The sequence below is a fragment of the Caldisalinibacter kiritimatiensis genome, from assembly GCF_000387765.1.
GTDB classification, from domain to species: Bacteria; Bacillota; Clostridia; order Tissierellales; family Caldisalinibacteraceae; genus Caldisalinibacter; species Caldisalinibacter kiritimatiensis.
The window spans coordinates 1-57,671 of the sequence record NZ_ARZA01000070.1; the positions used below are offsets into that span (position 1 = coordinate 1).

At 31.7% G+C, this 57,671-nt stretch carries 46 protein-coding genes and 1 other annotated feature (1 of these 47 running past the window's edge); of the genes, 10 read left to right on the top strand and 36 right to left on the bottom strand.

Going from position 1 to position 57,671, the window contains the following annotated elements; all coding sequences use genetic code 11:
* Positions 1–61: 61 nt before the first annotated feature.
* From rlmD to L21TH_RS15060, 8 genes are all read right to left on the bottom strand, one after another.
* Positions 62–1,432: a 23S rRNA (uracil(1939)-C(5))-methyltransferase RlmD gene (gene rlmD / locus L21TH_RS03495; RefSeq protein WP_006309155.1), complete on the bottom strand. Its 1,371-nt coding sequence runs from the start codon at positions 1,430–1,432 to the stop codon at positions 62–64.
* 236 nt (positions 1,433–1,668) lie between these two features.
* Positions 1,669–2,625, bottom strand: coding sequence for an L-threonine 3-dehydrogenase (locus L21TH_RS03500; protein WP_006309156.1), 957 nt, complete (start codon positions 2,623–2,625; stop codon positions 1,669–1,671).
* Positions 2,626–2,833: 208 nt separating this feature from the next.
* Positions 2,834–4,699, bottom strand: a complete 1,866-nt coding sequence (locus L21TH_RS03505; protein WP_006309157.1) for a YgiQ family radical SAM protein — start codon at positions 4,697–4,699, stop codon at positions 2,834–2,836.
* A 167-nt stretch (positions 4,700–4,866) separates the two neighbouring features.
* Positions 4,867–7,278, bottom strand: coding sequence for a leucine--tRNA ligase (gene leuS, locus L21TH_RS03510; protein WP_006309159.1), 2,412 nt, complete (start codon positions 7,276–7,278; stop codon positions 4,867–4,869).
* 99 nt (positions 7,279–7,377) lie between these two features.
* Positions 7,378–7,592: a binding site (T-box leader), on the bottom strand.
* 119 nt (positions 7,593–7,711) lie between these two features.
* Positions 7,712–8,134: a PPC domain-containing DNA-binding protein gene (locus L21TH_RS03515; RefSeq protein ID WP_006309163.1), complete on the bottom strand. Its 423-nt coding sequence runs from the start codon at positions 8,132–8,134 to the stop codon at positions 7,712–7,714.
* Between the two features lie 17 nt (positions 8,135–8,151).
* Positions 8,152–9,510: an MATE family efflux transporter gene (locus tag L21TH_RS03520; RefSeq protein WP_006309165.1), complete on the bottom strand. Its 1,359-nt coding sequence runs from the start codon at positions 9,508–9,510 to the stop codon at positions 8,152–8,154.
* A gap of 18 nt (positions 9,511–9,528) precedes the next feature.
* Positions 9,529–9,816, bottom strand: coding sequence for a GNAT family N-acetyltransferase (locus L21TH_RS15055; protein ID WP_278244288.1), 288 nt, complete (start codon positions 9,814–9,816; stop codon positions 9,529–9,531).
* A gap of 20 nt (positions 9,817–9,836) precedes the next feature.
* Complete coding sequence (locus L21TH_RS15060) at positions 9,837–10,091, bottom strand: GNAT family protein (protein WP_006309181.1); 255 nt, start codon at positions 10,089–10,091, stop codon at positions 9,837–9,839.
* A gap of 242 nt (positions 10,092–10,333) precedes the next feature.
* Here L21TH_RS15060 and L21TH_RS03530 point away from each other — a divergent pair, with 242 nt between their 5' ends.
* The 3 genes from L21TH_RS03530 to L21TH_RS03540 all read left to right on the top strand — a co-directional run bounded on the left by L21TH_RS03530 (position 10,334) and on the right by L21TH_RS03540 (position 14,980).
* Positions 10,334–12,103 carry a GGDEF domain-containing protein gene (locus tag L21TH_RS03530; RefSeq protein ID WP_242826498.1) on the top strand — a complete coding sequence of 590 codons (1,770 nt, stop codon included), beginning with the start codon at positions 10,334–10,336 and terminating at the stop codon, positions 12,101–12,103.
* Between the two features lie 148 nt (positions 12,104–12,251).
* Positions 12,252–13,682, top strand: a complete 1,431-nt coding sequence (locus L21TH_RS03535; RefSeq protein WP_006309183.1) for a TldD/PmbA family protein — start codon at positions 12,252–12,254, stop codon at positions 13,680–13,682.
* Positions 13,682–14,980: a metallopeptidase TldD-related protein gene (locus tag L21TH_RS03540; protein WP_006309184.1), complete on the top strand. Its 1,299-nt coding sequence runs from the start codon at positions 13,682–13,684 to the stop codon at positions 14,978–14,980. The genes L21TH_RS03535 and L21TH_RS03540 overlap by 1 nt, the downstream gene beginning before the upstream one ends.
* A gap of 77 nt (positions 14,981–15,057) precedes the next feature.
* Here the strand turns inward: L21TH_RS03540 and L21TH_RS03545 are convergent, their stop codons facing one another.
* The 4 genes from L21TH_RS03545 to L21TH_RS03560 form a co-directional block, all read right to left on the bottom strand.
* Complete coding sequence (locus L21TH_RS03545) at positions 15,058–15,327, bottom strand: putative Se/S carrier protein (protein ID WP_006309185.1); 270 nt, start codon at positions 15,325–15,327, stop codon at positions 15,058–15,060.
* Between the two features lie 8 nt (positions 15,328–15,335).
* The gene (locus L21TH_RS03550) at positions 15,336–15,551 is read right to left on the bottom strand and encodes a sulfurtransferase TusA family protein (protein WP_242826499.1); all 216 of its coding nucleotides are present in this window, start codon (positions 15,549–15,551) and stop codon (positions 15,336–15,338) included.
* A complete protein-coding gene (gene yedE, locus L21TH_RS03555) occupies positions 15,541–16,644 on the bottom strand; it encodes a YedE family putative selenium transporter (RefSeq protein ID WP_006309187.1) in 1,104 nt (367 codons plus the stop codon). The genes L21TH_RS03550 and yedE overlap by 11 nt, the downstream gene beginning before the upstream one ends.
* A gap of 211 nt (positions 16,645–16,855) precedes the next feature.
* Positions 16,856–18,760 (bottom strand): type I glutamate--ammonia ligase, encoded by a 1,905-nt coding sequence (locus L21TH_RS03560; RefSeq protein ID WP_006309188.1) that lies wholly within the window; start codon positions 18,758–18,760, stop codon positions 16,856–16,858.
* A gap of 135 nt (positions 18,761–18,895) precedes the next feature.
* On the opposite strand from L21TH_RS03560, the gene L21TH_RS03565 reads away from it, so the two are divergent.
* On the top strand, positions 18,896–19,156 hold the full coding sequence (locus tag L21TH_RS03565; protein ID WP_006309189.1) for a hypothetical protein: 261 nt from the start codon (positions 18,896–18,898) through the stop codon (positions 19,154–19,156).
* A 33-nt stretch (positions 19,157–19,189) separates the two neighbouring features.
* Here the strand turns inward: L21TH_RS03565 and L21TH_RS03570 are convergent, their stop codons facing one another.
* Genes L21TH_RS03570 through L21TH_RS03580 form a run of 3 tightly spaced genes read right to left on the bottom strand, consistent with a single transcriptional unit; the run spans position 19,190 to position 22,126 of the window.
* Positions 19,190–20,062: a glycine betaine ABC transporter substrate-binding protein gene (locus L21TH_RS03570; RefSeq protein WP_006309190.1), complete on the bottom strand. Its 873-nt coding sequence runs from the start codon at positions 20,060–20,062 to the stop codon at positions 19,190–19,192.
* Between the two features lie 53 nt (positions 20,063–20,115).
* Positions 20,116–20,940 carry an ABC transporter permease gene (locus L21TH_RS03575; protein ID WP_006309191.1) on the bottom strand — a complete coding sequence of 275 codons (825 nt, stop codon included), beginning with the start codon at positions 20,938–20,940 and terminating at the stop codon, positions 20,116–20,118.
* A gap of 1 nt (position 20,941) precedes the next feature.
* A complete protein-coding gene (locus L21TH_RS03580; protein WP_006309192.1) occupies positions 20,942–22,126 on the bottom strand; it encodes a quaternary amine ABC transporter ATP-binding protein in 1,185 nt (394 codons plus the stop codon).
* Positions 22,127–22,570: 444 nt separating this feature from the next.
* Here L21TH_RS03580 and sdaAB point away from each other — a divergent pair, with 444 nt between their 5' ends.
* Entirely contained in the window at positions 22,571–23,251 is a 681-nt protein-coding gene (sdaAB, locus tag L21TH_RS03585; protein ID WP_006309194.1) for an L-serine ammonia-lyase, iron-sulfur-dependent subunit beta, read from the top strand.
* 1 nt (position 23,252) lies between these two features.
* A complete protein-coding gene (sdaAA, locus tag L21TH_RS03590; RefSeq protein ID WP_006309196.1) occupies positions 23,253–24,125 on the top strand; it encodes an L-serine ammonia-lyase, iron-sulfur-dependent, subunit alpha in 873 nt (290 codons plus the stop codon).
* A 95-nt stretch (positions 24,126–24,220) separates the two neighbouring features.
* Here sdaAA and mnmL read toward each other — a convergent pair whose 3' ends face one another.
* From mnmL to L21TH_RS03650, 12 genes are all read right to left on the bottom strand, one after another.
* Positions 24,221–25,156, bottom strand: coding sequence for a tRNA modification radical SAM protein MnmL/YtqA (mnmL, locus tag L21TH_RS03595; RefSeq protein ID WP_006309197.1), 936 nt, complete (start codon positions 25,154–25,156; stop codon positions 24,221–24,223).
* A gap of 15 nt (positions 25,157–25,171) precedes the next feature.
* The gene (locus L21TH_RS03600) at positions 25,172–25,882 is read right to left on the bottom strand and encodes an SDR family oxidoreductase (protein ID WP_006309198.1); all 711 of its coding nucleotides are present in this window, start codon (positions 25,880–25,882) and stop codon (positions 25,172–25,174) included.
* A gap of 13 nt (positions 25,883–25,895) precedes the next feature.
* The gene (locus L21TH_RS03605) at positions 25,896–26,906 is read right to left on the bottom strand and encodes an SPL family radical SAM protein (RefSeq protein WP_034429217.1); all 1,011 of its coding nucleotides are present in this window, start codon (positions 26,904–26,906) and stop codon (positions 25,896–25,898) included.
* Positions 26,872–27,705 (bottom strand): 5'-methylthioadenosine/S-adenosylhomocysteine nucleosidase family protein, encoded by an 834-nt coding sequence (locus L21TH_RS03610; protein ID WP_006309200.1) that lies wholly within the window; start codon positions 27,703–27,705, stop codon positions 26,872–26,874. Before L21TH_RS03610 ends, L21TH_RS03605 begins: the two co-directional genes overlap by 35 nt.
* Positions 27,706–28,054: 349 nt before the next feature.
* Complete coding sequence (locus L21TH_RS03615) at positions 28,055–28,270, bottom strand: hypothetical protein (RefSeq protein WP_034429219.1); 216 nt, start codon at positions 28,268–28,270, stop codon at positions 28,055–28,057.
* A gap of 584 nt (positions 28,271–28,854) precedes the next feature.
* Positions 28,855–31,242: a glycoside hydrolase family 94 protein gene (locus L21TH_RS03620; protein ID WP_006309201.1), complete on the bottom strand. Its 2,388-nt coding sequence runs from the start codon at positions 31,240–31,242 to the stop codon at positions 28,855–28,857.
* Between the two features lie 29 nt (positions 31,243–31,271).
* On the bottom strand, positions 31,272–31,799 hold the full coding sequence (locus tag L21TH_RS03625; protein ID WP_006309202.1) for a tetratricopeptide repeat protein: 528 nt from the start codon (positions 31,797–31,799) through the stop codon (positions 31,272–31,274).
* A gap of 18 nt (positions 31,800–31,817) precedes the next feature.
* Complete coding sequence (locus tag L21TH_RS03630) at positions 31,818–32,702, bottom strand: carbohydrate ABC transporter permease (RefSeq protein ID WP_006309203.1); 885 nt, start codon at positions 32,700–32,702, stop codon at positions 31,818–31,820.
* Positions 32,703–33,599, bottom strand: a complete 897-nt coding sequence (locus tag L21TH_RS03635; protein ID WP_006309204.1) for a carbohydrate ABC transporter permease — start codon at positions 33,597–33,599, stop codon at positions 32,703–32,705.
* 103 nt (positions 33,600–33,702) lie between these two features.
* Positions 33,703–35,040, bottom strand: a complete 1,338-nt coding sequence (locus L21TH_RS03640) for an extracellular solute-binding protein (protein ID WP_006309205.1) — start codon at positions 35,038–35,040, stop codon at positions 33,703–33,705.
* A gap of 155 nt (positions 35,041–35,195) precedes the next feature.
* Positions 35,196–37,580, bottom strand: coding sequence for a beta-galactosidase (locus L21TH_RS03645; RefSeq protein ID WP_006309206.1), 2,385 nt, complete (start codon positions 37,578–37,580; stop codon positions 35,196–35,198).
* A complete protein-coding gene (locus tag L21TH_RS03650) occupies positions 37,573–38,577 on the bottom strand; it encodes a LacI family DNA-binding transcriptional regulator (RefSeq protein ID WP_006309207.1) in 1,005 nt (334 codons plus the stop codon). The genes L21TH_RS03645 and L21TH_RS03650 overlap by 8 nt, the downstream gene beginning before the upstream one ends.
* 263 nt (positions 38,578–38,840) lie before the next feature.
* Between L21TH_RS03650 and bglX the strand changes: the two genes are divergently transcribed.
* Positions 38,841–40,961 (top strand): beta-glucosidase BglX, encoded by a 2,121-nt coding sequence (gene bglX / locus L21TH_RS03655; RefSeq protein ID WP_006309209.1) that lies wholly within the window; start codon positions 38,841–38,843, stop codon positions 40,959–40,961.
* Positions 40,962–41,074: 113 nt separating this feature from the next.
* Here bglX and L21TH_RS03660 read toward each other — a convergent pair whose 3' ends face one another.
* From L21TH_RS03660 to L21TH_RS03670, 3 genes are all read right to left on the bottom strand, one after another.
* Positions 41,075–42,775, bottom strand: a complete 1,701-nt coding sequence (locus L21TH_RS03660; protein ID WP_006309224.1) for a methyl-accepting chemotaxis protein — start codon at positions 42,773–42,775, stop codon at positions 41,075–41,077.
* A 521-nt stretch (positions 42,776–43,296) separates the two neighbouring features.
* Positions 43,297–43,668 carry a hypothetical protein gene (locus L21TH_RS03665; protein WP_034429220.1) on the bottom strand — a complete coding sequence of 124 codons (372 nt, stop codon included), beginning with the start codon at positions 43,666–43,668 and terminating at the stop codon, positions 43,297–43,299.
* Positions 43,669–43,696: 28 nt separating this feature from the next.
* Positions 43,697–46,000 (bottom strand): ATP-dependent Clp protease ATP-binding subunit, encoded by a 2,304-nt coding sequence (locus L21TH_RS03670; protein ID WP_006309227.1) that lies wholly within the window; start codon positions 45,998–46,000, stop codon positions 43,697–43,699.
* A 351-nt stretch (positions 46,001–46,351) separates the two neighbouring features.
* Between L21TH_RS03670 and L21TH_RS03675 the strand changes: the two genes are divergently transcribed.
* On the top strand, positions 46,352–47,374 hold the full coding sequence (locus L21TH_RS03675; RefSeq protein WP_006309228.1) for a branched-chain amino acid aminotransferase: 1,023 nt from the start codon (positions 46,352–46,354) through the stop codon (positions 47,372–47,374).
* A gap of 24 nt (positions 47,375–47,398) precedes the next feature.
* Here the strand turns inward: L21TH_RS03675 and deoD are convergent, their stop codons facing one another.
* Positions 47,399–48,103: a purine-nucleoside phosphorylase gene (gene deoD, locus L21TH_RS03680; RefSeq protein WP_006309229.1), complete on the bottom strand. Its 705-nt coding sequence runs from the start codon at positions 48,101–48,103 to the stop codon at positions 47,399–47,401.
* Positions 48,104–48,279: 176 nt separating this feature from the next.
* A complete protein-coding gene (locus L21TH_RS03685; RefSeq protein ID WP_006309230.1) occupies positions 48,280–48,996 on the bottom strand; it encodes a GntR family transcriptional regulator in 717 nt (238 codons plus the stop codon).
* A 174-nt stretch (positions 48,997–49,170) separates the two neighbouring features.
* On the opposite strand from L21TH_RS03685, the gene L21TH_RS03690 reads away from it, so the two are divergent.
* Both L21TH_RS03690 and L21TH_RS03695 read left to right on the top strand, forming a co-directional pair.
* Positions 49,171–50,496 carry a 6-phospho-alpha-glucosidase gene (locus L21TH_RS03690; RefSeq protein ID WP_006309231.1) on the top strand — a complete coding sequence of 442 codons (1,326 nt, stop codon included), beginning with the start codon at positions 49,171–49,173 and terminating at the stop codon, positions 50,494–50,496.
* Between the two features lie 89 nt (positions 50,497–50,585).
* Positions 50,586–52,145 carry an alpha-glucoside-specific PTS transporter subunit IIBC gene (locus L21TH_RS03695; protein ID WP_006309232.1) on the top strand — a complete coding sequence of 520 codons (1,560 nt, stop codon included), beginning with the start codon at positions 50,586–50,588 and terminating at the stop codon, positions 52,143–52,145.
* Between the two features lie 13 nt (positions 52,146–52,158).
* Here the strand turns inward: L21TH_RS03695 and treR are convergent, their stop codons facing one another.
* The 4 genes from treR to L21TH_RS03715 all read right to left on the bottom strand — a co-directional run.
* The gene (gene treR, locus L21TH_RS03700; protein WP_006309233.1) at positions 52,159–52,887 is read right to left on the bottom strand and encodes a trehalose operon repressor; all 729 of its coding nucleotides are present in this window, start codon (positions 52,885–52,887) and stop codon (positions 52,159–52,161) included.
* Positions 52,888–52,922: 35 nt separating this feature from the next.
* Positions 52,923–54,587, bottom strand: a complete 1,665-nt coding sequence (gene treC, locus L21TH_RS03705; protein WP_006309234.1) for an alpha,alpha-phosphotrehalase — start codon at positions 54,585–54,587, stop codon at positions 52,923–52,925.
* Between the two features lie 92 nt (positions 54,588–54,679).
* Positions 54,680–56,095: a PTS system trehalose-specific EIIBC component gene (gene treP, locus L21TH_RS03710; protein ID WP_006309235.1), complete on the bottom strand. Its 1,416-nt coding sequence runs from the start codon at positions 56,093–56,095 to the stop codon at positions 54,680–54,682.
* A 398-nt stretch (positions 56,096–56,493) separates the two neighbouring features.
* Positions 56,494–57,671: the 3' portion of an aminopeptidase gene (locus L21TH_RS03715; protein ID WP_006309236.1), read on the bottom strand. The gene runs 52 nt beyond the window's last position; 1,178 of the gene's 1,230 nt are visible here — the last part of the coding sequence; the start codon falls outside the window, past its right edge — the gene reads right to left on this strand; its stop codon occupies positions 56,494–56,496.

Genomic DNA, 57,671 nt, shown 5'->3' on the forward strand with positions numbered 1-57,671 from the left:
TCGTAAAACTCAAATAACCCCCACCTTGAACTAAAGGTGAGGGCTATGAAGAAACATTTCACTAGCTGTGTTTTCTTTTAATCAACACAACCGTCTCCACATGTGGCGTATGAGGGAACATGTCTACACATTTTACTTTAGTAACCTCATATCCCCTTTCAACAAACACAGGTAAATCTCTAGCCAATGATGTTGGTTTGCAGGATACATATACAAATGTAGGAGGATCAAAGTCTATTATCTTGTTTATTGCCTTTGGATGTATACCATCCCTTGGTGGGTCAAGTATTATTAAATCTGGTTTATCCTTTAATTCTTTAACCTTCTCCATTACATCCCCAGCAATAAAATCACAATTATCTAATCCATTTAGTTTTGCATTTTCTTTGGCTGCTTCTACAGCTTCTTCAACAATTTCAATCCCTATTACTTTTTTAGCTACTGGAGCCATTATTTGAGCAATAGTTCCAGTTCCACAATATAAGTCAAATATAACCTTATCCTTTGTAGTTCCTGCAAAGTCACGTACTACAGAATATAGTTTTTCTGCTCCTAGTGAATTAGTTTGGAAGAAAGAAAATGCTGATATCTTAAACTTAAGTCCCAATATTTCCTCGGTAATATAGTCCTGTCCGTATAAAATCCTAGTTTCATCACTTAATACTGCATCTGCTAATGAGTCATTTATTGTATGTAAAAATCCCTTTAGTTCTCCTTGTAGTTCTGTAGTTTTTAACTTCTCTATCAATTCAGTTAAGTCTAATTCCATTTGTGAGCTAGTTACAAGGTTTACAAGTAATTCTCCTGTCTTTATAGCCTTTCTTACTACTAAATGCCTTAATACTCCTTTATGGGTTTTCTTATGATAGAAAGGTATTTCTTTATCTCTAAAATATTTCAACACAGTATTTAAAACTAAAGTAAAGTCTTCATCTACAATTTGACAGCCCTCTACTGTAACAATTTCATAAAACCTACCTCTTTTATGCAACCCTAAAGCTAAATCTCCACCTTTTTCAACGTCACCAAATGTAAACTCCATTTTATTACGATATGCGTATTCATTTGGACTTGGTTCAATACCTAAAAATTCGTAACCCTTAATCCCTGCATCATCTAATAATCTTTTAACTTGATTAGCCTTGAATTCTAATTGCTCATTATAAGGTATAGTTTGATATGAACATCCACCACATGCTCCAAAGTGCTCACATTTTGCTTCCTTTTCTATCGCTGCACGTTCTAGTACTTCTAGAACCTTTCCTTCTATTTTATTTCTTCTCTTTTTGGTTATTCTAGCTTTAACTTTTTGACCTTTTATTGTGTTCTTTATAATAACTTTTTTATTATCAACTACTGCTATCCCTTTATTAGGAAACATTACATCCTCTATAACTGCTTCTATGATATCATTCTTTTTAATAGTAAACACCTCCTAAAGATTATACTGTCTCAATTGTTATTTTTTATATACCGATTTATTATTTCCTGACTTTATTTCTTTATAATGACTCTCTAAATTTTATCGTATTTCTATAAACAGGTAAAGATAGTTTTAGAATAAAATCGGCTAAACTTATATTCACCTTAATTATAAGCTATAAAGTAAATATACTTTCTTAAAATAAAACAGCAGCGTTTTTATCGCTGCTGTCGTAATATTATCTCTTATTTATCCTTACCTAATTTAACTTTTAACTTCTCTAACATATCCTTTGTCATTGCATCTAAATCATATTTTGGATTCCAGCCCCATTCTTCACGTGCTGCACTATCATCTAGTGAATTTGGCCAAGAATCAGCAATGTTTTGAAGTACTGGATTTACATTGTAATCCATTGTAAAGTCTGGCATATGTTTTTTGATTGCAGCATAAATATCCTCTGGTTGGAAGCTCATAGCTGTTACATTGAATGCATTTCTATGCTTTAATTTTGCTGGGTCAGCTTCCATAAGGTTTACTATAGCATCTAATGCATCTGGCATATACATCATGTCCATATATGTACCATCTTTAATAGGGCAAGTGTATTTTCCTTCTTCGATAGCTTTGTAGTATATTTCTACTGCATAGTCAGTAGTACCTCCGCCAGGTAAAGTTTCATAAGAAATTAATCCTGGGAAACGTACCCCTCTAGTATCTACTCCATATTTTTGATAATAATAGTCACAAAGTAATTCTCCTGCAACCTTTGTTACTCCATACATAGTAGTTGGTCTTTGAAGTGTATCCTGTGGAGTATTGTCTTTAGGAGTTGATGGTCCAAAAGCAGCTATTGAACTTGGTGTGAATACTCCACATTTACTTTCTCTAGCTACTTCAAGTACATTGAATAATCCACCCATGTTTACATCCCAAGCTAAGTTAGGATTTGATTCACCTACTGCTGATAATATTGCAGCAAGATGTATAATCCAGTCTACTTTATGTTTATTTACTGCATCTGCTATTTGTTGTGGTTTAGTAACATCTACAATTTCAAATGGTCCAGACTCTAATACCTTTTCAGAACCTTCTCTTCTTAAACCACTTGCAACAACATTATCATTACCATATCGTTCCCTTAACTTCATTGTAAGCTCTGAACCAATTTGGCCCATAGCTCCAGTTATTAATACTTTCATATGTACACCTCCACATAATTATTATATTATAAGTAGTGAAACGTTTTCATTTCTTAGGTAATATAATCTAAAACTATTTATACTATTATATAACCTATTTTAATTTCTATTTAATATTATTATACAATAACTTACTAATATCCTACTTCATTTTTTTCTTAATTTTATTTAACAGATAACACCTATATTTATTATTAGTTTAATTTTATTACCTTCTTTTTTTACGCCTTTTTTTCTTATTTTTTCTTTTATTATCTTTACCTTGGTTAACTTTTTTATCCTTCTTAGGACGAATAAGACACTTTTTCCCAAACCCAATAAGATCTCGTCTATTTGCTTTCATTAATGCCTCATAAACTAAATTATAATTCTGAGGTTTCCTGTATTGTATCAAAGCTCTCTGCATTGCCTTTTCGTGAGGTGACTTAGCAACATATACATTTTTCATTGTTCTAGGGTCAAGCTCTGTATAATACATACATGTAGATAAAGTACCAGGGGTTGGATAAAAATCCTGTACTTGTTCAGGCATATATCCTATATCCCTTAAATATTCAGCCAATTCTATAGCATCCTTAAGTGTAGAACCCGGATGACTAGACATAAAATATGGAACTAAAAACTGCTTCTTCTTTAACTCTTTATTTATCTCATGATAACGTTTAACAAATTTGTCATATACCTTTTTATTAGGCTTACCCATTTTCTCTAAAACCCTAGATGATACATGTTCTGGGGCCACCTTTAACTGTCCACTTATATGATGCTTACACAATTCATAGAAAAACTTTGGGTCCTTATCAAGCATTAAGTAATCATAGCGTATTCCTGAGCGAATAAATACTTTTTTAACATCTGGTAAGTTCCTTAGTTTTCTAAGAAGCTTAAGATAATCTGAATGGTCTACAATAAGCTGCTTACAGGGCTCTGGAAACAAACATTGTCTATGCCTACAAACACCGTGCTTTTCCTGTTTTTCACATGCTCTATGTCTAAAATTTGCAGTAGGCCCTCCTACATCATGTATATACCCTTTAAAATCAGGTTCTGTGATTAGCTTATTAGCCTCTGATAATATTGATTCATGACTTCTAGACTGCACCACCCTTCCCTGATGAAAGGCTAAAGCACAAAAATTACAGCTACCAAAACATCCACGATTGCTTACTAAGCTAAAACGTACTTCCCTTATTGCAGGAACGCCCCCATCCTTCTCATATATAGGATGATAGGTTCTCATATAAGGAAGTGAATAAATGCTATCTAAATCAGATTGTGATAAAGGTTCTACAGGAGGATTTTGTACTACATAATGACCATTATAAGGTTCAATAAGAGTTTTTCCATATACAGAATCCATATTTTGATATTGAACCATAAAGCTTTCTGCATATTTTCTTTTTGAAGATAAAATTTCGTCATATGAAGGTAAAACAATATGCTCATCATAAATATTAGATATATCATTTGTTTTATATACAGTACCTTTTACGTATACAATCTCATGAATCTTTAAACCACTATCTAAAGCCTCGGCTATATCTAAAATCTGCTTTTCACCCATACCATATACAATCATATCGGCCTTTGCATCTAGTAGTATAGACCGACGTACTCTGTCATCCCAATAATCATAATGTGCTAACCTTCTAAGACTTCCTTCTATTCCTCCAATAATAATAGGAACATCTTTATAAGCTTCTCTAGCCCTATGTGAATATACAATAGAAGCCCTATCAGGTCTAAGTCCCATTTTACCACCTGGTGAATAATTATCCTGTTTCCTTCTTTTTTTCGCAACTGTATAATGATTTACCATTGAATCTATATTTCCACCCGTAATTAAAAAGGCTAACCTTGGTCTTCCCAGTTTCTTAAAATCCTCTGCACTTCTCCAATCAGGCTGTGGTATAATTCCTACTTTATATCCATATCTTTCAAGTAGACGTCCTATAATCGCAACTCCAAAAGAAGGATGATCTACATATGCATCTCCACTAATCAATATGAAATCTAATTGCTCCCAACCTCTTTTCTTCATATCTTCCTTGTTGATAGGTAAAAAATCCGACATTTCATCACCCTTTATTATCTATATAATCTTATCCTAACTTATTATCAGAATAAGTATATCATATTATGTATAAATACAGAAAGCATCCTGGAACGCTGAACCCGGTTCAGCGTTCCAGCTAAAAAAAGGAACGACGAACCGGGTTCGTCGTTCCAAACTAATCTACTTTACTTAACTACTATATTAAAAATCTTACCTGGTACATGTATTTCTTTAATTATGTTTTTACCTTCTACATATTTACTGATAGATTCATCTTCTAAAGCTTTTGCTTTTATTTCTTCTTTAGAAGCTTCAGCTGGTACTGTAACTTTACCTCTAACCTTTCCGTTAATTTGTATAGGTACTTCAATCACAGCATCTACTGTCTTTTCTTCATCCCATTGTGGCCATGTTTGTTCATTTAACATTCCACCTAAATCTAATATTTGCCATAACTCTTCAGTGATATGTGGTGACACAGGATTTAATAGAATTAAGAAAGCCTTCATTTCTGCTTTGTTCACTTTACCTAAATCATAGAATTCATTAGTAAGTGACATTAAAGCTGATATAGCTGTATTGAACTTCATTTGTTCATAGTCTTCACTTACTTTCTTAATAGTCTTATGCATACTGCTTTCTAATTCTTTAGAGTATTTATCTCCATCTACTATGATACTTTGTAATCTCCATACACGGTCTAAGAATCTCTTACATCCTTTAACACCGTTTTGTGACCATGGTACACTCTTTTCAAAATCTCCTATAAACATCTCATACATTCTTAATGTATCTGCTCCAAACTCTTCAATAATATCGTCTGGATTTACTACATTGCCTCTTGATTTAGACATTTTCTCATTATTTTCTCCTAAAATCATACCATGGGAAGTTCTCTTTTGATATGGCTCAGGAGTATTTACTATGCCTAAATCGTATAAGAACTTATGCCAGAATCTTGAATAAAGCAAGTGTAATGTAGTATGCTCCATTCCTCCATTATACCAATCTACTGGCATCCAATATTCTAAAGCCTCTTTGCTAGCTAATTCATTGTCATTGTGTGGGTCAGTATATCTTAAGAAATACCATGATGAACCTGCCCACTGTGGCATAGTATCAGTTTCTCTTCTACCTTTACCACCACATTTAGGACAAGTTGTTTCTACCCATTCAGTTATGTTGGCAAGTGGTGATTCTCCTGTTTCTGTTGGCTCATAGCTTTCAACATCTGGCAATTCTACTGGTAATTCTTCCTCTGGTACTGGTACCCAACCACATTTTTCACAGTAAATTAAAGGTATAGGTTCTCCCCAGTATCTTTGACGTGAGAATACCCAATCTCTTAGTTTATAGTTTACTTTTCTCTTTCCTATTCCCTTTTCTTCTAACCAGTCACTAATCTTTTCTTTAGCTTCTTTTACTCTCATTCCATTTATGAAGTCTGAGTTAACTATTACACCGTCTCCTGTATCAGTGTATGCCTCCTCTTCTACATTTCCTCCTGATACAACTTCAATAATAGGTAAGCCAAACTTTTTAGCAAACTCCCAGTCCCTAGTATCATGTCCAGGTACAGCCATAATTGCACCTGTTCCGTAAGTCATTAATACATAGTCTGATATCCATACAGGGATTTCCTTACCATTAGCAGGGTTAATAGCTTTGATTCCCTTTATTTCTACTCCTGTTTTCTCTTTTACTAACTCAGTTCTTTCAAAGTCAGATTTCTTATTAGCCATTTCTCTATATTCTTCTATTTCATCAATATTAGTTATCTTATCCTTTAATTTGTTGATTAATGGATGTTCTGGAGCTATTACCATATAAGTTACTCCAAATAACGTATCAGGACGAGTAGTGAATACCTTTAGTGCTTCGTCTTCGCCATTAATCTTGAAGTCAATTTCCATACCCTCTGAACGACCAATCCAATTCTTTTGCTGAATTTTAACTCTGTCTATATAATCTACTAAATCTAAATCCTTTATTAACTTCTCTGCATATTCTGTAATCTTTAACATCCATTGATTCTTTTTCTTTTTAACAACTTCTCCACCACAACGTTCACATTTACCATTAACAACTTCTTCGTTGGCAAGTCCTACTTTACAATCTGTACACCAGTTTATAGGGAATTCCTTTTTATATGCTAATCCCTTTTCAAATAATTTTAAGAATATCCATTGTGTCCACTTATAATATGATGGGTCAGTTGTATTTACTTCCCTTGACCAGTCAAATGAGATACCTAAAGATTTCAATTGAGACTTAAATCTCGCAATATTTCTCTCAGTAACTACTGCAGGATGTATTTTATTTTTAATAGCATAGTTTTCTGTAGGAAGACCAAATGCGTCCCAACCAATTGGATATAAAACATTATATCCTTCAAATCTTCTTTTACGTGCAACTATATCTAATGCTGTATAAGGTCTTGGATGTCCAACGTGTAGTCCCTTTCCTGAAGGATACGGGAATTCTATTAATGGATAGAATTTAGGTTTTGATTTGTCATCGCTAGCATAAAATGTACCATTTTCGTCCCATGTCTGTTGCCATTTCTGTTCTATTTCCTTGTAATTGTACTCTTTCATTAGTTTACCTCCTTTTATTTGGTTCTTAGGCTACAGTTCTTAGCTCTTAGCCTACAAATTACAATTAACTCTTTTATAAAAATAAAAAAACCTCCGTCATTTAGAGACGAAAGGTTTCGCGGTACCACTCTAATTGGCAATAGAATACACTTATTACCCACTCGACAAGATAACGGATTGTACCGGTTAAGGCTACTAATATTTCACCTTAACAGCTCTGGGACGAGTTCGGTTAATAATTGTACTACCTCGCACCAACCGGTAGCTCTCTGAAAGCAATCATTTAACCTACTACTTCCCTTCTTCGCGTTTATATTCTATTATTGTATAAGCTTTGGGATATTATAACAAATTATTCAAGCTAAATCAAATATTTTTATCTTTTTCAATTATTAATTATACATATACTTATATAATACTACAACCCAGTATTTTAATCTAGTTTAAAAACATTTAATCCTGATTCTTCATCATATATTCTATCAGCTTCACCTGCTAACACATCAACAAACATCTCACATGTTCCACTGATAACTGCTGAATTTAAGTGTCCTCCAATAGCTGTATTATCTTCCCCTGCTATAGTGATGTGTAAATGTATATAAACTTCACCGTCCATTGTAGAAATATTACCATTAAGTCCTGTTATCTCATAGTCACCTTCATACTCCTTAGAATAATACTTTTTCTCATCAGACTTAAATAATCCAAGGATAATCTTATCAGCAGCCCCTATAGCTGTAACTGAAGCTAATCTAATATTTTCTTCTTTACAAAACTTTTTCAAACTCTCAACTACTTCTTCACCCTTATCAATTCTCACAACATACTTATTATCAAACTTTTTATAATTCATAATACCCCTCCTATTTTTTATAAATGCCTAACTACATTTCTAACCCATTTCTTTGAAATTATCCTGGGTATACCTATAGAACTTTTAACAACCTCTTCAATAGAAACCAACGCTACCACCAAATAAATAGGTAGCCTCCAGTACAGTGCACCTATAAATGCCAATGGTACTCCTACTCCCCATACACTACCCATTTCAAGAAATAGTGAATATTTTGTATCTCCACCTCCCCTTAAAATACCTACTACTAATACAGTATTGAACATTTTAAAGCTCATAAAAATTGAAATTACTATTAAAGTTCTATATGCATTTTGATACATATGTGGTGATGTATTAAATAATCGCAATATAAAAGGTGATAATAAAAAGAGACTTAATCCTAGTATAACACCTACCGCTGGAGCCAGTATGGAATACTTTTTAGCATACTGTATAGCCTTTTCTTCATTTTCTGCACCTATCTCGTTGCCTATCATTACAGCACATGCATTACCAAGCCCCATAGATACAACCATAAACATGTTTTGTATTGTATTTGCAATCTGTACAGCCGCAAAGGCTTCAGTACCTATTCTTCCATATGCAATAAAATACATAGTAATTCCTAAAGACCAAAAAGCCTCATTTAAAATCACCGGCATAGTAGTTTTAAAGAACCTAATAACAAATTGCTTCGATATATCTATCATTTCATTTATCTTACCTGCTAATACACCTTTATTAATATAAATAGTTCCTGTAAGTAATAATACCTCTAATGTTCTAGATATCAAAGTAGCAATAGCAGCACCCCTAATACCCAACATTGGAAAGCCAAAGTTTCCAAAGATTAATCCATAATTAAGTAATGTATTAGTAGCTAATGATAATGCACTAACTATCATTGGTGTTTTAGCTTGTCCTATACTTCTTGAAGAAAATCCATAGGAAAAACTTATTGCTGTAACTATATAACTAAAACCAACAATCGTTAAATATTTTTGTCCAAGCCCTATTACCTTTATATCTTCAGTAAATATACCCATTATAAATCTAGGAGTAAATAAGGCTCCACTCATAAAAATAATACTTAATGCTCCACCTGTTATTAATGATATACCTAGTACTCTACGTATATTTAATATGTCCTTTTTACCCCAAAACTGAGATACAAATATAGAAGCACCACTATTTATCCCAAATAACAAAAGTACGAACAAAAAGAAAAATTGATTAGCCATACCTACTGCTGCTAGATGACTATCACCTAATCTTTGAATCATTACAGTATCCACCATATTAAGTGATGATGATATTAGATTCTGTAATGCTACTGGTAGTGCAATTGATAGCATAGTTTTATAAAATTTTTTATCTCTTAATATCTGATTCATAATTTTCTCTCCTATTTTTTATTCAATGTCTTCATTTAAAAGTACCATGTGAATATGGTCTTCCCATTTTCCATTTATTTTTAAATATTTTTTGGCAACTCCCTCTTCATAAAATCCTAACTTTTTTACTATTCTTAAAGAGGCCTCGTTTTTAGGCATTATATTAGCTTCTATTCGATGTAATTTAAGTTCATTAAAGGCAATATCAATTCCCATTTTAAGTGCTTCTGTCATATAACCTTTGTTTACTTCGTCTTTATCTAATTTATATCCTAAAAAACATGATAAAAAAGGACCCCTTACTATATTGCTAAATGCTAAAGTACCTAAAACTCTTTCAAAGTTTTATCTGACTTATCAAATATCCATAATCTTAATAGCTCACCGTTTTTCATTTTTGTCATATCATTTTTAAGCTGTCTTTTGTGATACTCTATCTTATAAAACTCTTGCTTCCTTACTGGCTCCCATTCCCTTAAAAACTCCTTATTTCTTATATAATACTCAAGAACTTTTTCAGCATATAATTCATCTAATGTCTTTAGAATTAATCTATCTGTTTTATATACTTTTTTTACCAATACCGTATCCTCCTCTAAAATAAACCTGTTTAATATTTTCAATATTTATTTACATTTTCCTTTTAATTCAATAGAATATTCTTATATTTTAAGTAAGTATATCTCAATAAAGTTTTCAAAACTAACTGCTGTACGCAATTTAATAGAAAGTTAACGTTAATTTAACAAAAGCTAAATTCCTATATAATTATATAATAATACCATAATAAATGTAACATTAATGTATTTTTTTAGTAACCGAGGTGAATAAATTGAATTTAGCCGATGAGTTCGAAAGTATACTTAAGAACAGAAATGTTACTTCCTTGTTTCAACCAATAGTTAGGCTTAGAGATGGAGAAGTTTTAGGCTATGAAGCCTTAAGTAGAGGTCCAAAAGATTCACCATTATATTCACCGATAAAACTCCTTAATATCGCACATGAACAAAATAGATTATGGGAACTAGAACAATTGTTCAGAATTAGTGCTATTGAAAAAGCCAGTATACTAAAATTAGACAAGCTATTATTTTTAAATGTAGACCCAGATGTAATTAATGACGATTCTTTTAAAAAGGGTTTTACAATGAACTTTTTAGAAAAACATAATCTTCCTCCTGACTCAATAATTTTTGAAATTACTGAAAGAACTGCTATTAAAGATTATAAAAAGTTTAATGAAATATTAAATTACTATACAAATCAGGGATATAAAATAGCTATAGACGATGTAGGTGCTGGTTACTCAGGATTAAAAACTATAAGCAAAACTAAACCCAATTATCTTAAAATAGATATGGAATTAATAAGAGATATAGATAAAGATTCATTTAAGCAAGCAATAATTAAGGCCTTCGTCGATACAGCAATGTCAACAAATATTAAGCTTATTGCAGAAGGTATAGAAACTAAAGAAGAACTTAAAACACTTATAAACTTAGGCGTATATGGTGGACAGGGTTATCTTCTTAAAAAGCCTTCAGAAAATATAACCGACATTCCTAAAGAAATTAAAAATTTAATAATTAATTACAACAAAATTACCAGTAACGTCTTTAAGTATAGTGCAAATTATCATTATATAGGTACTATTATGGAAGAAGCTAAAGCTTTTTCTCCAGATACTCCTTGTAAAGTAATAAAAGAATATTTTGATAATAGTGACGTAGAAGGTGCTTGTTTAATAGAGAATAATAAACCAGTTGGGTTGATAATGAAAAATCACCTTAATTCTGTATTAGCAAAACAATATGGATTTGCTGTATATTCTAAACGACCAGTATCTCTTATCATGGATGACGCTCCCTTAGTTGTAGATTACTATACACCAATCAATATTGTTTCAGAAGCAGCAATGGACAGAAGTAACGATAAGGTTTATGACAATATAATCGTAACTAAAGGGGCTAAATATAGTGGGATAGTATCCATAAGAAAATTACTTTTATATACAACTACAGCAGAAAAAAATTATGCTCGAGAGCTTAACCCCCTTACTTCTTTACCTGGTAACTCTATAATTAACCGTGTGCTAAATGATACTATTTCTTTAAATAAACCTACTTGTATTCTTTATTTAGACTTGGATAATTTCAAGGCCTATAATGATGTATATGGTTTTGACAATGGAGATAAAATTATACAGCTAACAGCAGAAATTATAAAAACTCAAGCAAAATCGATGTTTCCATATAATAGCTTTGTAGGGCACGTGGGCGGTGATGATTTCGTTTGTTTAATAGATGCACCATTAAAAGAATGTGAATTATTCTGTAAAAATGTAATTTCTGAGTTTGATGAAAAAATATTAAACTTTTTCAATAAAAAAGATAGATTAAATGGATATATAAAATCTGAAGACAGAAACGGTAATGTATACGTATATAATCTAACTTCTGTCTCAATAGCAGTATTATATGGTTTAGTAAATAAATTTGCAGCTCCTAGTGAATTGGCTCAATATATGAGTTCGATAAAAAAAGAAGCGAAAAAAGAAAAATATAGCAACTATGTAATTAAAGAAATATACTAATATATCCCTCCTCTTGTCTTCTTTTTTCTTTTTGTATTAAATATTTTTAATTTTCTAAATATTTATTGCTTTTTATTGTTAATATTGATAGAGTTATAGTTAAGAATTGTTATAACTCTATTAGTTTGAAGGGGGAGGGAATTAAGTAATGCAAGTGCCTATGTCAAATTATCTTCAAGACCAAAAAAGTACGCTAAAAAAATTAATAGAAATTTTATCTGACAGATATGAATACGTTTCAGTTTTAGGAACAGACACTTACGGTACACAGTACTCTGTCCAAAAAACTGGCATAGACATATCGGATTCAATGTGGACAGAAAGAGGATTTGTAATAAGAGTACATAATGGAATTAATTACTCTGAATTTTCTTTCAACGAAATATCTGAAGACAACTTAGATTCCTTGATAACAAATATTACAACTAAGCTTGAAAACGATATCAACAGCTTAAAAAATTCTTCTATTGAGATAAGCGATTACCCTGTTATTCAAGAAGAACCAATTAAAAAAAGCTTTTTTGGCTCAGTAAAAATAATGCCTAAAGATGTAAGCGCCAAAGAAAAAATCGAAAGATTAGTTGCTATTAAAGAAAAAGCATTAGATTTATCTGAATACTTAGTAGACTTTAGAGTTGCCTATGAAGAAGTGCATATTTCAAAATTATTTATTTCAAATAAAAAAGAATTGGAACAATCCTATATATGGTCTCAAGGATATTTAGTTCCTATTGTACGTAAAGAAAATATAACTAAATTTGCCCACAAAGGATATTCAGGACTCAAAGGTGTTGAGTTAATAGATGAATTAGAGTCTAACGTTGAAGATGTAGTTTCCTATGGAGTTAAGTTATTAGATGCAAAAAAGGTCACTCCTGGGGAATATGATATTATTTGCGCTCCAGATATTACAGGTTTAATTGCCCATGAAGCCTTTGGACACGGTGTTGAAATGGATATGTTTGTTAAGAATAGAGCCAAAGCAGTAGAATATATAGATAAACCTGTCGCATCTAATCTAGTAACAATGCATGACGGTGCTTTAGCCGCTAAAGAAGTTTCTTCTTATTTCTTCGATGATGAGGGTACTTTGGGAACTGATACTATAATAATTGATAATGGAATCCTAAAGACTGGTATTTCTGATTTATTATCAGCTCTCAAATTAGGTACTAAACCTACTGGTAACGGTAAAAGAGAATCCTTTGAGCGTAAAGCATATGCAAGAATGACTAACACATTCATAGCAGCTGGAAATGATACTTTAGAAGATATGATAGCTTCAATTAAAAACGGCTACTTATTAGAAGGACTTATGAGTGGTATGGAAGACCCTAAAAATTGGGGAATCCAATGTATGATTTTGCAGGGTAAGGAGATAAAGGACGGTAAACTTACTGGAAATATCGTCTCCCCTGTTATTCTAACTGGATATGTACCTGAGCTTTTAAAATCCATATCAATGGTTTCAGAAAAAGTAGAGCTATCGGGTACTGGCTACTGTGGTAAAGGATATAAAGAATTTGTTAAAACATCTAATGGTGGTCCATATATCAAAGCAAGGGGGAGGTTAGGATAATGCTAGATAAGATTAAAAATATACTTTCTCAAATAAAAGAAATAGATGATTGGTCTATAATTGAAAAGAAAGTAGAATCAAGTGAGCTTTTCTTTATAAAAAAAGAACTAGACATGAATCGAGGTAAAAAGGTTCATCATTTTAAAGTAACTGTTTATAAAGACTTTAATCAAGACGGAAAAAAATATAAAGGGTCATCTACAATAAATATTCATCCAACAATGAATGAATCAGAAATAAAAACTGCTTTAGAAAAGGCAGCTTTCGCAGCTAAATTTGTTAAAAATGAATTTTACTCATTAGTTGAGCCTTCAGAAGAAAAACCTATTAATGTAGAAAGTAAATTTGAAAATGGTCAATTTTCTGATTGGCTGCCTAAATTAACTGATGCGATATATAAAGAAGATGTTCATGATAATGGAGCGATAAATTCCGCAGAACTATTCTTAAATAAGATATATACCCGTAATGTAAATTCAAAGGGATTAGATGTAAATTACACAAAATATAAAGGTGAATTAGAGTTTATCACAAACTGGAAAGAACAGTCTGAAGAAATTGAACTTTATAAGGACATAAAATTTGCAGATTTTGCTCCTGAAATGATTTCAGAAAAAGTAAAAGAGATGCTATTATTTAGTAAACAAAAGGCAATAGCCAAGCCAACTCCTTCTTTAAATAAAATACCAGTAATACTAACAGGTGAACCTATTCAAGAGTTCTTAAATTACTACTATATTCAATCAAATGGTAGATATGTTTATGAAGGTATATCTACTTTAAAGCTAAATGAAAATGTTCAAGGTGATTCCGTTGAAGGAGATTTAATTAGCTTAAGATTAGACCCTAACCTTAAAAACTCCACAGAATCAGCTCCTTACGACAAATTTGGTACACTTTTGAAACCAGTTTCCATAATCAAAAAAGGTATATTAAATAAATATTGGGCCGATAATAGATATGCTCAATATATTGGTATAAATCCTACAGGAGAAATTAATAATATTGTTTTTGAAGGCGGTAGTAAATCTGTTAAAGATTTTAAACAAAAACCCTATTTAGAACTAATTGCCTTCTCAGACTTTCAAATGAATCCTTTAACAGGAGATTTTGGTGGCGAAATTAGATTAGGCTTCTATTTCAACGGTAAAGAAACTATACCTGTTACTGGTGGCTCTATTTCAGGCAATATAAACGAAGTAAAACAAAAGATGTATTTATCTAAGGAAATTCAAGAAAATAATAATTTTGTAGGACCAAAATCTATACAATTATTTAATGTAACAATAGCAAGCTAAAAAACGACTAAAGTTGCCCTTCAGATACTAATTATTGAAAAAAGAGAGCTATGCTTAATTAAGCATAGCTCTCTTTTTTATTTCTTTAAAAACTTAGAAAACCAATTACTACCTTTTTTGTTCTCTATTGTATAAGGGTTATCTATCTCTATATCCATTTCTATACATATCTTAAGTATCTCTTCCTTTTTATCACACGGAAACTCTGCAGCTGTACCGCAACTAGAGCTCACCTGTCTTGGCACAGGCATTAATCTTACATCATACCCCTTTGTCTTTAAAGCCTTTTCAAAATTTAATGCATGATGTGTTGAGTGAAATGTCATTACACAATAATTATCTTTCATATTATCACCTATTTATTTATTGTTATGATATATTCTTCATCCTTCTCTTCTACCTCTACATTAAATCCTCTTCCCTCTACAAATCTCTTAATATTTTCAACTGCAACCATTGCATCTACTAATACTTGTATTTTTTCTCCATCATAATTATCTAAAGCATTCTTAGTCATTACTACAGGTTCAGGACAAGACCTTCCCCTTGCATCCACAGTATTATGCAACAATTTTATCTCCTCCTTTAACTTTTTTGTTGCTTTGTTTTTGTTTATATGATACTACACTAGCTGCAATTGCTAACACAACTATTAATCCAATAATTACTGCTATTTTCCCATTAGTTCCCACACCTTTAGGACTTGCTGCTAAGCCAAAATTGTGAGCAAAAGCAGCACCTACAATAAATCCTATAACAGTAATTGCAGAATCTGCATCTCCTTCACTAGCTAAGATAGTTTGTCTTAATGGACATCCTCCTAATAATACTGCTGTTAAACCTGTTAAAGTCATACCTAAAAAGTTCCAAATAAAATCATTATGTGCAACAGGTTGGTCAACAAATCCGATTTTGAAACCAGCAGGATTGAAAATTAAGTTACCTATTAAAGAAAATGCAAATATACCTATTAATCCCCATAAGAAATGATAGTCTTTAATTAAAAAAGCATCTCTGATACCACCAGCTGTACATAATCTAGTTCTTTGAATCACAGCACCTATAATTAATGCAGCTACTAATGAAATCCATACTGGAGAATGTAAAGCTCCTGGACCTTTTTCACTAAAGATTATAAAAGTTGGTTTAGCTATTAAGAAAATTAATAATATAATCGCAATTGCTGGCATAAAATAACCAGCTGCAGGTGTTTGTTTTATACTTCTTCCTAAAGTAAAACCTTTTTTAATAAACTGAATTCCTATCAAAATACCTACTATATATCCTATTAATCCTACTAATGCATTTAAATCTCCATTAGAAAGTCTTAATATCATTCTTAAAGGACAACCTAAAAACACTAATGCTCCAATCATTAAAAAGAATCCTAAAACAAAACGTATTACTGGAGAAGAACCTCCTCTAGCTTTAAATTCGTGTTTGAATTTAGCCATTATAAATGCACCTAATATGAAACCTATAATTTCAGGACGTAAATATTGTACTACACTAGCTCTATGTAACCCTAATGCCCCTGTAATATCCCTATAGAAACATGCTACACAGATTCCCATATTAGCAGGATTACCTAGTTTGACTAATAGGGCTGATAATATACCTATTAAACCACCTGAGATAATAATTTTTAACCTATTGTTCCTCATACTTTCCCCTCCATCCTTGTTATTTTTTTGACTTTTCTTACATTTTGATTATATTAAAAATTTAACAAGGTTAAAAATAATATTTTCTAATAGTTACCATTGTTTCCATAGAAAAGTTCTATGCAGAGTAATAATACTACTTTTCGGATATTAGATAATCGATATAATCGAAAGAGGGTAACGGATTATCCGTTACCCTCTTTCATTAGACCTACACCATAAATAAGTTTCTCTTATATTGACTATATAGTTTTCTAATTTCTTTCATCTTTTCATTCATCTCTTTTTGTAATTCTGAAGCTAAATCATAGTCTTTAGTAGCTAATGCAGTTCTAATTCTAGTAAATAATGATTTTCTATCTAAGCTATCCTTCATAAGATATACCTTTAGGTTATATATTTTTTCCCACATAACTACATCTAAATCAGTGGCAAATTCAACATCATGAATTCTTTTAAACTGTCTCAATATTTCAATGTTATGTTGTAATATTCTATTCTTAAGCTCTGTAATCCATCTATCTAATGTACTAAGCTCAAAGGATTTAATTATTTTCTCAGTAAATACTTCTCCATATAATAAAATTTGTTTTTTATCTTCACATTTTTGAAGATTCTTTATATTTTCCCATACTGTAGCTGGAGGCTCACCAAATATTTTATTTCTCTCTTCTTCTGTATAATATTCAAAAACATCTTCCTCGCTTCTGTATCCTCTTTCCTTCTCAAGGTAGAAGCTGTCTTCACCTGGAGCTTTAGATATTTCTTTTTCTAATTCTTTAGTGTTCTTACCACTTTCTGCTACAGCTTTAATTCCATCTAACATAGCTTGATATAAAGTAGACAATACTAAGTACGTATTTGACATTGGATTTGGTGATCTAACTTCAAATCTTGTAGCTAAAGGATTATCTAAATCTCTAATAACCCCTACCAAAATTGAGCGGTTTCTTGAAGGAGTTTCGGCATCTATTCCTAAAGAAGTAACAACACAAACAGGAGCCTCAAACCCTGGCTTTAATCTGTTAAAAGCATCATTTGATGAAGTTATAAATGGATTAATAACTTCGTAATTTTTAAGAATTCCCATTAATGCTCCATATCCAAATTCACTTAAATAATCTTCTTTCATATTTTCAGGTGAAAAAATATTTACTATCTCACCATTTTTTAATTTAACTGCAACACCAACGTGAGTATGTTCTCCACTACCTGCAACGTCTTCAAGAGGCTTAGCTGCAAAAGTAACTTCAAGCCCATGACTTCTAAATACATCTTCAACTAATTCCCTCACTACTATTTCATTATCTGCAGCTTGAAGTGCTGTACTATATTTCCAGTCAATTTCTAATTGCTCCATAACGTAACTTAATTTGCCACCAGTACCTATTTTACTAGTAACTCCTCCGACTTCTTTATGACCCATTTCAGGTTCAAATCCATACTTATCTAATAATTGTATACTCTTTTCAAGGGCAGTTCTAACAGTTCCCTGTGTTCTCTTCCAATACTGCTCCTTTAACATCTGTGAAGTCGAAAGTTTTTCAATATCTGCTCTATCGTTAGGTGTTCTAACCCACATCTCAAGCTCAGTTGCAGATGTTAATATAACATCCTCTATATCTTTATAACTCTTTATTCCTAGTTGCTTTGCAAGTTTAGGATGTTCTTTAAATATTTCAATAAGCTTTTGTTTAAAATTTTCTACAGCTCTATTCAATATTGACCTAGAATCAACTTTTTTATCATTATGAATCAAAAATGAAGGAATCTTTAATGTACCTACTGGCAATCCATTTTCTTCATAAAAGTTATCATAGTTATAATCTACAAACCAATTTGCATCTAAATCAGGCACTAAATCTACTCTTGCATTACTTAAAGTTGCAATTCCCTGCAATACAACACTAGAGCCATCCGTTTGTATACCATTTTTCAGCATATCTTCCATGTCTTCAATGAATAATTTGACTGGTATTTTTTCGTCTGTAGCATTCCCACCTATGTCTACCCCCATAAGTGACACAAACTGAATTTCAGGATGTTCTTTTAAGATTTCTATCAAGCTGTCCTTATCATGTTTAGCCGGTGGAACAACATATACTAGATTGTTCATCTTTGTATATCCTCCTCGTTTTTATACTTAATTATCTAATTATAACATAAATTTAATAGGATACGAAACACAATGTATAAATTTCATTATTTGGAATATAATACATTTTGATATCAAAATGTAAGGAGGTATATTATGTCAAAAACTATTATGGGTATTCAAGTAGATGACAGATTTGAAGAAGTTCAAGAAATGCAAAGAGTTCTTACAAATTTCGGAGATATTATTAAAACTAGATTAGGATTACATCAGCAACAGGAAAATGATATGTTTAATACAAAGAAAGGTCTAATACTGTTAGAATTAGTTGAAGATAGCGGTAATAGAAGCTCTGAATTGGAAAAAAATTTAGAAGGAATAAAAAATATACAAGTTAGATCTATGAGATTTCAATAAAAAACAGCAGCTTAAAGCTGCTGTTTTAAGATATTATTCTTGTGGTAACCAACTGTTAACTAATTCCTCGTTTTCTTCCATCCATTTTTTAGCTACAACATCTGGCTCCTCATCACTATCTGCTATCATACCCATCAAACTACCTAATTGCTGGTCATTTAATTTAAAGTTTCTAAAAAGCTCTGCAACCTCTGGCATATCTTCCTCTAATCCTTTTCTTGCCATTGTATGGATGTTTTCTACTTCTCCATAAACCTTTTTAGGGTCATCTAGGAATTTTAAATCATATCTAGCAAATTTCCAATGTGGTTTCCATCCTGTAACAATAATGTTCTCATTATTGTCTATTGCATCTTTTAAAGAAGCAGTCATTACAGGACCACTACCAGCAAGTAAGTCATAGTCTAGTCCATACTCTTCAATAGCTTTGTTTGTAGCGTTCATAATACCTGCTCCTGAATCTATACCAATAATTTCACCATTAAACTTATCTTTAACTGAATTTAATTCTTCAATACTATTAATTTCAACATATTCAGGTACAACTAATCCTATACGTGCTCCTTCAAAATTATATCCTAAATCCACTAAATCGTCCTTATATTTTTCTAAATAGCTTTCATGGGTAACTGGCAACCACGCATCTAAGAATGCATCATAATCTCCATTTGCTATAGAAGTAAAAATAACACCTGGGTCTGCCATTGTCATTTCAACTTCATATCCCATTTTTTCCTCTAATACAGCCTTCATTAAATTAGTCATGGCTACACCTTCAGCCCAGTTAACATATGCTAGTTTGACAGTATCCTTTTCTTCAGTTTGGTTGCTACATCCTGAGAATAATACTGTACCTAATAAAACTACTAATAACATTAAAGTAATGATTTTTGTAAATCTCCTCATTAAATAATCCTCCTTGAAATTTTTATATTATAACTCAGACTAATGAAAATATATTATTCAGCAGTTTTTCCTAAAGCCTGAGTTATTCTATCTAATATCATTGCAAGTATTACTACAGACACACCACTTTCAAAACCTAATCCAATCTCTAACTGCGTAATTCCAGTTAATACTTTTTCACCAAGTCCTTTAGCACCAATCATTGCTGCAATAACTACCATAGATAGTGACAACATTATTGTCTGATTTACACCCGCTAATATTGTTGGTAACGCCATCGGTAACTGTACTTTAAAAAGCATTTGTCTTGATGTCGAACCAAATGATTTTGCAGCTTCAATAACATCAGTTGGAACCTGACGTATCCCTAAATTCGTAAGTCTTACAACTGGTGGAGTAGCAAATATAACAGTTGCTACTGCTCCAGGTACTTTCCCCATTTTAAAGAATAATACTGCTGGAATTAAATACACAAAAGCCGGCATAGTCTGCATAAAATCTAAAATAGGTCTTAATATTCTGTCTACCACATTATTCCTTGAAGCCCAAATTCCCAAAGGAACTCCTATAAGAAGTGCAACTAATGCAGATACTATAACCAAAGCCAAAGTCTGCATAGTTTCTTCCCATAGCTCCATTCCAACTATAAGGCCTAATCCTATAAAGGTAAATATAGCAATCCTTCTATCTGAAAGCTTCCAAGCTAAAAGAGATAATATGATAATAATTACAATACTAGGTGGGAATAAAAAAATATTCTCAAATCCAGAAATAATAAAAGTTAATATATTACTTATAGCATCGAAAAATGGCTCTAAATTATTCTGTAACCATTCAACGATTAATTCAAATGTACTTCCAATAGGTAAATCTATCAAATTAATCCTCCTCTCCTACAATACCAGAAATTAGTGAAGCTCTAACAATTATTCCTAATAATTTATTATTATCATCTATAACAGCAATAGGATATTGGGAATCTGTTGCCAAATGCATTAAATCAATTATTGGAGTATCTGGAGATGTGGTAGGAACATCTGTGACTAGAATTTCTTCAAGGCTAGTTTTCTTTTGCTTAATCATTTCTGCAACGTCATCTACATTTACTATTCCTTTTAGCTTTCTATTTTTATCGGTAACATATACACTTGATATTTTCTGTTCATTCATTCTTTTAAGCGCTACTCTCGGACCATCTTTAGTAGTTACTAATGCATCCGGTTTTATCATTACTGAAGAAGCCGATACTACCTTTGACCTATTTACATCCTTAACAAAATCCCTAACATATTCATTAGCTGGATTAGTAAGAATACCTTCTGGAGTTCCTATTTGAACTACTTGTCCATCCTTCATAACCGCAATTCTATCTCCTAGTTTCAACGCTTCATCTAAATCATGTGTAATGAAAATTATTGTTTTGTGCATTCTTGACTGTAATTCTAACAATTCTTCTTGCATTTCAGTTCTGATTAATGGGTCTAATGCACTAAAAGCTTCATCCATGAGTAAAATATCTGGGTCTGTTGCTAAAGCTCTTGCTAAACCTACCCTCTGCTGCATACCTCCACTTAGTTCATGAGGCATTTGTTTTTCATATCCTTTTAGTCCAACTAACTCTAAAGCTTCATATGCTTTTTTTCTTCTAGCTTTCTCATCAACCCCTTGCACTTCTAAACCATACTCAACATTATCTAATACGCTACGATGTGGAAAAAGTCCAAACTTTTGAAATACCATAGCTATTTTCTTACGGCGCATTTCTAATAGTTTATCTTTTTCTGCCTTTATAATACTATCACCATCAATGAGTACTTCCCCTGATGTCGGTTCTATGAGGCGATTTAAGCACCTAATCAATGTGGATTTCCCACTACCTGATAATCCCATTACTACAAAGAATTCACCTTTTTTAACTTTAAAGCTTACATCATTGACCCCTATTGTATTCCCAGTTTTTACAAGTATTTCTTCCTTTGATAGACCCTTCTCTAACAAAGAAAATACTTTTTTAGGATGGGGGCCAAAAACCTTGTACAAATTTTTAACCTCAACCTGGTACATTGTATACCTCCTTTATAATAAAAAAAGAAATCATTTTAAAATGATTTCTTTTTAAAATTGTATATTTCATAAGTTAAAATATTACATACCAAATAGTAAAATGCGCACAATTAAGCACATTATTAGTTTATCAGTTATGATTTATTATTTCAAATATCCTATATTGTGATATACCAATCTATGGATGTCTATAATATCCTTAAACAACTATAGAGCTTGAATACTCTTTATTACTGGCTTTAAGTCCGATATAGTCCAGAATTCGGATGATTTATACGTTTTTGTAAAATCGTGGTCTGGTTTCCTCATTCTATAGAATTTAATCAGTAAAAACTTCATACAATATTAACTGTATTTATGTTGTGCTTATAAAATTAAAATGTTAAAATTTAATAGCTATAATAAAAACTTACTAAAACTTAAATAGGCAAGGAGAAGATTAATATGAAAAATTATAGTGTTTTTGATATATTAGGTCCTATTATGATAGGTCCATCTAGCTCTCATACAGCTGGAGCAGCTAGATTAGGAAAAGTAGCAAGATATATTGTAGGAACTAGCTTTAAGTCTGTAACCTTTTATCTTCATGGTTCCTTTGCAAAAACTTATAAAGGCCATGGTACTGATAGAGCCTTAGTAGCAGGCGTACTAGGTATGGAGCCCCATGACGAAAGGCTAAGGAATTCTTTAAATATTGCCAAAAAAAGGGGTATAAATATAGAATTTATTGAAACCGACTTAGGATATGCACATCCTAACACAGTGAAAATAGTTTTTACTAAAGAAGATGACAATAAAATTGAAATTACTGGTTCTTCAATTGGTGGAGGTAATATACTTATAACAAATATCGATGGTTATAATGTTAAGTTTACAGGTGAATATCCAACCCTTTTCATAAGACAATATGATAAAAAAGGAGTTATAAGCAGAGTTTCAACTGTACTAGCTCAAAATGATATAAACATCGCAACTATGAAAGTAAATCGTAAAGACCGCGGGGTAGAAGCTTCAATGATTATAGAAACCGACGATGAACTGTCAAATGAATTAGTAAAAGAACTAACTAAAATAGAAAATATAATATCAGTCAGAGCTATAAACCCAATTAAAGAGGAGGTTTAGTATGTACAACAGTGGAAAAGAACTACTGACACTTACTAAAGAAAGAAATTGTAAAATATCAGAAATTGTAATAGAAAAAGAATGTAAATTAACAGGATTAAGTATAAATGATGTGAGAAATAAAATGAAGAATAACCTTGAAGTTATGAGAGAATCAGCAAAATTAGGTCTAGAACAAGATATTAAATCTGTAGGTGGCATCATAGGCGGAGATGCTAAACGAGTTAATGACTATAGAATGTCACAAAAAACTTTATGTGGTGATACTATAAATAAGGCTATGGCACGTGCATTATCTTGTTCAGAAGTAAATGCATCAATGGGAAGAATATGTGCTGCACCAACTGCCGGCTCTGCTGGAATAATACCAGCTACTATAATTACAGCTAGCGAAGTATTAAACTCTACTGATGAAGAAATAATAAACGCTTTATTTACCGCTTCTGGTATAGGAGAAATAATAGCTAAAAATGCTACTCTTTCTGGAGCAGAAGGAGGTTGTCAAGCTGAATGTGGTTCAGCTTCTGCTATGGCAGCAGCTGCTATCGTTGAAATGGCAGGTGGCTCACCAGAAATGTCATTACATGCAGCAGCAACTGCTATAAAGAATGTAATGGGACTTATTTGTGACCCAATAGCAGGACTTGTAGAAGCACCATGTACAAAAAGAAATGCATCAGGTACTATTAATGCACTGTTATCAGCAGATTTAGCTTTAGCTGGAGTAAAAAGCATAATCCCATTCGATGAAGTAATTGAAGCTATGTATAAGGTGGGCAAATCCCTTCCCCATGAGCTCAGAGAAACTGCTTTAGGTGGAGTTGCAGCAACTGAAACTGGAATTAAGATAAAGGAAAAAATATTTGGAAAGTAAATCTATAACTTGAGGGACGTAGGCATCCCTCAAGAACCAAATGTATTTTTTATAGTCGATGAACGCCCAAGTTCATCGACTATAATACTCCATTCTCAATTGTCAATTGTATTCTTTACCTTCTTTCCTTGATAACTATCTCTTCTCTTTAACTCTTTATCTATACCTGATAATACAGCTAACTTGTGTAAGCTCCACCTAGGTCCAACCAATAAATCCTTTGCTCCATCTCCTGTTAAACGATGAATAACCATTTCTGGAGGTAATAATTCTAAAGCGTCTACAACTAATGAAATATATTCTTCTTTAGATAAAAGTGGAAAAGGATGCTTATAATAGTACTCACATAAATCTGTATTTTTTAATATATGAAGCAGATGAAGCTTAACTCCTTGAATATCCTTTTTGGCCACATATTTTACTGTTTCTAATATATCTTCTCTAGTTTCATTAGGTAGTCCTAAAATAAGATGTGTAACTATATTTATATTTCTTTTTCTCAATTTATCCACTGCTTCTTCAAAACAAGATAAGTCATACCCTCTTCTTATTAACTTTGCTGTTTTTTCATGAATTGATTGTAATCCAAGCTCTACCCATAAATAAGTCTTTTTACTAAGCTCTTCTAATAAGTCTAATACATCATCAGGTAAACAATCAGGTCTTGTTGCTATAGCTAATCCTACTACCCCTTTATAAGAAATGGCTTCTATATATTTTCTTCTCAAGTCTTCAACAGTAGAATAAGTGTTAGTGAAGTTTTGAAAATACGCTATATATTTACCAGTTTTCCATTTAGGTGATAAAAATTCTATCTGTTGTTTAATCTGCTTAGTAATACTTAATCTTCTAGGAGCTGCAAACTCCCCTGAACCTTCTTCGCTACAAAAAAGACATCCTCTTCTTCCAATAGTTCCATCTCTATTTGGACAAGTAAATCCACCATCAAGGGATAATTTAATTACCTTTTGTCCAAATTGCTTTCTCAACTCATAGTTTAATGAATGATACCTTTTATCTCCCCATCTCATATAGCATCTCCTACCTTATTTGTTATTTTTCCTCTTCTTACGAGTAATCATATGTCTTTGGGGTTGTAATGTTATTTCTGTAACAACAGTTCCATATCTTTGGACTAAAATTGTCTCTACTGCATTTGCTACACACTCAGGTGTTATATAGCTTTCTTCAATATCTCCTTCTCTAAAATCAAGATGTTCATAAAAAGGAGTCTTAGTCATATCAGGATAAATAGTTACAACTTTAACTCCTTTTTTTCTAGTCTCATCAAATAAGCTTCTACTGAAATGTGCCAATCCAGCTTTAGTAGCAGCATAAGCACATCCATAGGTGCTGGATTTTTTGGCAGTTATAGAAGATATATTTATAACATATCCCGAGGTCTTTTTTAAGTCCCTTAATAACAATTGGGTTAACACCAAAGGTGCCTCTAAATTAGTAGCCACCATTGTATGGATTTTTTTAGGATTAAGCTCTTCATGGGGACCAAAATATCCTACTCCCGCATTATTTACAAGTATATATATTTCTTCCTTTTTTCTTATCTTTTTTATTTTCTCTGCAAGTTTATAAGTTTCAGTTATATCGCATACAACCTCTATGAAATTATCATTTTCTATTCGAGCTTTAGAAAAATTTCTTGCAATACCATAGACTCTATATCCAAGGTCTAGAAGTTTTTTGGTTATTTCAAGACCTATCCCCGAAGAAGCTCCTGTAACTATAGCTGTCTTCATTATTATCTTCCTTTCAAATGTATATTTTTTCCTTTGTCACATACTTATTTACCTTATTATAAACAAAGTTTATCATCTGTTCAGTATGTTCTTTAGTATAGCTACATACCCCATTTTTACATTCAAAGGGATAAGCTAATAGCATAGAATTTGTTCTCTCTTTTTTAATCCTCTTTAAATAATCCTTCGATACTCTGAAAACTCCAATGCTAATATCATGTATTTGTTCAACAGGAACAACATCAAAAGTCTTATCTATACATTTACTATAATGCTTTCTCCATTCCTTTATATACAATAGTGGGTCAAAACACAATCGCACTTTCCATCCTTTATCCATTGCACTACGAACACTTTTAAGTCTATTATCTAAAGAAGGAGTTCCCTTCTCATATTGAACTATAACCTTGTCGGGTGAAATTGTCCATGCTAAAATAACGTTATTTAATGGTTTTATATGGCTTATTGCATTAAAATTAGCACTCTTCGTTCTAAGCTCAAGCTTTAAGTCTGAATGTTTGCTTGCAAATTCCATCCATTTTGATGTATAAGAGGTCAACCCTTCAAAGGCTAATAAATCAGTCTCATAGGAAATACTAAGATATACAGGATGCTTTTCAAGTAATTTTTCTATTTCATTAAAAATGTCTTCAATATTTACAAAAACTACAACGTTAGCCGATGAATACATCCCCTGCAAATAACAATATTCACAGTTATATATGCAATTCATTATAGAAGAAGTGTAATAAAAATGCTGGTTACCGAAGTCTTCACAAACTTCTGCTCCTTTATATACTAAATTATCTTCCTTAACAGCTAATATTAATTTAGGGCTATTTTTTTGTAGTACAAAGCTTTGATGTCCCCTAGAAAATACATCTTTATAGTGGTCTATTTCTATCTTAATAGCATCTTTAAATTTAGACAAAATTTCCTTTGTATTTAGATAATCCTTAGCCTTTTTTTCAATATAAATGTGAGAAAAACTAGAATTCCATAAGTTGTTCTTTAAGCTTTGCAAAATAACTCTTCCCTTCTCTTTTAGACTCACATTTTAGTGATATTAATGGTTTAACTACTTCTAATAAGTTACCTTCCCTGATTTTATACATCTTAGCTAATTGTATTAATTGATGATTCATTGTAGTCGATAACTTTAGATTTTCACTTATTTGTTGAAGTACATTCTTTTCTTCATCTGTAAGGATACTTCTTTTAGGTGTTATAGCTTTATGTCTACTTAATATCCACCTAATAATGATATCTGTATTTTTGTTAACAATGTGTTCTACTTCTTCAGGTTTTATATTATCAGGCTCTAAAAAATCAGATACTATTTTTATACAATTTATTTGATGTGGTGGCAAAAAAGTTGATGCTGCCTCGTACGCTGCTGCTCCCTCCATATCTACTAAATCACCTTTAACATCTTCTAACATATCCTTTGTAACTACTTTAGAAAAACTCTCTAATACTCCTTCTTTAAATGGATGTCTAAATAACATATCAGGATAAAAAATTTTCTTGGAATCATGATTTATAATTTTATGACATAAAAATACTTCACCTGATTTTATCTCTTTATCGGTGGAACCACATACTCCAACGTTTATAAACAAATCAGTAGAGTTTGCATTATATTTTGTAAGCAGATATGTTGTGGCAATTGAAGATGCCATCACCCCTACCCCACTTATAATGAGTGCTACTTCATTATTTTTAAATACTTGAAATCTTTTTATGTCATTATCTCTTTTTAATGCTAATTTTGAAATAAAAGGTTTAGCTTCATAGTACATTGCTACCGTTATATATATCATAAATTTCACCTTCTTAATTGGATGTGTTAAATCGTAAACTACTCACTATTGAGAATACTTCAAATATTGTTATTTGTCTAGGGTCAAAAAGCAGCAAAGCTGCTTTTTAGAGAACAGTTTACTAGAAACAGTGGACAGGAAAGACAATGTGCTGGAAGACGTAAAAAATAAGAACAATGTCGACTTCGTCGATTTGTTAGTTAGTAGTTCGTTGTTAGTAGTTTTAAAATCATATTTTATCCACAATTTTAATCTGTTGATAATTATAGAGTAAAATGGTGAATTTGAGGTAACTCTCTTCCGCCACCTCCTCATCAAATCGTACGTGAGATTCTTTCTCATACGGCTTTTAACTAGTAGCAAGACGTTTTAATCCCATACCATTTATCATTTTGGCTATCTTATAATATTCCTTCTTCCATGCTTTTTCAAGTATATCCATTCGATATACCTTGTCGTATAAGGCATGAAATCTTCTTGTCTTACTTGCCTTGACTGATAAGTATAGTTTTATTTGAAATTCTCGAACTTTATCTATGGTGTTGTTAGTCCTTTGGACATTCACTCGCTCTTACCTCCTTATAAAACACTAGCTAAGTAGGGCACCTTTCCTAGAATAGGTTTTGTTATCCTATTCATTATAGGTACTATGTCCCCCTCCGACTCCCTCTCTGCTAGATTGTAATTTCACCTATTGGCTTATATACATCTACTTTTACAGCTATCGCTGTGCAGAGTAAGGCCTCCCCAGTTCCGTAATTTACTTTCGATACATACCAATCTCCGTACACTGGAGGATTCTTCTGTGTTGTAATCCAAGTTCTCCACACATTCCATGGACTTCGTCCTATAGAAAGGGCCTTGCCACCCTCTTCTCTCCCCTAACGGGGTTTTTCTAACATTGCTGCAGGATTCACTTTATGTTACGGTCTGCATCTTTGCTAGCACCACAAAGGTACATTTTCGAAACACTTCAACACCATCATCTCTGATGGCACTGGTCTTATAGCTACTAGGCTCCTTGGCAACTACCTAGACTGGACTTTCACCAGTAAGCAAATTACAGCTTTACTGGGCACGCTCCTACTTAATATAAATAAAGTGGCCGCATTGCGGCCACTTTATTTATATTAGTTTTTCGATGGAAAGTTAACCCATTAATACTTTTACTCTATGTTCTTTTCCATCTTTGAAATCTGGAAGCACATTGTTTTCTATTAATTTTCCATCTACATATATTTCCTTTATTCCTCTATTTACATGAGCACTATTATTAACATTTATTAAATAAGTTGCACCTCTAAACTGTCTTCTATAAGTAAATCCATCCCATTCTTTTGGAATACTTGGGTCAATTAACAATCCCTCATAGGTCGGTCTTACTCCTAAAATCCAATGAGTTGCTACACGATGTAACCATTGTGAAGAACCTGTATACCAAGTCCACCCTCCTCTTCCATAGTATGGAGATAATGGTCCATCTGTATTACCAGGAGTTACATACGGTTCACACATATATCCATCTGGATTGTCTGACCTATTAGGTGGACAAATTCTTTTATAAGCTTCATATGCAAGTTCAGACTCCCCAATTAGTGTATATGCCCACACAGACCATGTAGCGGCATGTGTATAAACACCACCATTTTCTCTTAATCCAGGAGCATATCTGGTGATATATCCAATATCATTTCTTACCTTTGTATATGCAGGATATAGTAATAGTGTACCGTAGTCTTTTAATAGATACTTAGTTACAGCTTCCATGGCTTTTTTAGCTCGATCTTTATCTGCAATACCACTTATTACTGCCCAAATCTGAGGATTCAGAAAAATCTTACCCTCTTCATTCTCTTTGGAACCTACTTTTAAACCATGATCTGTTGTAGCTTGTAAATACCATTCACCATCCCAACCATATTTGTTAAGGTTTTCTTTTAATGATTCATATACAATTTTACACTTATCTGCAAACTGATAGTCGCCTCGTTCTCTTGCTATTGAAATAAATTCCTTAAGAATTTCATATAAGAACTCTCCTACCCAGAAACTTTCTCCCTTCCAATCATTACCTATAGCACTTAATCCATCATTCCAATCATGGTCTCCCATTAATGGTATGCCCCTTGGACTAAATCTATGAAAAGCTCTTTCGATAGCACGTTTGCAATGCTCGTATACTGTTGCTCTTCCACCATCTAAAAATGATACTCTTTCATCTAGTATAGTAAAGTCCTTTGTTTCTTTAAGATATGCTTCTAGAATAAATGGCAACCATAATAAATCATCTGAACACTTTGTTCTAGGGCCTCCACCTCTAATTGTAAACCACCAATGAAGCACATCTCCTTCATTAAACTGCTGCTCTGCATGCATTAGTATTTGTTTTTTTGTATATTCAGGTTTACTTATCAAGAATATCTGTGAATCCTGTAGCTGATCACGATATCCATATCCAGCACTTGTCTGATAATATGCAGATTTACCCCATAGACGACATGATATAGACTGATATTTAAGCCAAACATTAGTCATAATGTTCATTGCTTCATCTGGAGTTTTAATTTCTTCTGTATCTATAAATTGACTCCAAAATTTATGTACATCTTCAAAAGCTTTTTGTGCAGCCTCAACATTAGTATATTTGTTAGCTAATTCTTTAGGATCTTCATAGCTTTTCATTGCTGCCCCTATTGTAAACACTACTGTTTTGCTTTCACCTTTTTTTAATTCTAATTCTACCTGTAAAGAACCAGAAGCATCAACAAAACGTCCTACTCTTTGTGCTAATTTATCTTCTTTCATAGCTCTAGGACAAGACTCATGTCCATATATTCCTATAAAAGATTCCTTATCGCCATCATATGATTTAGGTCTTTCACTAACTGCATGAAAAGCTGTATATTCCCAACTAATATTATTATTTCTTCCTTTTTCATCTGGAAATCCCCACAAGTATTTATCAACTAATAGTCCATTAATGTCATCCTCATACTTTGAGTCAATAAAAATTTTGTGGAACTCTCTATGTTCATCTGGAGCAAATCCAAGTCCCCATTCGAAAAAAGTAGTAACATCTAATATTCTTTTTCTTTCACTTTCATTTGCAAGAGTTATCTCAATAATCTCTACTGGAGCATCAGGTACTACAAATACTTTCATTTTACTCTTTATACCATTAATTTTTTGATTAAAAATTGAATATCCTATACCATGTCTTACTTCATAATATTCATAATCTGCCATTACTGGCTTCCATGCAGCAGACCAAAATTCTTTAGTTTCAACATCCCTTATGTATACGTATTTACCCCAAGGGTCTTTAATTATATCCTGCATCGACCTAGTTATTCTGTTTTGTCCCGCATTTCCTCTCCAAGAATATCCACCACCAGTTTGAGAAATCATTAATGAATAATCTCCATTGCTAATAATATTAGCCCAAGGTTTTGGCGTTTTTGGTTCTGTAATTACATATTCTCTGCCATCATCTGTAAAGTAGCCATATTTGTTTTTAAATTTTCTAGCTTCTGTCATTATAATCCCTCCTCAATATCAAGCTTATCCTATTTTATTCTATTCAGTTTTTCTTCAGCAGATTTAACAGCTTCTTGGTTAAAAGCAAAAGCATCTTTCACAACTGTATAAGTTTCTTTAGCACTTTTCTTATCACCTTTCCGTAAATATAAATCCCCAACATGTAACAAAATTTCAGGTAAATACCTATTATCTAAGTTAATATATGTCTGAAAAGCCTCTTCACCAGTATGTATATCAATTTTTTCTTTTATAATTGAACTAATTTTTTCTTTTGCTTGTGTATACAATTTTGGTTTCGGTACTGCACAAGGATTTTCCCAAATCTCAACAACCTGTTGGAATCCTCCAATAAAGACATATTTTGAATTATCTTCAGATAATACTCTATCACCTTTCAAAGCAGTAATATATTTCCCTTTATTCAAATTATCCATAGCATTTCTATAGTAGTTTTGCGTTGCTATATAACATTGAACCCAAACCCATGTGTACGTAACAAGAATTACTAATGTTATAAGGGTCAAGAAACGGTGTTTCTTTATTAACGTAAACATAACTAATTCCTCCTGTAATTATTTTAGGCCTATGCCTGTAAAAGCTTTTATAAAATTCTTTTGCAAGAAGAAAAATACTATTACTACAGGAATGGAAATCATTGTTGTAGCAGCCCATAACTGCTCTATATGTTTCCCTGGAATAGAACTGCTAAAACGGTACAATCCTAATTGTAAAGTCATTAAAGATTCATCCCTTAAATATAATAATGGCCCAAAAAAGTCATTCCAACTTCCCATAAAAGTAAGAATCATTATAGTAGCCAGTGCTGGTTTTGACATGGGTAAAACAATTTTCCAAAATATTTGCCATTCACTAGCACCATCAATACGAGCAGCTTCCAAATATGCATTGTCGATTTGCTTCATAAACTGCATCATCAAAAAAATATTATAAGCACTTATAGCTGCTGGAATAATAAGTACTCTATAAGTATTAATCCAATTCCAGTTATACATCATCATATAAGTTGGTATTAGTAACAAAATTCCGGGAATCATCATAGAGCCTAATATAATTTTAAATAAAACTTTTCTTCCTGGAATTTGTGTTTTTACGATTCCATACGCTACCATTGAAGAAAAGATAGTGTTTAATATTGTTACACTACCTGAAATAAAAATAGTATTTAAAAATAATCTCGGTACATCTAGTAACTTAAATACTCCTATATATCCTTTTAATGAAATTTCTCGTGGTAAAGCATTAGGGTGATGCATAATCTCTGGACCAGTCTTTAATGAGTTAATTACCATGAAAAAGAAAGGATATATTACTACAAAAGCTCCAGATATCAATATCGCATAGATTATAAAGTTTTTTATAACTTTATGTCTCTTTATTCTAATACCTTTTTTTATTTTTTTATTATCAACATATTTACACTCATAAGTTCTCTCCATTTAAATCCCTTCCTCTTCTCCTTTATTTAATATTCTTAGTTGTATCATAGTTAATAAGTAGATTATTGATGCTAATAATAAACCTGTTGCTGAGGCATCTCCCATTTGCATCTTATCAAAACCTTTAGCATATAAATACATAACTGGAGTTAACCCTGAATTATATGGTCCACCATATAAATCAAAATTCATGAATACTTCTGTGAACATCTGAAGTCCATTGATAATATTCATTGTTAATACAAAAACTATTTGGGGTTTAAGTAATGGTATGGTTATAGAAAATAATTTTCTAAACCAACCAGCACCATCAATGTCAGCAGCCTCATAAATACGTTGATCAATTGACATCAGTCCCCCTAAGAAGATAATCATCTGAACACCAAACCACTTCCAGCTGTTAAATACAGCTAATATAGGCATAGGTAGCCACTTATCGAATCTCCAAAATATGGGTTCACTAATTATATTCCATTTCATTAATAATGCTTGAATTGGCCCCTCAGGACTAGATATAAAGTTAAATATAATCATTGCTACGGTAATAGAAGTTATAACTGGTAAAAAGTAAATCGTCCTAAATAATGCACCACCGAATGTTATTTCTTTTAAAAGAATTGCAAAGGCTAAACCTAATAAAAACGTAAGAGCTATAAATATAGATTGATTATAAATTATATTAAATATTGATTTCCAAAATAGTTTATCTGATACAGCATCTATCCAATTTCCAAATCCAACAAAATGAGCTTTTTCTGGCTCTAGCACATTTAAATCAAGGAAACTATTCTTAAAAGCTAAAATAAAAGGATAAACTAAGAATACGCAAAAGTACATTATCCAAGGAGATATAAATATATAACCCCAGATATGTTTAGAGGATAATTTTTTTTTCATTTTTTCATCTCCTTTATTTAAGTTATCCTATTAAAACATCTGTCTGCAACTACTAGTAATATAGTTGCAGACAGTATTAATAATAGTTGATTTTATTTATTCTTTAATATCTCTCTTGCTTTTTTAGCAGCTTTTTCCCCACAGCTTCATCAGGACTTATTTTCTTTTCAATAACAGTTTCTATGTATACTTGTTGAATAATGTTTGCGACATCATCTACTTCAGCAAATGGTTCATTTGGTAGAGTATATTTAAGTTGCTCTACAAATGGTTTATTCTCTGGTAATTGGAAATATGGATCATTTTTTAATGACTTCAAAGTAGGAAGTTGTCCTAACGTTTTACAAGCTTCTAAATTCTTATCATCTCTCATAAGAAACTTAACTAATTCCCAAGCTAATTTTTCCTGTTCAGGTTTACTTTTAAATATCATTAAAGCACGACCATCTAGTGTAGACCAATGAGTATCTCCTTCCTTAGGAACAGGTATAGGAGCCACTCCAACATCTTTACCAATCTCCATTGGCTCACCTGCAGCTTCATCTAAATTAGCCTTCCATCCATAACCAAATTGAAGCCACATACCAATATTTCGAGAGAAGAAATTCTTTTCCATGTTTGGTGGTGCATACTCTTGAGCTTTTCTCATGAATTGAAAGAATTCACCCATTTTGGCATCCTCTTTATCAAATACTACATCAGTACCATATTTATTAAATAACTGATACTGCCCATTATTCATGTTGTAGTATATCTGGGTTAACATAGTCCAGTACCAGCCACCCCATGCTAAAGCTTCATTCCAAAATACAGTACCATATACTTTTGAACCATCCTCACGCTTTGGAAGTCTGCTTATCTTCTCCGCAGTTTCTAAGAATTCTTCAAAAGTTTTTGGCGGTTTATTTGGATCTAATCCTGCTTCCTTAAAAAGATTTTTATTATATATCATAAGCTGAGTAGTTGCATTCCATGGAACATAGTATAATCCACCAAAGTTTTTATTTATGTACCTTTCATCAATGCGTGCAAAAAGTTCATTATAATCTTCAAATTTTTCGTAATTCACTAATTTGCCCATTTTAGCATACTTGGCTGGCTGATACCCAAAAACACCTGCGTAAACATCTGGAGCATCACCTGCTGCGATTCTAGTATCTATGTTTTGGTCATCAGTAACAATTACTTTTACATTAGGGTACTCTTTTTCAAAATATGGGATTATATTTTCTTTCATGAATGAAATATAATCTCCAGCTGGAACCATTAATTCAATTTCACCTTTAAAATCTTCTTTACTAATAATATTTTCTCTAGTGTTATTATCTTGATTTCCTGTCTGTTGTTCTGTTTTTGTCTGATGACTAGAACACCCTGCAAAAGTCATGGTAACCATAACTACTGTAAGAAATAGTGAAATAATTCTTTTAAAATTTTTCATCAATATTTCCCCCTTCTCTTTTTAATTAAATTTAACTTTATATAAAAATATTTGATAATCAAACTTTGTAAATTTTTAGCTTATCTCTATAAAATCCTTTAAATTATATTTTTTATCTCAATTTTAAACAACTCTTTACTTATTTAATACCTGATTTAACTAATATTTTCTCTATTAGCTAAAATTAACTTGAATACTTCGTCAGTACTATCAATAGTTACTTTATATGAATAACCATCTTCATTTTCCCAAATTTCATCATAATTCAATGGAAGGTATTTTTTACTTGTTAATAAAATTTCTCCTTGCCCGAAGGTCTTTATTAACAATGTAACAGCTTTATTATCTTTTATTATGTCAAATATCTCTAATGTACTATAATTTACAACTATATCATCATATACTAGACAATTAATCGGTAGCATTACTCCACTACGAGGTGGTATCATTATCTCATTTCCATCAAATAATAATTGTCCTTTATAAGTAATTTTTGTTTTTCTAGCATACTCATCATAGTTATGAATGAACACAAACTTTTTACTATTTTCATCTTCTCTTATAACAACTTCCAAAAAATTATCAGTTTTATCTACTAAAGGTTTTAATTCTATTTCTTCTGCTATATCTAAAATAACTTGTTTTTTATAATGAAAGTCAAATTCCATACCTACTCCGAATACTACTACTTTTCCATCTCCCACATATTTAGAAAATGCAGTAATATCCTCTGTTTTATCCTTTTCTCTTACTGCAATTGTCTCAATATTATCTCCTTGATATGATTCAGAATATGATACAACTACAGAGTCCATACCCTTAACATTTAACTCATGTCTTACATGCAATCTATCCTTGAACTCAATGTCAATTCCATCTAAAAGAATAGTACAATCTTTACCATCAAAATCTTTAGTTGGCACTGTAGGGAATAACACTAGTTTCCCACCATTTTTTATGTATCTTAAAAGCTTCATTTGAATATCTGCTGACATCCAATCAGTTGTTAAAACCCATAAACTAGGGATTTTATCAACCAATATTTCGCTTTCTTTTAAAAGGTTATAACCTTCATATGAGATATTAGCTACGGTTAATCCCCTAATAACTCCATTAAATCCAAAGTGGTCACGATATGCAGTAATCTTGTTTACCATATCTTTCGTATATTCATTAAAATATTCAGTCATATAATAATCAGGATAAAACCCTAAGTATGTCTGTGTAGCTTTTTTAGTTGATAGTATTTCTTTTTCAAATATTCTGAACATTTTTCCTAAATACTTAATTTTATAGTAGTGTTCTCTTTCTTCTCCTTTAGAACTTAATGGAGCCTGCCACTCATGTCTTCTACCGAAAAGTCCAATATCTTCATAATTTTCTCCACCTGCAAACATATAGTAGTTAAGACCATTCATTCCATGGGCTACACATATCCTTGTATTCAAATCAAAGGCTGATGGTTGAAGCCTTGGTATATCAGATATACAGCCCCCTTGAAATTCAGCTGAGAATAATGGCTGTTTATCAGATTGTACTGCTTTAGTAAAGGCATTAGCTATTATTATGTCATGATAGTTATCATAATTAACATTACCTATATAATAGTCACCAGCTAATACAACTTTATCAATTTCAGCTGTATCATGGAGCTGAGATATCCCTATCGGATAAGCAATCCCACGTTTTGATAAGTCATGGGTTGTAAATCCATGAATATTTACAACAAATGGAACCTCTATTCCATAACCTTCTGCAATTTCCTTTAGCTTATTGATATATTTCTTATAGTAATTTCTCATGAAATAGCCCCATTCATAGTGAAGAGGTAATGCATAGTTTTCTTCCTGATTTAATGTATATTCAAATGCAAATTCCTCAAAACTTGAAACATTGACTCTAAATTTTTCTTTTAAGTTGTCTAAGCTCTTATATTCATCTATTAAGTAATCTCTAAAATAATTAAGAGTGATATCACTATAATCAGCTTGATTAGTTACCCATTGTAGCATTCCAACTTCATTATCCAGTTGAAACATTATAATTGGACCACCCTTTGTAATCTGATATGGCTCTATTATTTCACATACTGCTTTATACCACTTTGAAACCAATTCTAAGAACTTTGGATGCATATAGCTAACCACTTTAGTAGGATGAATCTGGCCATCCTGTTTTCTAGCTATAACCTCTGGATATTTATCAAGTACCCAATCCGGAAGACCTTCTTGTTTAAGTTCAGCCATCACATAAGGTCCTGGCCTAACCAGACAATAAACGTTTTCTTCATATAATAATTTTAAAAATGAATTTAAATCCCTTTCTGCACGAGTATAACCAGTTAGGTCAATTTTTCCCTCTTCTTGTTCGTGCCAAATCCATGGTATATAAGTACTTATCATATTACAACCAGCTTCTTTAATTTTTTGAATACGATTTCTCCACTCTTCTCTAGGAACTCTAAAGTAATGAAGTTCTCCACCGTATAACATTCTTTCATGTCCATTTATCATTACTTTTTCATTCTTAATGTCAATCATAACTTAATCCATTCCTCCCGCTTGTATTTCTACAAGAATTTCTAACCACTAATTCGACTGGAATCATTATTAATCTTTCACTCATCTGTTCTTTATTTAAGAGTTTCATCAATATCTCAACACATTTAGCTCCCCAATTAAACCTTGGAATATTTACTGTAGTAAGTTGAGGTGAAATATATTTTGATATATTAATATTGTCAAACCCTACTATGCCTATATCTTCTGGTATCTTAATCCCTAATTCCTTTAAAGCATTTATTGCACCAATAGCCATCTCATCATTGGAACAGAAAAAAGCTTCTGGTAAACTATTTTTCTGAGCATATTCCTTTACTATTTCATATCCACCTTTTTCTGTAAAATCGCTGTGAAGAACAAGTTTTTCACTAAATCTTTTATTATTATCAATTAACGCATCCTTATACCCCTGAAAACGTCTCCTGTTGTCATAGGAGTTGTCTGGTCCACTTATATAGCCAATCGTATTTATTCCTAACTTGATAAGGTGAGTAGTAATATCATAAGCTCCTTTTTTATTATCAAGTAAAATATTATATATATAATCATTATTTAACTCTCTATCCATTGTGATTATAGGGAAATTTCTATCGGCTACACTAATAAGTAAATCATCAGGGATGTATGGGTCAATTATAATTGCTCCATCGACTAATTTTTCCTTTAAAAACCTCTTTGATGAATTATTTGTGCAAACTATTAAATCATATCCAAAATTTTTACAGGAATCTTGAATACCTTGAATAATTTCATTGTAAAAGGGTCCACTAAAATCATGGACAAATAACCCTATAGTATTAGTTTTTTGCTTTTTTAAGCTTCTAGCTATTCCATTAGGATGATAGTTAAGCTCAACTGCTGCTTTCAGAACTTTTTCTCTTGTTTCTTTACTTACTCTTTCACCACCATTAAGAGCATACGAAGCTGTAGAAAGTGAAACCTTTGCTTTTTTTGCAACATCCTTTAATGTAGCCAAATCTTCTCTCCTTTCAATATGTTATTTCGAAACGTTTCGATGAATTGATAAAAAAATATATTTCTATTACTATTCCATTTTTTTGATTTTTTGTTTTCGAAACGTTTCGATTTTTGTTATAAAAAAATTGACTTAAAAATCGGTATAAATTATTATATTACTATACCATCATCTTCCTATTTAAATTTTAACTCAAAAATAATTTTTTGGCAACTGTTTTTTTGTATAATTTTTTGACAAACCGAAAGGATAGGTGATGGTATATGAAAAAATTTGTTTTATCGCAAGAATACGAAAAAAAAATAGAAACCTTATTAAATGAAATGACTCTAGAAGAAAAAATTGGACAAATGACCCAGTTTGGCCGCTGCAAAGAAAAGGAAATTCAATTAATACGCGAAGGCCGTATAGGTTCTCTTTTAAACGTAAGTGGTGCAGAAAAAATTAATGAATTTCAAAGAATAGCAGTAGAAGAGAGTCGTATTGGTATTCCACTTCTTATTGGTGATGATGTTATTCATGGATATAAAACTATTTTCCCAATCCCTTTAGCTGAAGCCTGTAGCTGGGACCCCGAATTGGTGCAAAGCACTGCAGAGGTAGCAGCAAAGGAAGCTATTACTGAGGGTATACGATGGATATTTGCTCCTATGGTTGATATATGTAGAGACCCTCGATGGGGTAGAATTGCTGAAGGGTCTGGAGAAGATACATATCTCGGTTCTAGGTTAGCAGAAGCAAGGATTATAGGATTTCAAAGCCTAGATGAAAGTAAATATCCTAGAACAGCTGCTTGTCCAAAGCATTTCGCTGCTTATGGTTGGGCAGAAGGTGGTAGAGACTACAATACCACAGATTTATCAGAAAGAGTTTTAAGAGAAACTATATTACCTCCTTTTAAGTCAGCAATTGAAGCAGGAGCATCTACTATAATGTCTGCATTTAATGATTTAAACGGAATACCCGCTTCAGGAAATTATTATTTATTAACACAAATATTAAAAAAAGATTGGCAATTTAATGGATTTGTAGTAAGTGATTGGAAATCTGTTGAAGAGTTAATCCCTCATGGATTTGCTAATGACGGAAAGGATGCTGCAGAAAAAGGCTTAAAAGCTGGAGTAGACATGGATATGCACTCTGGCGTATACATAGAAAATCTAAAAAATATAATTAACGAAAATCCTGAGCTATTAAAACTTATAAATGAATCAGTTAGAAGAATACTAAGAGTTAAATATTGGCTGGGACTATTCGACAATCCTTATGTAGATGAATCAATGTCAAAAGAAGTATTTCTTTCTAATGTTCATATAAGCAAAGCTAGAGAAGCTGCTAGAAAATCTATTGTATTACTTAAAAATAAGGATAATATTCTTCCTTTAGATAAAAATATTAAAAGAGTAACAGTTATAGGTCCACTAGCTGATGATAAAGTAAATCCATTAGGTTGTTGGGCTTGTAAAGGTAATCCTAAAACTGTAGTAACAGTATTAGATGCAATCAAATCTTCATTATCTTTAAATACTAAAATAACATTTGTAAAAGGCTGTGAAATTAATAAAGAAATTCCTAATGGTGTAAAAGAAGCTATAAAAGCATCACAAAATTCAGATATTATTATTGCCGTATTAGGAGAAAGTGCAGCTATGAGTGGTGAAAACCATAATAGAGCATACTTAGGACTCCCAAAACCACAGCAGGATTTAATTCATGCGATTAAAGCTAACACTACCACTCCTATAGTTACCATTTTAATGAATGGTAGACCTTTAGTCATCCCTTGGTTAGCAGAAAATGTGGAAGCAATTGTTGAAGCTTGGCATTTAGGTATACAATCTGGTAATGCCATCTGTGATGTGTTATTTGGTAATTATAATCCTAGTGGAAAATTACCTGTTACATTTCCAAGAGCCGAAGGACAGATTCCAATATATTACAATCACAAAAACACTGGCCGTCCTAATTTTAAGAAATATATTGATATTGAAGAAACTCCATTATATCCATTCGGATATGGATTAAGTTATAATATTTATAAATATTCTAACCTTAAGCTGAGTAAAAAGATTATTAAACCAAATGAAAGCCTTAAAGTTTGGGTAGATGTAACTAATACTGGAAATATGCCAGGAGAAGAAATAGTTCAATTATATATTAGAGATTTGGTAAGTAATTATACAAGACCGATTAAAGAGTTAAAAGGGTTTACTAAAGTTAGTTTCCAACCTGGTGAAACAAAAACTATACAATTTACTTTAACTGCAAAGGAGCTAAGTATTTTAGATAAAAATTATAATTTAGCAGTAGAACCTGGAGAATTTTATGTATGGGTAGGTCCAAATTCTCAAGAAGGGCTCAAACAAAATTTTTTTATAAAATAGAATATACTAAATTTCTTTACACTCTCTAATATTTTAGTTATATTTAAATAAACAAAATAAAATTAAGCCTAACCATATCTTTATAAAAGATGGTTAGGCTTAATAATTAATATTTAGACTTCAAACTTCTTTACTGCATCTATAAGTTGTTTTGTCATTCCTGTTAAGCTTTGTGCCGATGCAGCAACTTCTTCTGCTGAAGAAGCCATTTCCTCTGATGATGCAGATATTTGTTGAGTTGCTGATGATGTTTCTTCAACAACTTGACTTACATTTTCAACCTTATTTAAAACCCTATCTTTTGATTCAACTGTATGATTAATTGATTTATATGTATTTTCAATAAGTGGTGCTACATTTTCTACTGATTCTATTATGTCTTCAAAAGAAGATGTAGTACTAGTTACTATTTCTGTCTGTGATTTTACAAAGCCTTCAACATCCTTTGCTGTATTTATTACTTGATTAGATTCCTTAGATATTGATTCAATTAAGCTCTGTATCTCAACTGTAGATTTTTTAGATTCCTCAGCTAAGTTTCTTACCTGCTCAGCTACAACCGCAAATCCTCTTCCTGCTTCTCCTGCTCTAGCTGCTTCTATATTTGCATTTAATGCAAGTAAATTGGTTTGCTCTGAAATATCAGCTATAACATCTGTAATTTTTCCTATCTCAGATATAGATGACGATAAATTCATTACATTATTTAATACTACATCGAAAGAATTTCTAATATCATCTACGGATTTTAATAGTACATCTAATTGTTCTTTTCCGTCCTTTGCTTTGCTCGTTGTATCATCGGTATGTTGTCTTACAGATTTTAATTGGTCATATATGTTATCAATATTATTTGTTAAATCTTCTAATAAATTAACAACTTCCGTTATATCATTTGCTTGATTTGTAGCTCCTTTGGCTACTTCTTGTGTTGTGGCCGCAACCTCTTGAGATGCCGAAGACATTTCCTCTGATATTGCCGATAATGATTCTGCATGGTCTTCTACATTTACTGAAGTATCCTTTATATTTTTAATCATTTCAGATACGTTTTTAACCGTTCTATCTAATGCTTTTTTCATTTTACCGAATTCATTGTTATAGTCAGTTTTTAAGTCTATATTAAAATTCCCTTCAGCTACCGTATTTAACTTGTCTACCATTTCTTCAGATTCTTTTTTTATAATTTTTATAATAACGAAGGCAACTACACCCAATATAGCAATTATAATACCTAATAAGATTAAAAATGCTTTAATACTGTTATTAAATATTTGGTCACTAGTCTGTTTTTCTTTAGCGGCATGTTCTTCTTCATAATCTCTTAATTCTTTTATTTTATTATCCAAGTTATTCGATATATTTACCATTTCATTTATATGTGATTGTGGTAAAGAATAGCCTTTGCTTAAATAGTTATCTCTACCCTTGTCCCATAGTTCCATATATTTTATATAGTCTGCTTCTAAGCTGTCCACTAGTCCTTTTTCCTCATCATTAATATCTATCCCCTTATACTTTTTAAAATAATCTCTTATCTTAGTATCATATTCTTTTATACTCTTGTTAATATCATCTGTATATTCTGTTAATGCTTTATTAGCAGCAATCCTTATGTATAAATAATTTGCTCTAATTGATGTTATGTAAATAATAGATTGTAAATTGTTGTTATATATATCCTCTAAGTTGTTATTTATAGTGCCCATATTGGTAAATCCAATAGCTCCAATAACGCCTGTAGCAATAACCGATAGTATTACAATAGATAAAATCAAATTAATTACTTTTAATCCTCTAAGCTTATTTAACACTATATACCCTCCTATGTTTTAATTTTATTTCCACAATTAATTGTGAATAATAATAATAAATTGGGTACTATAGCTTTGATTATTAATGTTACCACGATTTGTATATACGACTTGGTAAATAATTCAAAATGTGTTCTGTTTGACATTATATCACTTTATTACCTTAATTTCTAGGTTTTTCCCAATTATATTTTTTCTTTGGGACTTTATTCCTATTTTTATTTATTTTCAATCATAGCTTGTAAATTTTAAGTTAATTTCTTTTTAAAAAACAAATGCGACTACGTCGCTTTGTTAGTTAGTGGTTCGTTGTTAGTAGTAAGCAGCATTTTAGTCAGTTCTTAGTTCTCAGCTCTTAGTTCTCAGTTCTTAGCTCTTAGGTTTTGGTCAAATACTCTTAGGTCTCTACCACTATTTTCTCCATGCTCCAACCTCTGTATATAGCTTGATTATAGCATATATTGTAAATATACTTTCTTTAACAAAAAAAAGCGAGCTTTTGCTCGCTTTTTGGTAATCAATTATTCATCCTTTTCCTTTTGTACTTTTCTCCAGTGATAAATCCAAAATGCTCCTGCTATAAGAGCTGCAGAAATACTAGAAACTAATCCTTTTATATTCATTCTTTTCTGTCTATCCTGTTCCCTTTCCACATAGGCATCATATTCTTTTTGAATTTCCTCTTCTGTTTTAGAATATACTGTTTCTGGATTATCTCCTCTGTTACGATATTTTTCTTTATATATCTCGTAGGTCTGTATATATCCATCGTTAACTAATACTACGTCCATTAAATTATCTACTGTCTGTATTAAGCTCACAATAAAAATTATTAATGTTATAAGACACACTAAATACAAATATAAACTTCTTAAATTAAATTTCTTTGTCATATTAGACATCCTCTCATATACACATTTTTCACTTCAATACTACCTTTTCCCCTTCTAATGTAACTTTTATATGGTCTCCTTCTTTAAATCTTTTTCTTAAATACTCTTCAGCTATTTCATCTTCTATATATCTTTGAATAGTTCTTCTTAAAGGTCTTGCTCCATATTTTTCATCATATCCTTTTTCTAGTATAAATTCTTTAACTTCGTCTGATATTTCTATAGTCATATCTTTTTCCTTGGCCTCTTCAATTACTTCTTTAAGCATAAGGTCTACTATTTTTCTAAGTTCTTCTTTAGTTAATTTAGTAAACACTATAGTATCATCTATTCTATTTAAAAACTCAGGTCTAAAGGTTTCTTTAAGTGCATCATTTACACTCTCTTCTAAAGCATAATAATTATCCTTTGCAAATCCCATTCCAGTTGACTTGAAGTTAGTTCCAGCATTTGAAGTCATAATTATAACTGTGTTTTCAAAATATACAGTTCTTCCTTGACTGTCAGTTAATCTTCCATCTTCTAGTATTTGAAGTAATAAATTAAATACTTCTGGATGTGCTTTTTCAATCTCATCTAAAAGTATTACAGAATAAGGTCTTCTTCTTACCTTTTCAGTTAAGAAACCACCTTGATCATATCCCACGTATCCTGGAGGAGCTCCTATTAACTTTGATACAGTGTGTTTCTCCATATATTCCGACATATCTATGCGAATCATCGCTTCTTCTGTTCCAAATAGCTCTTGAGCCAATGTTTTAGCCAACTCAGTCTTTCCTACTCCAGTAGGCCCTACAAAAATAAAGGATGATGGTTTCTTTTTCTTTCTGAATCCAGAGCGATTCCTTCTTATGGTTCTAGCTAAACTTTCAATAGCTTTGTTTTGTCCAATTACACGTCTATGCAATCTCTCTTCTAAGTTTAATAACTTCTTGGCTTCTTCCTCTGTAATCTTTTGTACTGGTATTTTAGTCCATGCCTCTATTACATATGCAATATCCTCTTCTGTAATCTCTATTTCACTACATTCTTTTTCTATATTTTCGATTTTTTCTTTAATCCTACATTCTTCCATTTTATATTCAGCTGCTTTTTCATACTCATTATTAAAAGCTGCTTCTTCTTCTTGCTCTTGTATCTTTTTAAGTTCTTCCTTTAAAGCTTCTATTTCCACTAAACCTTGATTTTTTAAATTAACTCTAGAACCAGCTTCGTCTATTACGTCTATTGCTTTATCTGGTAAATATCTATCGTTAATATATCTCTCTGACAATCTGACCGCTGCTTCAATAGCTTCATCAGTTATTTTCACTTTATGATAATCCTCATAATAATCCTTTATACCCTGTAATATTTCTATACTATCTTCTATAGTAGGTTCTTCAATCAATACTGGCTGAAATCTTCTCTCAAGGGCAGAATCCTTTTCTATATGTTTCCTATATTCTTCAAGGGTTGTAGCCCCTATAATCTGAATTTCGCCTCTAGCTAAAGATGGCTTCAGTATATTAGCAGCATTCATAACACCGCCTTGTACTTCTCCTGCTCCTGCAATATTATGAACTTCATCTATTACAAGTATTACATTACCACATTCTTTAGCTTCATTTAGTATAGCTTTCATACGTCTTTCAAATTGTCCTCTAAACTGAGTTCCTGCTACAATTGCAGTTAAATCTAAAAGATATATCTCTGTATTAAATAACTTTGAAGGAACTTGCTTTTCTACAATCCTAACAGCTAACCCTTCTGCTATAGCGGTTTTACCTACTCCTGGTTCACCAATCAATACTGGATTATTTTTAGTTCTTCTATTTAAAATTTGAACTACTCTATCTATCTCTCTATGTCTACCAATAATTCTATCTACTTCGTTATTTGCAGCCTTAGCTGTTAAATTAACTCCATATGTGTCTAAGTGTTTTTTCTTTTTTTTCTTAGCTTTTTTGTGTTTGGATTTTTCTTTTTCCTCTTTGTTCTTTTCTTTTTGATATGACTCATCCTTTTTATCAGAAACTACTTCTTCTTCAGTATCGTTCATATCATCTACATTATCCGATGCTGGAAAAGAGCCGTTAAATAATTTCATAAGCATGTCATTGTTATCAAATTCATTTATGTCCATATCTTCAAACATTTCATTAACTTGCTCTGTAAGGTTCTCTATATCTTCTGGGTTCATTCCTGTCTGCTGTAAAAGCTGATCTACTACAGGAATACCCATTTTTTTAGCACACTCTATACATAATCCAACTACTTCTGGTTTTCCATTTTCAAATTTAGTAGTATATATAACTGCTATATTCTTTTTACAAATTGAACATTTTTTCATATTTATCATCTCCATATTTTAATATGGTATATTTTTTTGTTTCATTATATTATATCACACTATTATAACATAGACTAATATTACTGATTTATGGTTTTTATAGGTTTGTTTCTTATTTTGTGGTTATTATTCCAACATTTAGCGTTATTTCAGATTATCTCTTATTTTTATTAAATAATCATAGTTAAGATGAAAATAAAAATTCCACTAATATATACATAACTATCTATATTATGCATATACTTTTTTAATAAATCAAATAATATTTTTTTACTAATAGAAGAAACTATTAAAAAGAGATAAGTATATGCTTGTACATTATTTAATAATTTTAAAAATGGAGGGTTTATATTGGGTAGTGTAAACATTGATTGGAAAAATTTAAGGTTTGAATATATCAAAACAGATTATCGTTATGTTTCAAGATACAAAGACGGAAGCTGGGATGAAGGAAAACTTGTAGAAGATAATAAACTTTGTATAAGTGAAGCATCAACAGCTCTACATTATGGTCAGCAATGCTTTGAAGGATTAAAGGCTTATCATACAAAAGAAGGAAAAATTCAACTTTTCAGACCTGATGAAAATGCTAAACGTATGAATAAAAGTTTAAAAAGACTATTAATGCCTGAAATACCAGAGGAAAAATTTATTGATGCATGTATGCAGGTTGTTAAAGCAAATGAAGAATATGTACCACCTTATGGTTCAGGTGCAACACTTTATTTAAGACCCTTTGCAATAGGTGTTGGTGACAATGTTGGTGTTAAACCTGCTCCTGAATATCTATTCTGCGTATTTTGCGTTCCAGTAGGTCCTTATTTCAAAGGTGGATTAAAACCTGTAAACTTCACAGTAGCAGAGCATGATAGAGCTGCACCTAAAGGAACAGGTGGAGTAAAGGTTGGAGGTAACTATGCTGCAAGTCTTCTTCCCCATGAAATAGCAGTAGAAAAGGGCTATGCCGATTGTATCTACTTAGACCCAAGTACTCATACTAAAATTGAAGAAGTTGGAGCGGCTAACTTCTTTGGTATAACTAAAGATGATAAATTTATAACTCCAAAGTCAGAATCTATTCTTCCAAGTATCACTAAATATTCATTGATGCATGTGGCTAAGGAATACTTGGGAATGGAAGTAGAGGAAAGAGATGTTTATATTGATAAATTAGATGAATTTAAAGAAGCAGGAGCATGTGGAACAGCCGCAGTTATAACACCTATTGGTGGTATTGAATACAATGGTGACTTCCACGTATTCTATAGTGAAGAAGAGGTTGGACCTGTTACAAGAAAGCTTTATGATACTCTTACTGGAATTCAGTTTGGTGATGTAGAAGCTCCTAAAGGGTGGATTAAAGAAGTTAAATAAGAAAGCGACCAGAAATGGTCGCTTTTATGCTAATTCTAATGCAACTTCCATCATATCTGTAAATGTTTCCTGTCTTTCCTGTGGTGTAGTTACTTCTCCAGTAATAATATGGTCCGATACTGTCACTATTGAAAGGGCATTTACTCCATGTTTTGCTGCAGTAGTATATAATTCAGCTGTTTCCATCTCAACTGCTAATATTCCATAATCTGCACATAATTTTAAATCTGTAGCTTCGTCATCATAGAATAAATCTGTTGTTAAAACATTACCTACTTTAGGCTCTATACCTTTTTCTATTGCTATATCATAGGCTTTTTTAAGTAAACTGAAGTTTGCTGTTGGAGCATAGTCTAATCCTGAAAATCTTCTTTTATTTACTCCTGAAGTAGTTGAAGCACTCATTGCAATTATAATGTCTCTAATCTTAACGTCTTTGTTTATAGCCCCACAGCTACCTATTCTTATTAAGTTTTTAGCACCATAGAACTTAATTAATTCATTTACATAAATAGATATTGATGGCATACCCATACCTGTTCCTTGTACAGAAACCTTTTTACCTTTATATGTTCCTGTATATCCGTACATTCCTCTTACTGTATTATAGCATTTTGCATCCTCTAAATAGTTTTCCGCTATGAATTTTGCTCTTAATGGGTCTCCAGGAAGTAAAACCGTTTCTGCTATATCCCCATCATTAGCCATTATATGTAAATGCTTTGACATAAAACCTACCTCCTAAAATATTATTCAAACAAAGTATAAACTTTTTTTGTGATTTTATACCTATAACATAATATAAATTTGTTTTATATACATATTTAGATTATAACATATAAAACATTTGTTTTCTGCATGTTTTCTGCAAATTTCGACTAAATTTTCCCCTAATTATTTTCATGTTACCTTTTTGCTACTAGTGTAAATTTATATTTATCGCTATTGAAATAAAGCTCTGTATACTCAAATACAGTATCATTTTCAAGGGTTGACCATAGCTTCATTTTCAAAATAGGTATATCCTTGTTTAATTGTAATAGCTTTTTCGTTTCTTTGTCGGGTAAAAGGGGAATTATTTCTTGGTAGCTCTCTTTAATATTTAGTTTCTTCTTTTTCTCTATATATTCATATTTTGATGAAAGCATTGTTTCGTATGATAAATCTGGAAAGAGTTTAACAGGAAGATAGGTCTTTTCTAGAACAACAGGAATATTATCTACATATCTTAATCTGCCAACAAAAAATGTCATCTCTCCAGTTTGAAGTTTTAATATTTGTCTTATTTTATCACTAGGTTCCTCCATTTTAAACTCTAATACCTTATTAACTGGTTCTTTATTTAATCTTCTCATTTCTTCAGTAAATCCTTGTACAGTATATATATTGTGTTCAATTTTGGCTTCCTTAACGTAAGTACCACTTCCTTGCACCTTATAAAGCAGTCCCTCATTAACTAAGGTATCAATAGCCTGTCTTACAGTAACTCTGCTCACTCCATACTCTTTGGATAATTTTATCTCTGAAGGAATAGCTTCTCCATAAGAATAATCACCATGATTAATATGTTCTCTAATCTTGTTTGCAATTTGTCTATATAAAGGGGATGATTTGTATCCCATAAAAATTACCTCCTAAATATAAGTTTCTATTATTAAGAATAAAACATCCATCCATATTTTTCAAGTTTATATTTTTTTGATTTTCCTATTGACAACGTTTCTAAAATGTATTAAATTTGTATTGTGATTGTTAATACAATTTTAATACAAATGTTTGTTCAAGGGGGCTTTAAAATGAAAAAACAAAGACTTGTAATTGTTGGTGCAGGAAGTACATATACAATTGGTATGATAATGAGTTTAATTGCAGAAAAAGAAAACTTCCCTTTAAAAAGTATAACTTTTTATGATATTGACAAAGAAAGACAAGAAAGAGTGGCTAAGGCGACAGAAGTTATACTTAAAGAAAAATATCCTGAGTTAGAAGAATTCAAATACACTACCGATAAAAAGGAAGCCTTTGAAAACGTTGACTTTGCATTCATTCAAATTAGAACAGGCGGACTTTCAATGAGGGAAAAAGATGAAAAAATACCTCTAAGTTATGGCGTTGTAGGTCAAGAAACTTGTGGACCAGGTGGAATGGCCTATGGAATGAGATCTATTCCAGATATGATAGAACTTATTAAAGATATTAGAAAATATTCAAAAGATGCATGGATACTAAATTATACTAATCCTGCTGCAATTGTAGCAGAAGCTTTAAGAAGAGTATTTCCTAATGATAAGAAGATATTAAATATATGCGATATGCCAGCTGCTATAATGGTAAGCTATGCAAAAATTTTAGGAAAAGAAATTTGGGATTTAGTACCAGAGTATTTCGGTTTAAACCACTTTGGATGGTTTACTAAAATATATGATAAAGAGGGAAATGACTTAACTGATAAGCTAAAAAATCATATTTTAAACAAAGGTTTTGTTCCTGAAGATGCAGAAATTGCAAACGATAAGTCTTGGATTAAAACCTTTAAACAAGTTGAGACTATGATAAAAGATTTCCCTGAATATTTACCTAATACTTATTTACAATATTATCTATATCCACAAAAAATGGTAGAAAAAGAAGACCCTAACTACACAAGGGCAAATCAAGTAATGGATGGAAGAGAAAAGAGAGTAATAAACTTATGTAATACTATAATAAAAGACCAAAGCATAGAAAATGTTCACCTAGAAGCTGACATTCACGGCAGATATATGGTTAGAGTTGCAGCTTCACTTGCATACCATAACTGCGATATATTTATCGTTATAGTTGAAAACAATGGTATTATTTCTAATTTACCTGACGATGCAATGGTTGAGGTTCCAGCAATGATAACTTCACATGGCCCAAAGCCTTTTGCAGTAGGTAAAATCCCTACTTTCTATAAAGGACTAATTGAAGGCCAATTGGCATATGAAAAGCTTGTAGTAGATGCTTTCTTTGCTAATGACTATGATAAAATGTTACAGGCCTTAACTTTAAATAGAACAGTAGTAAACGCACCTGTTGCTAGAAAAATTCTTGACGACCTAATTGAAGCTAACAAAGATTATTGGCCAGAATTAAAGTAGTTATTGACCTTATTGGTTCTTTTGAACCAATAAGGTTTATATTAAAACACTGGTGAAATCGATTTCAAATATGATAGGAGGAATTAAACATGAAGGATAAAATTCAAAGATTTGGTGGAGCAATGTTTTTCCCAGCATTACTTTTACCGTTTGCTGGTATGTTGTTAGGTCTTACTGTTGTATTACTTAATCAATCACTATTCCCGTTTGCAGTTGAAGGAGCAGCTTATACTAAAATTGTTAATATCTTTTTGCAAACATCTCTTGTTATATTTAAAAATCTACCAACTATCTTCGTATTAGGAATACCTATTACTCTTGCTAAAAAAGAGTCCGGTAGAGCTTGTTTAGCTAGTTTTATTACATATTATACCTTTAATTATTTTATAGGTGGTGTTTTAGAGCATTTCGGAAGCTATTTCGGTGTAGAAGCATATGAAGCTGGTGCTCTTGGTCTTACTGAAATCGGAGGAGTTTTAACCCTTGATACAAACCTTATAGGTTCAATTTTATGTGCCTCTTTAGCTGTATGGATTCATAACAAATATTACGACAAAGAAGTTCCTAATATGCTTCAAATATTTAGAGGAACTCCATTGGTTATTATAATATTATTCCCTATAACAATTATAGCTGCTATTATAACAGTTTTTGTTTGGCCTACTATTCAAAATGGAATATATAGTATGCAAGCTTTTATGGTGAATTCAGGTGTTTTAGGTGTATGGTCCTTTACATTTTTAGAAAGATTACTTATTCCTACTGGATTACATCACTTTATATATGGACCTGTATTCTATGGACCTGTTGCTATAGACGGTGGAACTATAAATTACTGGATACAACACTTACCTGAGTTTGTATCGTCAACTGAAAAACTATCTACATTATTCCCTCAAGGTGGATTAATGTTAACAGGTATGGGAAAAGTTTTTGGAACTACAGGTGCTGGAATAGCAATTTACCTAACCGCTAAACCAGAAAATAAGAAAAAGGTACTAGGATTATTAATTCCTGCTGTTTTAACTGCTATTTTAACTGGTATTACAGAACCAATTGAATTTACATTCTTATTTGTTGCACCATTATTATTTGCACTACACGCTGTATTATCAGCTACTATGGCTTCTATAGCCTTTGCATTTGGACTTTCAGGTAACTTCCAAACTGGTCTTATAGATTTTATTTTCCAAAATTGGTTACCATTAGGTGCTAATCATTTTGGAACATACTTAATGCAAGTTATCTTAGGTTTATTATTTACTGGAATTTACGTAGTATTATTTAGGGCATTAATTTTAAAATTCAACTATGCAACTCCTGGTAGAGGAAAAAATGAAATAAAACTTACTACTAAGAAAGATTATAAAGAAAGCAAAGGCTCTATAGATAAGGAATTAGCAAAACAATACCTAGCTGCTTTAGGCGGAAGCTCAAATATCGATAGTATAACTAACTGTGCCACTAGATTAAGAGTTAAAGTAAAAGATACTTCTGTTGTTGCTAGTAATAACGAATTTCAGGAAATAGGTGCTTCAGGAGTAGTAAGAGCAGGTAATAATCTACAGGTTATAATTGGACTACGTGTTCCTCAAGTTAGAGGAGAAATTGAAAGCCTATTAAATAGTGAGAAGCAGTCTGTTAACTAGAAAGAAGAACACTCTATCCATTAGGATAGAGTGTTCTTCTTCTTGCAAAATCTACAAATTTAAACCTATCTGGTCTATGTCTTGACTCTCCATACTGAAAAAGACTAGCATCATCTAAATAAGTATAGTTTTTAACTACTACAACCATATTATAATTTTCTAAATCCAAATACTTCTTATCTTCCTTCGTAGCCTGTTGTACTGTAATTTCTTTTCTAGCAAAGCTTATCTTAAGCCCTAGTTCATTTTCAATATAATTGAATATAGAATCCTCACAAATCTCTTTAGTTAATGAAGGGATATATTTTTTATTGAAATAATCCTTATCTAAAATTATTCTTTTATCTCCTATTTCCCTAGTTCTTACAACCTTCCAAATCTGATTATTTTCAGATATCTTCAGTTGTTTCATTAAATATTCATCAGGTTTAATTAACTCTAATACTTCTAATATGGTATTAGTTTTCATTCCAATTTTTTTTGACAATTCCTTAAAGCTTATTAGTCCAGATACAGGGAAATCAAATTTGTTAACATCTAATACATAAGAGCCTTTACCTCTTATCTTTTGAATATAACCATACTGCTCTAATAAATTTAATGCCTTTCTTACTGTATCCCTTGATACTCCATACTCTTTCATCAACTCATTTTCAGAAGAAAGTTTCATATTAGGCTTAAATTCACCATTCTCTATTTTATTTGCAATTTCACTATAAATATTTAAATACTTTTTAGCCATATTTTATCACCTAAGTTATTCTAACAACTATAATCTTATTTTTCAAGGTAATACACAATAGACTCGTATGGTCTTAATTTAATCTCTTTAAATTCCTCTGGCGAATCGTTATAATTTGAAATTAATATCTTACTTTGGTATCCTTCAACGTTTATATCTTCAGGTAATTTGAAAGTAGTTTCCTTTTCATAGAAGTTATTGATAACTAATAATTTTTCATTATTATATTCCCTTACATATGCAAATATATCATCATGGTCTTTAAGTATCATTTTGAAATCTCCATAAGCTATAACGTCATATTCTTTTCTAAGCTCAATTAGCTTTTTATAGTGATAAAAAACTGAATCCTTATCCTGTAGTGCTTTCTCTACATTAATATCTTCATAGTTTTTACCTACTGATAACCATGGTGTTCCTTCTGTAAAACCAGCATTTTCACTACTATCCCACTGCATTGGAGTACGTGAATTATCACGGGACTTTGCCTGTAATATTTCCATTATTTCTTTTTCATCTCTACCTTGTTCTTTTAATATATTGTAATAGTTAATTGACTCAACATCTTTATATAAGTCTATTGTATCAAAATATGGATTAGTCATACCAATTTCTTCACCTTGATAAATATAAGGTGTTCCCCTTAACATGTGAATTGTAGTTCCTAGCAATTTGGCTGACTCATTATGATATTTCTTATCATCACCAAAGCGTGATACTATACGTGGTTGGTCGTGATTACACCAGAACACTGCACTCCAGCCGTTTCCTTCTTGCATTCCAACTTGCCAATCATTAAATATCTCTTTTAATTTCTTAAAATCAAAATCCATTAATGTCCACTTGTCACCATTTTTATAATCAACTTTTAAGTGATGGAAGTTAAATACCATTGATAACTCTTTTTCATCTGGATTTGAATATTTAATACAGTTTTCTATATTCGTAGATGACATTTCGCCAACTGTAATTATATCGTCATGTTTACCAAAGGTTTCTCTATTTAATTCCTTCAAATACTTATGAATGCGAGGTCCATCTGTATAAAAACGACGTCCATCCCCTTTATAGTCATCTTCAAATTCATCAGGCTTTGAAATTAAGTTTATAACGTCAAGTCTAAATCCTTTTACTCCTTTTTCAATCCAGAAGTTTGCAATCTTATAGATTTCTTTTCTAACCTCTTCATTTTCCCAATTTAAGTCTGCTTGAGTTACATCAAATAAATGTAAATAGTACTGATTAAATTCTTCTACATATTCCCACGCTGAACCTCCAAATTTAGATGCCCAGTTAGTTGGCTCTTTTCCATCCTTAGGATTCTTAAAAATATAGAAGCTCTTATATTTTTCGTCTCCATTTAAAGCTTTCTTAAACCACTCATGTTCTGTAGATGTATGGTTAAATACCATATCTAACATTATACCAATACCACGTTTATCAGCTTCTGATGTTAATTCTTCAAAGTCTTCCATAGTACCAAAACGTGGGTCAATATTATAATAATCAGCAACATCATAGCCATTGTCATTTTGAGGTGAAACATAAAAAGGTGTTAACCATATATAGTCTACACCTAAAGTCTTTAAATAATCTAATTTTTCAGTTACTCCCTTTAAATCACCAAATCCATCATTATTTGAATCATTAAACGACTTAGGATATATCTGATAAACTACACTTTTTTTGAAATCCTTCATATAAACCTACTCCTTTTTTTCTTTTTATATAAGCAGAAAAGGGGGGAGACAAACTGCTCCCACCTTATATATTCAAACTTTGTCTATTACTTTTATTTCTTAGCTGCAATTTTTCTCTTAGAGAATACAATTGTTAATACAAATGGTACAACTATTGCTACTATCATTGCTAAAGCAAATATAGCAATGAATTGTGGTTTAATAGATAATATACCTGGTAGCCCTCCAACTCCTATTGAGTTAGCCATAACATTTGAACCTACAGATATTACAGCTGCAATTGCTGAACCAATCATAGCAGCTAAGAATGGATATACATATTTTAAGTTAATACCGAACATTGCTGGCTCAGTTACTCCAAGATAACAAGATATTGCTGCTGGAATAGAAACTTGTTTTTCTTCTTCGTCTTTTCTGTTTATATATATCATTGCTAAAACTGCTGAACCTTGGGCAATGTTAGATAACGCAATCATTGGCCAAAGGTTAGTTCCACCTAACTCACTCATTAACTGTAAATCTATAGCATTTGTCATGTGATGTAATCCAGTAATTACTAATGGTGCATAAGTAAATCCAAATACTGCTGCAAATAACCATCCTAGTCCTGAAGTTAAACCTGCATATACTACATTTGAAATTGCAGCTCCTATTTTCCATCCTATTGGTCCTAGTACTACGTGTGCTAATAATACTGTTGGTACTAATGCAAAGAATGGAACAACAATCATTGAAATATAGCTTGGTGAAATTTTACGTACCCAAATTTCTAAGTTAGCTAAAACGAATCCTGCTAATATAGCTGGAATAACTTGTGCTTGATATCCTATCATCTTAACTTGAGCAAATCCAAAATCCCAAACTGGTATTTCTTCAGCACCTGCTACCGCATAAGCATTTAATAGCTGTGGAGATACTAAAGTAATACCTAATATAATTCCTAGTATTTGAGTAGTACCCATCTTCTTAGATATAGACCATGTAATTCCTACCGGTAGGAAGAAGAATATAGCCTCACCAATTAACCATAAGAAATGATGAACTCCAGCCCAAAATTGTGAAACTTCTGTTAAAGTTTTAGTACCATCTTCTAATAACTTGATATCCCCAATTACGTTACGGAAACCTAGGATTAAACCTCCTACAACGATAGCTGGAATTAATGGTGTAAAGATTTCACCTAAGTGAGAAATTAATCTTTGTAATAAATTCATATTTTGTCTTCCAGCTTTTTTAGCTTCGTCTTTACTTACACCATCTACACCTGCTACTGCTACAAAGTCATTGTAAAAAGTTGATACTTCATTTCCTATAATTACTTGAAACTGTCCTGCTTGTGTAAAAGTACCCTTTACTGTTTTTATTCCTTCTATCTTTTTAACGTCAGCCTTCTTAGTGTCATTTAATACAAATCTCATACGAGTTGCACAATGTGAAACTGCAGCAATGTTTTCTTTTCCACCAATGTATTCTAATAACTGCTTAGCTTCACTAGAAAATTTACCCATGTTTACTACCTCCTTTTTACTGTATGTGTTTTTACATTTCCTCGAAAACATTTTCATTTATCCGTAACTTGTACGTACAAGTATTGTTTGCAAAAATAATTATAGCTTGTCCGTACAAGTTAGTCAATACGTTTTCCTGTTTAATTTTTGTAACAATTTATATTTTTTTGTCGACTTATCAGTTAATAGTTAGTAGCCTTTCAGTCAGTTCTCAGCTCCTAGCTCTTAGGTTTTGGTAAATACTCTTAGGTCTGTAACATTTCTTCATTTCACTTCTACCAAGGTATTTAACTTAATTATACTATACAGTAAATATACTTTCTTATAAAATAAAAAATAAGCCCAGATATTCCTATCAATAAAGAATATCTGGGCCTAGCTCTTTCCTATCTTCTCAATTAATATGCAAAGTTTCCATTTTTAAATACAGGTACTTCCTGTCCATCTGCTGTTATACCTATTATTTCTAAGTCTTCAGTACCTATCATGAAATCCACATGTGTAAGTGAATCATTTACTCCTACTTTTTCTAATTCTTCTTTAGTCATATTTTCACTATTCTGTACACATACTGGGTATGCTTTACCTATTGCAAAATGACAAGAAGCATTTTCATCAAAAAGAGTATTGTAGAATAATATATTAGTATTTGAAATAGGAGAATCATGAGGAACTAAAGCCACTTCACCAAGATATTTAGAGCCTTCATCAGTCTCAATAAGTTTCTTTAAAGTGTCATAGCCCTTTTCAGCAGAAAAATCAACAATCTCTCCATCTTTAAATGTAAGCGAGAAGTTATCAATTAAATTACCGTTATAGTTTAAAGGCTTTGAACTAAATACTGTACCGTTTACACCTGTTTTCTTAGGTAAAGTAAATACCTCTTCCGTAGGCATATTAGCCATAAATTCTACTCCTTCAGGGGTAAACTCAGAACCTCCAACCCACAGGTGTTTTTCTGGAAGCTCAACTTTTAAATCTGTTCCTAATGAATTTTTATAGTGAAGGTATTTAAATTTATTAGAATTTAGGAAATCTAAGCTCTTCTTAAGATTTTCTTTATGCTCCTCCCAAGCTGCAACAGGGTCTTCTTTATCTACTCTTACTGCCTTAAATATTGCATCCCATAATTTTTGTACTGCTTCTTCTTCTGATACCTCTGGGAATACTTTTTTAGCCCAAGCCTTTGTAGGTACTGATGCTACACACCATACGTTTTTATTGCTCATAAGACTTTCTCTATATTCTTTTAATGCAACACTACTTACTTTTTGAACTTTCGCTATTCTTTCAGGGTCTACATCCTTCATAAGCTCTGGGTCAGAAGCAGCAATACTTATAAAAGCAGCTCCTTCCTTCATATAATGCATATAAAATTCTTTTTTCCATTCAGGGAATTCCTCAAAAACTTCTTCCGGAGCCTGTATGTACCTAATTTTAGATAATAATTCATCTGACCAATCTACTACTACATCCTTTGCTCCTTCCTCATATGCTACCTTAGCTTTAGTTCTTGTAAAATCAGCACAAGTTATAGGTGACCTTACTACTAAAATTTGTCCCTTTTGAATGTTAA

Coding starts and splice junctions, on each gene's coding strand:
- L21TH_RS03500 (WP_006309156.1), bottom strand. CDS start 2,625: ATGAAAGTATTAATAACTGGAGCTATGGGCCAAATTGGTTCAGAGCTT.
- L21TH_RS03505 (WP_006309157.1), bottom strand. CDS start 4,699: ATGTCGGATTTTTTACCTATCAACAAGGAAGATATGAAGAAAAGAGGT.
- leuS (WP_006309159.1), bottom strand. CDS start 7,278: ATGAAAGAGTACAATTACAAGGAAATAGAACAGAAATGGCAACAGACA.
- L21TH_RS03515 (WP_006309163.1), bottom strand. CDS start 8,134: ATGAATTATAAAAAGTTTGATAATAAGTATGTTGTGAGAATTGATAAG.
- L21TH_RS03520 (WP_006309165.1), bottom strand. CDS start 9,510: ATGAATCAGATATTAAGAGATAAAAAATTTTATAAAACTATGCTATCA.
- L21TH_RS03535 (WP_006309183.1), top strand. CDS start 12,252: ATGCAAGTGCCTATGTCAAATTATCTTCAAGACCAAAAAAGTACGCTA.
- L21TH_RS03540 (WP_006309184.1), top strand. CDS start 13,682: ATGCTAGATAAGATTAAAAATATACTTTCTCAAATAAAAGAAATAGAT.
- L21TH_RS03545 (WP_006309185.1), bottom strand. CDS start 15,327: ATGAAAGATAATTATTGTGTAATGACATTTCACTCAACACATCATGCA.
- yedE (WP_006309187.1), bottom strand. CDS start 16,644: ATGAGGAACAATAGGTTAAAAATTATTATCTCAGGTGGTTTAATAGGT.
- L21TH_RS03560 (WP_006309188.1), bottom strand. CDS start 18,760: ATGAACAATCTAGTATATGTTGTTCCACCGGCTAAACATGATAAGGAC.
- L21TH_RS03565 (WP_006309189.1), top strand. CDS start 18,896: ATGTCAAAAACTATTATGGGTATTCAAGTAGATGACAGATTTGAAGAA.
- L21TH_RS03570 (WP_006309190.1), bottom strand. CDS start 20,062: ATGAGGAGATTTACAAAAATCATTACTTTAATGTTATTAGTAGTTTTA.
- L21TH_RS03580 (WP_006309192.1), bottom strand. CDS start 22,126: ATGTACCAGGTTGAGGTTAAAAATTTGTACAAGGTTTTTGGCCCCCAT.
- sdaAB (WP_006309194.1), top strand. CDS start 22,571: ATGAAAAATTATAGTGTTTTTGATATATTAGGTCCTATTATGATAGGT.
- sdaAA (WP_006309196.1), top strand. CDS start 23,253: ATGTACAACAGTGGAAAAGAACTACTGACACTTACTAAAGAAAGAAAT.
- mnmL (WP_006309197.1), bottom strand. CDS start 25,156: ATGAGATGGGGAGATAAAAGGTATCATTCATTAAACTATGAGTTGAGA.
- L21TH_RS03600 (WP_006309198.1), bottom strand. CDS start 25,882: ATGAAGACAGCTATAGTTACAGGAGCTTCTTCGGGGATAGGTCTTGAA.
- L21TH_RS03610 (WP_006309200.1), bottom strand. CDS start 27,705: ATGATATATATAACGGTAGCAATGTACTATGAAGCTAAACCTTTTATT.
- L21TH_RS03620 (WP_006309201.1), bottom strand. CDS start 31,242: ATGACAGAAGCTAGAAAATTTAAAAACAAATATGGCTACTTTACAGAT.
- L21TH_RS03625 (WP_006309202.1), bottom strand. CDS start 31,799: ATGTTTACGTTAATAAAGAAACACCGTTTCTTGACCCTTATAACATTA.
- L21TH_RS03630 (WP_006309203.1), bottom strand. CDS start 32,702: ATGGAGAGAACTTATGAGTGTAAATATGTTGATAATAAAAAAATAAAA.
- L21TH_RS03635 (WP_006309204.1), bottom strand. CDS start 33,599: ATGAAAAAAAAATTATCCTCTAAACATATCTGGGGTTATATATTTATA.
- L21TH_RS03640 (WP_006309205.1), bottom strand. CDS start 35,040: ATGAAAAATTTTAAAAGAATTATTTCACTATTTCTTACAGTAGTTATG.
- L21TH_RS03645 (WP_006309206.1), bottom strand. CDS start 37,580: ATGATTGACATTAAGAATGAAAAAGTAATGATAAATGGACATGAAAGA.
- bglX (WP_006309209.1), top strand. CDS start 38,841: ATGAAAAAATTTGTTTTATCGCAAGAATACGAAAAAAAAATAGAAACC.
- L21TH_RS03665 (WP_034429220.1), bottom strand. CDS start 43,668: ATGACAAAGAAATTTAATTTAAGAAGTTTATATTTGTATTTAGTGTGT.
- L21TH_RS03670 (WP_006309227.1), bottom strand. CDS start 46,000: ATGAAAAAATGTTCAATTTGTAAAAAGAATATAGCAGTTATATATACT.
- deoD (WP_006309229.1), bottom strand. CDS start 48,103: ATGTCAAAGCATTTACATATAATGGCTAATGATGGGGATATAGCAGAA.
- L21TH_RS03685 (WP_006309230.1), bottom strand. CDS start 48,996: ATGGGATACAAATCATCCCCTTTATATAGACAAATTGCAAACAAGATT.
- L21TH_RS03690 (WP_006309231.1), top strand. CDS start 49,171: ATGAAAAAACAAAGACTTGTAATTGTTGGTGCAGGAAGTACATATACA.
- L21TH_RS03695 (WP_006309232.1), top strand. CDS start 50,586: ATGAAGGATAAAATTCAAAGATTTGGTGGAGCAATGTTTTTCCCAGCA.
- treR (WP_006309233.1), bottom strand. CDS start 52,887: ATGGCTAAAAAGTATTTAAATATTTATAGTGAAATTGCAAATAAAATA.
- treC (WP_006309234.1), bottom strand. CDS start 54,587: ATGAAGGATTTCAAAAAAAGTGTAGTTTATCAGATATATCCTAAGTCG.
- treP (WP_006309235.1), bottom strand. CDS start 56,095: ATGGGTAAATTTTCTAGTGAAGCTAAGCAGTTATTAGAATACATTGGT.